The sequence below is a fragment of the Streptomyces sp. NPDC042100 genome (genome assembly GCF_055582325.1).
Map to the genome: position 1 here is coordinate 90,493 of NZ_JBVJDK010000011.1, position 54,918 is coordinate 145,410.

Annotated in this window: 55 protein-coding genes, 4 tRNA genes and 1 pseudogene (1 of these 60 only partly in view); 26 read left to right on the forward strand and 34 right to left on the reverse strand. The window is 71.9% G+C overall.

The genetic code is table 11. The annotated features are described in order from the left end of the window. Positions 1-815, forward strand: the 3' portion of a protein-coding gene (locus ACZ6J5_RS24555; protein WP_469394878.1) for a M28 family metallopeptidase. 739 nt of this gene lie to the left of the window's left edge; the window shows 815 of its 1,554 coding nt (coding positions 740-1,554); its start codon lies off the left edge, out of view; the stop codon is at positions 813-815. 3 nt (positions 816-818) lie between these two features. Here ACZ6J5_RS24555 and ACZ6J5_RS24560 read toward each other — a convergent pair whose 3' ends face one another. Beyond that, complete coding sequence (locus ACZ6J5_RS24560) at positions 819-2,375, reverse strand: helicase HerA-like domain-containing protein (RefSeq protein ID WP_469394879.1); 1,557 nt, start codon at positions 2,373-2,375, stop codon at positions 819-821. A gap of 106 nt (positions 2,376-2,481) precedes the next feature. Here ACZ6J5_RS24560 and ACZ6J5_RS24565 point away from each other — a divergent pair, with 106 nt between their 5' ends. After that, entirely contained in the window at positions 2,482-2,778 is a 297-nt protein-coding gene (locus ACZ6J5_RS24565; protein ID WP_017240525.1) for a type II toxin-antitoxin system VapB family antitoxin, read from the forward strand. A gap of 120 nt (positions 2,779-2,898) precedes the next feature. Beyond that, a complete protein-coding gene (locus ACZ6J5_RS24570) occupies positions 2,899-3,528 on the forward strand; it encodes a LytR C-terminal domain-containing protein (RefSeq protein WP_469394881.1) in 630 nt (209 codons plus the stop codon). 30 nt (positions 3,529-3,558) lie between these two features. On the opposite strand, the gene upp is transcribed toward ACZ6J5_RS24570, so the two are convergent. Then, positions 3,559-4,194, reverse strand: a complete 636-nt coding sequence (gene upp, locus ACZ6J5_RS24575) for a uracil phosphoribosyltransferase (RefSeq protein ID WP_469394883.1) — start codon at positions 4,192-4,194, stop codon at positions 3,559-3,561. 90 nt (positions 4,195-4,284) lie between these two features. Between upp and ACZ6J5_RS24580 the strand changes: the two genes are divergently transcribed. From ACZ6J5_RS24580 to ACZ6J5_RS24620, 9 genes are all read left to right on the forward strand, one after another. Continuing rightward, positions 4,285-4,488, forward strand: coding sequence for a hypothetical protein (locus tag ACZ6J5_RS24580; protein WP_362467766.1), 204 nt, complete (start codon positions 4,285-4,287; stop codon positions 4,486-4,488). 184 nt (positions 4,489-4,672) lie between these two features. Then, positions 4,673-5,209 carry a tRNA adenosine deaminase-associated protein gene (locus ACZ6J5_RS24585; protein WP_469394885.1) on the forward strand — a complete coding sequence of 179 codons (537 nt, stop codon included), beginning with the start codon at positions 4,673-4,675 and terminating at the stop codon, positions 5,207-5,209. 68 nt (positions 5,210-5,277) lie between these two features. Then, positions 5,278-5,706, forward strand: a complete 429-nt coding sequence (gene tadA / locus ACZ6J5_RS24590) for a tRNA adenosine(34) deaminase TadA (protein ID WP_469395225.1) — start codon at positions 5,278-5,280, stop codon at positions 5,704-5,706. A 155-nt stretch (positions 5,707-5,861) separates the two neighbouring features. Next, positions 5,862-5,949, forward strand: a tRNA-Ser gene (locus ACZ6J5_RS24595). Positions 5,950-6,383: 434 nt separating this feature from the next. After that, positions 6,384-6,548 carry a hypothetical protein gene (locus tag ACZ6J5_RS24600; RefSeq protein WP_469394887.1) on the forward strand — a complete coding sequence of 55 codons (165 nt, stop codon included), beginning with the start codon at positions 6,384-6,386 and terminating at the stop codon, positions 6,546-6,548. A gap of 16 nt (positions 6,549-6,564) precedes the next feature. Continuing rightward, entirely contained in the window at positions 6,565-6,864 is a 300-nt protein-coding gene (locus ACZ6J5_RS24605; RefSeq protein WP_362467769.1) for a Dabb family protein, read from the forward strand. 196 nt (positions 6,865-7,060) lie between these two features. Beyond that, entirely contained in the window at positions 7,061-7,909 is an 849-nt protein-coding gene (locus ACZ6J5_RS24610; protein WP_469394889.1) for an RNA polymerase sigma factor SigF, read from the forward strand. Positions 7,910-8,144: 235 nt separating this feature from the next. Next, entirely contained in the window at positions 8,145-9,140 is a 996-nt protein-coding gene (locus ACZ6J5_RS24615; RefSeq protein ID WP_469394891.1) for an RNA polymerase sigma factor SigF, read from the forward strand. A gap of 39 nt (positions 9,141-9,179) precedes the next feature. Next, complete coding sequence (locus tag ACZ6J5_RS24620; RefSeq protein ID WP_469394893.1) at positions 9,180-9,944, forward strand: hypothetical protein; 765 nt, start codon at positions 9,180-9,182, stop codon at positions 9,942-9,944. Here the strand turns inward: ACZ6J5_RS24620 and ACZ6J5_RS24625 are convergent. The 6 genes from ACZ6J5_RS24625 to ACZ6J5_RS24650 form a co-directional block, all read right to left on the reverse strand. Next, a complete protein-coding gene (locus ACZ6J5_RS24625) occupies positions 9,925-10,764 on the reverse strand; it encodes an alpha/beta fold hydrolase (RefSeq protein WP_469394895.1) in 840 nt (279 codons plus the stop codon). The two genes, ACZ6J5_RS24620 and ACZ6J5_RS24625, sit on opposite strands and share 20 nt — an antisense overlap. After that, a complete protein-coding gene (locus ACZ6J5_RS24630; protein ID WP_469394897.1) occupies positions 10,761-11,324 on the reverse strand; it encodes a TetR/AcrR family transcriptional regulator in 564 nt (187 codons plus the stop codon). The genes ACZ6J5_RS24625 and ACZ6J5_RS24630 overlap by 4 nt, the downstream gene beginning before the upstream one ends. Positions 11,325-11,392: 68 nt before the next feature. After that, positions 11,393-11,626 carry a hypothetical protein gene (locus ACZ6J5_RS24635; RefSeq protein ID WP_469394898.1) on the reverse strand — a complete coding sequence of 78 codons (234 nt, stop codon included), beginning with the start codon at positions 11,624-11,626 and terminating at the stop codon, positions 11,393-11,395. Positions 11,627-11,701: 75 nt separating this feature from the next. Beyond that, on the reverse strand, positions 11,702-12,043 hold the full coding sequence (locus tag ACZ6J5_RS24640) for a DoxX family protein (protein WP_469394900.1): 342 nt from the start codon (positions 12,041-12,043) through the stop codon (positions 11,702-11,704). Positions 12,044-12,183: 140 nt separating this feature from the next. Then, positions 12,184-13,275, reverse strand: coding sequence for a pyridoxal-phosphate dependent enzyme (locus tag ACZ6J5_RS24645; RefSeq protein WP_469394902.1), 1,092 nt, complete (start codon positions 13,273-13,275; stop codon positions 12,184-12,186). Between the two features lie 185 nt (positions 13,276-13,460). Further along, positions 13,461-13,706, reverse strand: a complete 246-nt coding sequence (locus tag ACZ6J5_RS24650; RefSeq protein ID WP_469394904.1) for a hypothetical protein — start codon at positions 13,704-13,706, stop codon at positions 13,461-13,463. 311 nt (positions 13,707-14,017) lie between these two features. Between ACZ6J5_RS24650 and ACZ6J5_RS24655 the strand changes: the two genes are divergently transcribed. Both ACZ6J5_RS24655 and ACZ6J5_RS24660 read left to right on the forward strand, forming a co-directional pair. Further along, on the forward strand, positions 14,018-14,464 hold the full coding sequence (locus ACZ6J5_RS24655; RefSeq protein WP_469394906.1) for a MarR family winged helix-turn-helix transcriptional regulator: 447 nt from the start codon (positions 14,018-14,020) through the stop codon (positions 14,462-14,464). Between the two features lie 175 nt (positions 14,465-14,639). Beyond that, positions 14,640-16,163: pseudogene (locus tag ACZ6J5_RS24660) on the forward strand (MDR family MFS transporter); the annotation flags it as partial. A 97-nt stretch (positions 16,164-16,260) separates the two neighbouring features. On the opposite strand, the gene ACZ6J5_RS24665 reads toward ACZ6J5_RS24660, so the two are convergent. The 13 genes from ACZ6J5_RS24665 to ACZ6J5_RS24725 form a co-directional block, all read right to left on the reverse strand. Next, positions 16,261-17,076 carry a TetR/AcrR family transcriptional regulator gene (locus ACZ6J5_RS24665; RefSeq protein WP_469394908.1) on the reverse strand — a complete coding sequence of 272 codons (816 nt, stop codon included), beginning with the start codon at positions 17,074-17,076 and terminating at the stop codon, positions 16,261-16,263. A 35-nt stretch (positions 17,077-17,111) separates the two neighbouring features. After that, positions 17,112-18,647, reverse strand: coding sequence for an MFS transporter (locus ACZ6J5_RS24670; RefSeq protein ID WP_469394910.1), 1,536 nt, complete (start codon positions 18,645-18,647; stop codon positions 17,112-17,114). A 76-nt stretch (positions 18,648-18,723) separates the two neighbouring features. Beyond that, positions 18,724-20,913 (reverse strand): ArnT family glycosyltransferase, encoded by a 2,190-nt coding sequence (locus ACZ6J5_RS24675; RefSeq protein WP_469394912.1) that lies wholly within the window; start codon positions 20,911-20,913, stop codon positions 18,724-18,726. Beyond that, complete coding sequence (locus ACZ6J5_RS24680; protein WP_469394914.1) at positions 20,913-22,250, reverse strand: bifunctional glycosyltransferase family 2/GtrA family protein; 1,338 nt, start codon at positions 22,248-22,250, stop codon at positions 20,913-20,915. Before ACZ6J5_RS24680 ends, ACZ6J5_RS24675 begins: the two co-directional genes overlap by 1 nt. 171 nt (positions 22,251-22,421) lie before the next feature. Next, on the reverse strand, positions 22,422-23,951 hold the full coding sequence (locus ACZ6J5_RS24685; RefSeq protein WP_469394916.1) for a sensor histidine kinase: 1,530 nt from the start codon (positions 23,949-23,951) through the stop codon (positions 22,422-22,424). A gap of 6 nt (positions 23,952-23,957) precedes the next feature. Beyond that, complete coding sequence (locus ACZ6J5_RS24690) at positions 23,958-24,695, reverse strand: response regulator transcription factor (protein ID WP_469394918.1); 738 nt, start codon at positions 24,693-24,695, stop codon at positions 23,958-23,960. A gap of 108 nt (positions 24,696-24,803) precedes the next feature. After that, a complete protein-coding gene (locus ACZ6J5_RS24695; protein WP_469394920.1) occupies positions 24,804-25,673 on the reverse strand; it encodes an amidohydrolase family protein in 870 nt (289 codons plus the stop codon). Between the two features lie 70 nt (positions 25,674-25,743). After that, positions 25,744-26,091, reverse strand: a complete 348-nt coding sequence (locus tag ACZ6J5_RS24700; RefSeq protein WP_469394922.1) for an antibiotic biosynthesis monooxygenase family protein — start codon at positions 26,089-26,091, stop codon at positions 25,744-25,746. 88 nt (positions 26,092-26,179) lie between these two features. Further along, complete coding sequence (locus ACZ6J5_RS24705) at positions 26,180-27,031, reverse strand: DUF2797 domain-containing protein (RefSeq protein ID WP_469394924.1); 852 nt, start codon at positions 27,029-27,031, stop codon at positions 26,180-26,182. Between the two features lie 84 nt (positions 27,032-27,115). Continuing rightward, positions 27,116-27,862 (reverse strand): BRO family protein, encoded by a 747-nt coding sequence (locus ACZ6J5_RS24710; RefSeq protein WP_469394926.1) that lies wholly within the window; start codon positions 27,860-27,862, stop codon positions 27,116-27,118. Between the two features lie 124 nt (positions 27,863-27,986). Beyond that, the gene (locus ACZ6J5_RS24715) at positions 27,987-28,247 is read right to left on the reverse strand and encodes a hypothetical protein (RefSeq protein ID WP_469394928.1); all 261 of its coding nucleotides are present in this window, start codon (positions 28,245-28,247) and stop codon (positions 27,987-27,989) included. Between the two features lie 142 nt (positions 28,248-28,389). Next, a tRNA-Arg gene (locus ACZ6J5_RS24720) sits at positions 28,390-28,462 on the reverse strand. A gap of 331 nt (positions 28,463-28,793) precedes the next feature. Continuing rightward, positions 28,794-28,884 (reverse strand) — tRNA-Ser (locus tag ACZ6J5_RS24725). A 221-nt stretch (positions 28,885-29,105) separates the two neighbouring features. Here ACZ6J5_RS24725 and ACZ6J5_RS24730 point away from each other — a divergent pair. Beyond that, positions 29,106-29,537 (forward strand): SSI family serine proteinase inhibitor, encoded by a 432-nt coding sequence (locus ACZ6J5_RS24730; protein ID WP_469394930.1) that lies wholly within the window; start codon positions 29,106-29,108, stop codon positions 29,535-29,537. Positions 29,538-29,726: 189 nt separating this feature from the next. Next, positions 29,727-33,431 (forward strand): hybrid sensor histidine kinase/response regulator, encoded by a 3,705-nt coding sequence (locus ACZ6J5_RS24735; RefSeq protein WP_469394932.1) that lies wholly within the window; start codon positions 29,727-29,729, stop codon positions 33,429-33,431. Positions 33,432-33,474: 43 nt separating this feature from the next. Here the strand turns inward: ACZ6J5_RS24735 and ACZ6J5_RS24740 are convergent, their stop codons facing one another. The 9 genes from ACZ6J5_RS24740 to ACZ6J5_RS24780 all read right to left on the reverse strand — a co-directional run bounded on the left by ACZ6J5_RS24740 (position 33,475) and on the right by ACZ6J5_RS24780 (position 42,427). Next, positions 33,475-35,124, reverse strand: coding sequence for a long-chain fatty acid--CoA ligase (locus ACZ6J5_RS24740; protein WP_469394934.1), 1,650 nt, complete (start codon positions 35,122-35,124; stop codon positions 33,475-33,477). Between the two features lie 155 nt (positions 35,125-35,279). Further along, positions 35,280-35,861 carry a SigE family RNA polymerase sigma factor gene (locus ACZ6J5_RS24745; protein ID WP_469394936.1) on the reverse strand — a complete coding sequence of 194 codons (582 nt, stop codon included), beginning with the start codon at positions 35,859-35,861 and terminating at the stop codon, positions 35,280-35,282. A gap of 158 nt (positions 35,862-36,019) precedes the next feature. Further along, a complete protein-coding gene (locus tag ACZ6J5_RS24750) occupies positions 36,020-36,880 on the reverse strand; it encodes a DUF1906 domain-containing protein (RefSeq protein ID WP_469394938.1) in 861 nt (286 codons plus the stop codon). Positions 36,881-37,073: 193 nt separating this feature from the next. Then, the gene (locus tag ACZ6J5_RS24755) at positions 37,074-38,240 is read right to left on the reverse strand and encodes a lipid-transfer protein (protein ID WP_469394939.1); all 1,167 of its coding nucleotides are present in this window, start codon (positions 38,238-38,240) and stop codon (positions 37,074-37,076) included. Continuing rightward, positions 38,237-38,668 (reverse strand): MaoC/PaaZ C-terminal domain-containing protein, encoded by a 432-nt coding sequence (locus ACZ6J5_RS24760; RefSeq protein ID WP_469394941.1) that lies wholly within the window; start codon positions 38,666-38,668, stop codon positions 38,237-38,239. Before ACZ6J5_RS24760 ends, ACZ6J5_RS24755 begins: the two co-directional genes overlap by 4 nt. Then, positions 38,665-39,729, reverse strand: coding sequence for an acyl-CoA dehydrogenase family protein (locus tag ACZ6J5_RS24765; RefSeq protein WP_469394943.1), 1,065 nt, complete (start codon positions 39,727-39,729; stop codon positions 38,665-38,667). Before ACZ6J5_RS24765 ends, ACZ6J5_RS24760 begins: the two co-directional genes overlap by 4 nt. 1 nt (position 39,730) lies before the next feature. Continuing rightward, on the reverse strand, positions 39,731-40,759 hold the full coding sequence (locus ACZ6J5_RS24770; RefSeq protein ID WP_469394945.1) for a bifunctional MaoC family dehydratase N-terminal/OB-fold nucleic acid binding domain-containing protein: 1,029 nt from the start codon (positions 40,757-40,759) through the stop codon (positions 39,731-39,733). Then, on the reverse strand, positions 40,756-41,928 hold the full coding sequence (locus ACZ6J5_RS24775) for an acyl-CoA dehydrogenase family protein (RefSeq protein ID WP_469394947.1): 1,173 nt from the start codon (positions 41,926-41,928) through the stop codon (positions 40,756-40,758). The genes ACZ6J5_RS24770 and ACZ6J5_RS24775 overlap by 4 nt, the downstream gene beginning before the upstream one ends. A gap of 187 nt (positions 41,929-42,115) precedes the next feature. Further along, positions 42,116-42,427 (reverse strand): hypothetical protein, encoded by a 312-nt coding sequence (locus ACZ6J5_RS24780; RefSeq protein ID WP_469394949.1) that lies wholly within the window; start codon positions 42,425-42,427, stop codon positions 42,116-42,118. 387 nt (positions 42,428-42,814) lie between these two features. Between ACZ6J5_RS24780 and ACZ6J5_RS24785 the strand changes: the two genes are divergently transcribed. Next, positions 42,815-43,543, forward strand: coding sequence for a hypothetical protein (locus ACZ6J5_RS24785; RefSeq protein ID WP_469394950.1), 729 nt, complete (start codon positions 42,815-42,817; stop codon positions 43,541-43,543). 350 nt (positions 43,544-43,893) lie between these two features. Here ACZ6J5_RS24785 and ACZ6J5_RS24790 read toward each other — a convergent pair whose 3' ends face one another. Next, entirely contained in the window at positions 43,894-44,811 is a 918-nt protein-coding gene (locus ACZ6J5_RS24790) for a hypothetical protein (protein WP_469394952.1), read from the reverse strand. A 545-nt stretch (positions 44,812-45,356) separates the two neighbouring features. On the opposite strand from ACZ6J5_RS24790, the gene ACZ6J5_RS24795 reads away from it, so the two are divergent. The 3 genes from ACZ6J5_RS24795 (at position 45,357) to ACZ6J5_RS24805 (ending at position 47,446) form a co-directional block, all read left to right on the forward strand. Next, complete coding sequence (locus tag ACZ6J5_RS24795; RefSeq protein ID WP_469394954.1) at positions 45,357-45,653, forward strand: hypothetical protein; 297 nt, start codon at positions 45,357-45,359, stop codon at positions 45,651-45,653. Beyond that, a complete protein-coding gene (locus tag ACZ6J5_RS24800) occupies positions 45,653-46,744 on the forward strand; it encodes an LPO_1073/Vpar_1526 family protein (RefSeq protein WP_469394955.1) in 1,092 nt (363 codons plus the stop codon). The genes ACZ6J5_RS24795 and ACZ6J5_RS24800 overlap by 1 nt, the downstream gene beginning before the upstream one ends. A 168-nt stretch (positions 46,745-46,912) precedes the next feature. After that, complete coding sequence (locus ACZ6J5_RS24805; protein WP_032764683.1) at positions 46,913-47,446, forward strand: NUDIX hydrolase; 534 nt, start codon at positions 46,913-46,915, stop codon at positions 47,444-47,446. On the opposite strand, the gene ACZ6J5_RS24810 is transcribed toward ACZ6J5_RS24805, so the two are convergent. Next, positions 47,424-48,770, reverse strand: coding sequence for a hypothetical protein (locus ACZ6J5_RS24810; protein WP_469394957.1), 1,347 nt, complete (start codon positions 48,768-48,770; stop codon positions 47,424-47,426). The genes ACZ6J5_RS24805 and ACZ6J5_RS24810 overlap by 23 nt on opposite strands. 323 nt (positions 48,771-49,093) lie before the next feature. On the opposite strand from ACZ6J5_RS24810, the gene ACZ6J5_RS24815 reads away from it, so the two are divergent. From ACZ6J5_RS24815 to ACZ6J5_RS24840, 6 genes are all read left to right on the forward strand, one after another. Further along, entirely contained in the window at positions 49,094-49,423 is a 330-nt protein-coding gene (locus ACZ6J5_RS24815; protein WP_469394959.1) for a hypothetical protein, read from the forward strand. A 193-nt stretch (positions 49,424-49,616) separates the two neighbouring features. Further along, positions 49,617-50,741, forward strand: coding sequence for a radical SAM protein (locus tag ACZ6J5_RS24820; RefSeq protein WP_469394961.1), 1,125 nt, complete (start codon positions 49,617-49,619; stop codon positions 50,739-50,741). After that, complete coding sequence (locus tag ACZ6J5_RS24825; protein ID WP_164494953.1) at positions 50,738-50,902, forward strand: hypothetical protein; 165 nt, start codon at positions 50,738-50,740, stop codon at positions 50,900-50,902. The genes ACZ6J5_RS24820 and ACZ6J5_RS24825 overlap by 4 nt, the downstream gene beginning before the upstream one ends. Positions 50,903-50,991: 89 nt before the next feature. Next, positions 50,992-51,915, forward strand: a complete 924-nt coding sequence (locus tag ACZ6J5_RS24830; protein WP_469394963.1) for a GNAT family N-acetyltransferase — start codon at positions 50,992-50,994, stop codon at positions 51,913-51,915. After that, positions 51,885-52,265 carry a hypothetical protein gene (locus ACZ6J5_RS24835; protein ID WP_469394965.1) on the forward strand — a complete coding sequence of 127 codons (381 nt, stop codon included), beginning with the start codon at positions 51,885-51,887 and terminating at the stop codon, positions 52,263-52,265. Before ACZ6J5_RS24830 ends, ACZ6J5_RS24835 begins: the two co-directional genes overlap by 31 nt. Positions 52,266-52,362: 97 nt before the next feature. Beyond that, a complete protein-coding gene (locus ACZ6J5_RS24840; RefSeq protein WP_469394967.1) occupies positions 52,363-52,947 on the forward strand; it encodes a hypothetical protein in 585 nt (194 codons plus the stop codon). Between the two features lie 162 nt (positions 52,948-53,109). On the opposite strand, the gene ACZ6J5_RS24845 is transcribed toward ACZ6J5_RS24840, so the two are convergent. Next, positions 53,110-53,199: transfer RNA gene (locus ACZ6J5_RS24845), tRNA-Ser, on the reverse strand. A 93-nt stretch (positions 53,200-53,292) separates the two neighbouring features. After that, the gene (locus ACZ6J5_RS24850; RefSeq protein WP_469394969.1) at positions 53,293-54,804 is read right to left on the reverse strand and encodes a S1C family serine protease; all 1,512 of its coding nucleotides are present in this window, start codon (positions 54,802-54,804) and stop codon (positions 53,293-53,295) included. Positions 54,805-54,918 lie beyond the last annotated feature (114 nt).

The following is a 54,918-nucleotide window of genomic DNA, read 5'->3' on the forward strand; positions in this document are numbered from 1 at the left end:
TCGAGATCCGCCAGCTCCAGGAGAAGCGTTCCACCAACAACGTCATCGCGGAGACCGTCGGCGGCAACGCCGCCAACACCGTGGTGCTCGGCTCGCACCTCGACTCCGTCACCGCCGGCCCCGGCATCAACGACAACGGCTCCGGCTCCGCCGGTCTCCTCCAGACCGCCCTGGAGCTCGCCAAGTCGAAGGACAAGGTCCGCAACAAGGTCCGCTTCGCCTGGTGGTCCGCCGAGGAGAACGGCCTGCTCGGCTCCGAGCACTACGTCGCGAACCTGAGCGAGCTCGGCAAGAAGGAGATCAAGCTCTACCTGAACTTCGACATGATCGCCTCGCCGAACTACGGGCTCTTCGTCTACGACGGCGACGACTCCGACGCGACGGGCGCGGGCGCCGGCCCCGAGGGCTCCGCCCAGCTGGAGCGCGACATCAACGACTTCCTCGACGGGCGCGGCATCGCGCACGAGGGCACCGACTTCACCGGGCGCTCCGACTACGGCCCGTTCGTCGACGCGGGCATCGCCTCCGGCGGCACCTTCACCGGTGCCGAGGGCATCAAGACCGCAGGCCAGGCCGCGAAGTTCGGCGGCCAGGCGGGCGTGGCCTACGACGTGAACTACCACGCCAAGGGCGACGACCTGTCGAACATCAACATGACGGCCTTCGACATCAACATCGACGTCATCGCCAACGCCGTCGGCACCTACGCCCACGACATCAGCTCGCTGAAGCGCCCCGTCGTCTCCGTCCCGACCACCGGCGACGCCGGCAGCGGCGGCGGTCTGCACGCCGACCACGACGAGGTCACCTCGTAAGCCTCACCGCCTGCGGCGCGCGGTCCCGAAGAGCGACCGGGAGATCTCCCGGCCCAGCTGGGTGCCGATCGACCGCGCGAGGGACTTGAACATCCCACTGCCGACGACCTGTTCGGTGAGCGAGGGCTCCTCCTTCCGGCGAGGGGCCCTCGCCTCCTCCTTGGCGGCCGCCTTCTCCTCGGCCGCCCGCAGCGCCGCCGCCTCCGCCTCCCGCTGCTCGGCCGTCAGCTTCTCGTACGCCGACTCCCGGTCCACCGCCTCCGCGTACCGCCCGTACAGGAGCGAGCCCTTCACGGCCGCGTCCAGGTCCGCCGCCGGGACCGGGCCCATCAGCGACCGCGGCGCCCGCAGCCGGGTCGCCGCCACCGGGGTCGGGGCGCCCTTCTCGCTCAGCACCGTGATGACCGCCTCGCCCGTGCCGAGACCGGTCAGCACCTCCTCCAGGTCGTACGCCGAGTTCGGGAAGGTCCGCACGGTCGCCTTCAGCGCCTTGGCGTCGTCCGGGGTGAACGCCCGCAGCGCGTGCTGCACCCGGTTGCCGAGCTGCGCCAGCACGTCCGCCGGGACGTCCTTCGGGGTCTGCGTCACGAAGAACACCCCGACGCCCTTGGACCGGATCAGCCGCACCGTCTGCGTGATCGACTCCAGGAACGCCTTCGAGGCCCCGTTGAACAGCAGGTGCGCCTCGTCGAAGAAGAACACCAGCTTCGGCTTCTCGACGTCGCCGACCTCCGGCAGGTCCCCGTACAGATCCGCGAGCAGCCACATCAGGAAGGTCGAGAACAGCTGCGGCTTGTCCTGCACGGCCGGCAGCTCCAGCACGGACACGACCCCGCGCCCGTCCGGCGCCGTGCGCAGGAACTCGCTCGTGTCGAACTCCGGCTCCCCGAAGAAACCGCCCGCGCCCTGCTGCTCGAAGGCGGTGATCGCCCGCAGGATCACCCCGGCGGTCACCGTCGACAGCCCGCCGATCCCCTTCAGCTCCGCCTTGCCCAGGTCGGAGACGAGGAAGGCCACCACCGCCCGCAGGTCCTTCAGGTCGAACAGCTCCAGGCCCTTCGCGTCGGCGTAGTGGAAGATCAGGCCGAGCGACTGCTCCTGCGTCTGGTTGAGCTGGAGCACCTTCGACAGCAGCACCGGCCCGAAGCTGGTCACGGTCGCGCGCACGGGGATGCCGGGGCCGGTGCCGCCGAGCCCGTAGAACTCGCAGGGGAAGCCGGCCGGCGTCCACTCCTGCCCCACCTGCGCGGCCCGCTCCCGGACCTTCTCGCCGTCCACGCCCGGGGCCGAGATCCCCGAGACGTCGCCCTTGATGTCGGCGAGGAAGACCGGCACCCCGTTCGCCGAGAGCTGCTCCGCCATCAGCTGGAGCGTCTTCGTCTTGCCCGTGCCGGTCGCGCCCGCGACCAGTCCGTGCCGGTTGAGCATGGGCAGCGGGATGCGGATCCGCGCGTCCGGGTGACAGACGCCGTCCCAGAGCAGGGCCCCCAGATCGAGTGCCGCGCCGTCGAAGGCGTACCCGGCGGCGATCGGCGCCCAGGGCTGCTCGTTCACGCTCATGACGGACCCCTGTCCCGATTACATCCTGTTTCGCCTGATTTCGCCCTAGCATCGCACCGGGCTCGCGTGGCTGCGCCGGGAGCCGCTCGCCCGGTAGGCTTTCCGTGTGATCTTCAAGCGCATCGGTAACGGAAAGCCGTATCCCGACCACGGCCGGGAAAGCACCCGGCAGTGGGCGGACGTCGCCCCGCGCCCGGTCCGCCTCGATCAGCTGGTGACGACCAAGGGCCAGCTGGACCTGGAGACCCTCCTCGCCGAGGACTCGACCTTCTACGGCGACCTCTTCGCGCACGTCGTGAAGTGGCGGGGCGACCTCTACCTGGAGGACGGGCTGCACCGCGCGGTCCGCGCCGCGCTCCAGCAGCGCCAGGTGCTGCACGCCCGCGTGCTGGAGATGGACTGACCCTCCGGACCGCCCCCGGTCCCCCCCGGCTGATCCTTTCGGGGCCTCTTCGCCCCCATCCGGACGCGATCACATGATCATCCAGTAGGCATCCCCCGGAGCCCGCATTACGCTGCGCTCATGAGCATGCTCACTCCCCCTGGAATGGGCGGGAAGTACCGCATCACGGGCGATGTCTACCCACGGATGCGCCGCCCCCACCGCCGGCGCAGGATCGTCCTCGGAGCCGCGGCCGGAGCGCTCGTGCTCGGCGCGGCGGGATGGGGGACGCTCCAGCTGATCGACGTCTTCACCGGCGGCGACGGCAGGACCACCACCGCCGCCGGGAAGCAGGCCGACTGCAAGCCCGCCGCCCAGGCCACCGTGCCGCCCCCGGCCGCGCTGCCCAAGCCCGCCCAGATCACGGTCAACGTCTACAACGCGACCCCGCGCGCGGGACTCGCCAAGACGACCGCGGACGAGCTGAAGAAGCGCGGCTTCGCCATCGGCAAGGTGGGCAACGCCCCCGCCGCGTACGACAAGAAGGTCCCCGGCGCCGGGATGCTGCTCGGCGCGCCCGGGGCGGCCAAGGGCAGCTTCTCCGTGCTCGGCACCCAGCTCAAGGGCGCTACGACGAAGGTCGACGCCCGCACCACGGCGGACATCGACCTCATCATCGGCACGGCCTTCAAGACCCTGGACCCGAAGGCCGCGGCGGACGCGGCCCTCGTGGCCCTCGGCAAGCCCAAGCCCCCCGCCCAGCGCTGCTAGCGCGGGGGCCGGAGCCGGGGCGGGACCGTCCTAGTCGGCGGTCCCGTACATCCGGTCGCCCGCGTCGCCCAGGCCCGGCACGATGTAGCCGCTCTCGTTGAGCCGCTCGTCGACCGAGGCCGTCACCACGGTCACCGGCGTGCCCGCCAGCTCGCGCTCCATGACGGCCACGCCCTCCGGCGCGGCCAGCAGCACGACCGCGGTCACGTCGTCCGCGCCGCGCTTGATCAGCTCCTGGATCGCCGCCACCAGCGTGCCGCCGGTCGCGAGCATCGGGTCCAGGACGTACACCTGGCGCCCGGAGAGGTCCTCCGGCATCCGCGAGGCGTACGTGGACGCCTCCAGCGTCTCCTCGTTCCGGATCATGCCGAGGAAGCCCACCTCGGCCGTCGGCAGCAGCCGCACCATGCCGTCGAGCATCCCGAGGCCGGCCCGCAGGATCGGGACCACCAGCGGACGCGGGTACGAGAGCTTCACCCCGGTCGTCGGCGTGACGGGGGTCTCGACGTCGACCTGCTCGGTGCGCACGTCCCTGGTCGCCTCGTAGGCGAGCAGGGTGACCAGCTCGTCGGCGAGCCGGCGGAAGGTCGGGGAGTCCGTGCGCTTGTCGCGCAGCGTGGTGAGCTTGTGGGCGACCAGCGGGTGATCGACGACGTGGAGACGCATGACTCCACAGTAGCCGGGACTGGCGTCGAACCACGCCGCCGAGGGAAGGTGGGGACACAGGTACCGGACCTAAGTCCTGGGTGGTGACCCATGCCCGACCTGGAAGGAAAGCCCGGCGGACCGGCTCCCGACGAGGAGGCCCGACCGGAGACCGACGCGGAGCGCCGCAGACGCCGCGCGCAGTTCCTGCGTGAGCTGCACGAGGCCAAGGCGCTGCGCGACCGCGTCCAGCCCCGGCGCGCCCGCGCGGCGCGGATGCGTCAGGCCATGCGGATGCGCACATTCCGCTGGTGACGCGTGCGCCCCCTCTACGCGCCGGGGTCGCACGCCCGCCCGATCGCGGTGTCGTTCAGACTGATGCACGACGCAAGAGCCGAAGACCTCTCCTGAGGCCTCCGTTTCTGCCACGATGCCGATTGGGCGGGGCATTCAGGGCGCGCCGCCGGATCGTCACACCTCTGATCAGTGGGAGAGTCAGGTGTACTTCGCCGCACTGCTCGCGCGCACCGAAGACGGGTGGGAAGCGAGCGATACAGAGCTCGACAGTGTGGAGACCCTGTCGGACATCGCCGATCTGGCCCGGGAGGCCGCGGCGGACGACAGCGAGACCGTGATCGTGTTCATCGAGCAGGAGGACGCGTGGTTCGGCGTCGTCCGCGTCGACGGCGAGGACGACCCGCGGGTCTTCGTCTCGAACGCGGCCGCGGCGGCCCGCTCCTCCTACGGGGAGATCCTCACGTCGGAGATCCTCGGCGACGACCCGCGCGACGCTGACACCGATGTGGACGCGCTGGACCTGGACGGCACGGAGGACGGCGAGCCCCTCGCCTCCGCCGCCGCCGGGGGCGACGAGGACCACGAGGACGCCGCCGTGCCCGCGGCGCCCGTCGGCGACCGGCAGATCCTGGCCGACCTGGGGCTCTCCGAGCGGGAGCTGCTGGCCCTCGACGGGGACGCCCTGTCCTCGATCGCGGACGTCCTCGGTGCCGGGGAAGTCCTGGAGGCCGTGCGCTAGTGCCCCTGGCAGCGGTGGAAGGCCCCGGCGCGGGCGCCGATCCCGTACGGGACCCCTGGCGGGACCCGATGCGGCTGGCGCTCGCCGAGGCGGACAGGGCCGCGCTGGCCGGTGACGTACCGGTCGGCGCGGTCGTGCTCTCCCCGGACGGCGAGGTCCTGGCGCTCGGTCACAACGAGCGGGAGGCGACCGGCGACCCGACGGCCCACGCGGAGGTCCTCGCGCTGCGACGGGCGGCCCGGGAGACCGGCGAGTGGCGGCTGACCGGCTGCACGCTCGTGGTGACCCTGGAGCCGTGCGTGATGTGCGCGGGCGCACTCGTCCAGGCGCGGGTCGAACGGGTGGTCTTCGGCGCCTTCGACGAGAAGGCGGGCGCGACGGGCTCGCTGTGGGATCTGGTGCGGGACCGGCGGCTCAACCACCGCCCCGAGGTGATCCACGGGGTGCTGGAGGAGGAGTGCTCCCGTCAGCTGACCGCGTTCTTCCGCGACCGCTGACGCCGGGCCGGCCGGCCGGCCGCTCGTACGGCTGCCCTCGCAGCTGCATTCGCAGCTGTCCTCGCCGCTGCCCCCACGGCCCTCGCGGCACCCCTTCCCACCTGCGCGGACCTATGGATTTCAGTCCAGGGCTCCTTTGGGCTAAGCTCTCTCTCGGTAGCGTGTCCGAGCGGCCGAAGGAGCTCGCCTCGAAAGCGAGTGTGGGGAAACTCACCGAGGGTTCAAATCCCTCCGCTACCGCCAGGAAACCTCCCCGGACCTCGGTCCGGGGAGGTTTTTGCTTGCCCCGCCCGCCTCACCCCGGAGTGAATGTCATGCACCTGACAATCATGGACGGACTAGCTGACCGGCCGCGTACGGACTGACGAGGATTTAGGACGGGGGGAGCGGCATCGGGGGGACAAGCCGCTCCCCCCGATGAGAACCGGTCCTGCAAGTCCTGCGCCGCAGTCAGGGGGGAAGCTCGCGGCGCGGACCCCGCAGTGAGGGCCGGTTCCTCCGCCCTTGGGATTCCTGCCAGATCCGCCGGGCTTGAGATCAATACTGCTCCTCCGCCACCCTTCCGGGCGGCGGCAAAAGGCCCCGATCGCAGGGCCCTTGGTCCATAAAGGACCCGTGAGGAGGGCCTGGGCTAGACTCGGCGACCGCGCGGCGGAGGCCAGGGGAGGGCGGAGCGAATGGCACAGGCGAAGAAGATCGCACTGTACGTGGTCATGGCCTTCGTGCTGTACACGATCGTCACGTCCCCGGCCAGGGCGGCGGACCTCGTCCAGGTAGGGTTCGAGGGCATATCGAGCGCAGCGCAGGGCATCGGCCAGTTCATGACCGAGCTCGTCAACTAGTCCCGGGAGTGCCGTCGTGATCCGCCATCTGGTCCTCTTCAAGCTGAACGACGGCGTGCGACGGGACGAGCCGCGCGTGGTGGCGGGTGTCGAGGCCTTCCGCGCCCTCGGCTCGCAGATCCCGGAGCTGCGCTTCTGGGAGTGCGAGTGGAACATCTCCGACCGCCCGATCGCGTACGACTTCGCGATCAACTCGGCCGTCGAGGACGCGGACGCGCTCAAGGTCTACCTGGAGCACCCCGCGCACCAGGCCGGCGTGGCCCAGTGGCGCGAGTTCGCGACCTGGGTGATCGCCGACTACCCCTTCGAGGGCTGAGCCGCACCGCCGCTCCCACCCCTTCTCCTTCGGGCCCCCCGCCGTGCTTCGGCGGGGGGCCCGAGGTTTTACCCGCCCAACTTGCCCTCAACACGTGGTTATACGGTGCTTGCACACAGTGGACATGTCTTGTGATGCTATGACCGCTTTTGACGGATTGAGTCGACCGAAGTTGACATGAAGGGGTGGCGTGAACGTGCCGGCCAGTGCAGCGCCTCAAGTCCCGCCCCAGAACGAGGCCGGGGCAGCCCCCGAGCCCCCGCGCCCCCGCCCCCAGAGCACCCGGGGCGCCGACACCCGCGCCCTGACCCAGGTGCTGTTCGGGCAGCTCAAGAACCTGGAGCCGGGCAGCGGCGAGCACCAGCGCGTGCGCGGCGCCCTCATCGAGGCCAACCTGCCGCTGGTGCGCTACGCCGCCGCCCGCTTCCGCTCCCGCAACGAGCCGATGGAGGACGTCGTCCAGGTCGGCACCATCGGCCTGATCAACGCGATCGACCGCTTCGACCCCGACCGGGGCGTGCAGTTTCCGACCTTCGCGATGCCGACCGTCGTCGGCGAGATCAAGCGCTACTTCCGCGACAACGTGCGCACGGTCCACGTGCCCCGCCGGCTCCACGAGCTGTGGGTGCAGGTCAACGGCGCCACCGAGGACCTCACCACGGCCCACGGGCGCTCCCCCACGACCGCCGAGATCGCCGAGCGCCTGAGGATCGGCGAGGACGAGGTGCTGGCCTGCATCGAGGCCGGCCGCTCGTACCACGCGACCTCCCTGGAGGCGGCCCAGGAGGGCGACGGGCTGCCCGGACTGCTCGACCGGCTCGGCTACGAGGACCCGGCGCTGGCCGGCGTGGAGCACCGCGACCTCGTACGGCACCTGCTCGTCCAGCTCCCCGAGCGCGAGCAGCGGATCCTGATGCTGCGCTACTACAGCAACCTGACCCAGTCCCAGATCAGCCAGGAGCTCGGGGTCTCGCAGATGCATGTGTCAAGGCTCCTCGCCCGGAGCTTCGCCCGGTTGAGATCCGCAAACAGGATCGAGGCATAGCTGGGACGGGTAGACCGTTTCGGAGCAGTTTTTCAGCGGCCCAAATGCCGCACACCCCTTGTTTCCTGCGGATATTCACCCTGTACTTGTCGACAAGTCACTACAGCGTGTTGCCGACATGTGACATTCTGCAGAAACCGAGTTTGCCGCGGCCCCGCCTCCGGTATTCAGGTGGAGGCTGCGTTCCTCAGATGGTCGTGGCCGACACGACCGTCCGCGACCTCAAGGGGGTGGCATGTCCGCAGAACAGGGCAGCTCGAAGGTGCTCACGCTCACGCCCATGCCCGCGTCCGTGCCGACGCCCGCCGCCGCCGCGCCGACGGCCGGCCCGGCGCTCACCGCCACGGCCACGGCGACGGCCATGCCCGTCCAGACGACGGCCCAGGCCGCCGCGGACGCGGCGCCCGCCGGGACCGACGAGCCCCTCGTCCCCCCGCCGGCCGTCACACCCGAGGCCCTCGACACCCGCACCCTCTCGCGCTCCCTCTTCCTGCGCCTGCGCGCCCTGGACGACAAGGGCGTGGCCGCGGACAGCCCGGAGCGGACCTACGTCCGCGACACCCTCATCGAGCTCAACCTCCCCCTCGTGCGCTACGCGGCGGCCCGCTTCCGCTCGCGCAACGAGCCGATGGAGGACATCGTCCAGGTCGGCACCATCGGCCTGATCAAGGCGATCGACCGCTTCGACTGCGAACGGGGCGTGGAGTTCCCGACCTTCGCGATGCCGACCGTCGTGGGCGAGATCAAGCGCTTCTTCCGCGACACCTCCTGGTCCGTCCGCGTCCCGCGCCGCCTCCAGGAGCTCCGCCTCGCCCTCACCAAGGCCAGCGACGAGCTCGCGCAGAAGCTCGACCGCTCCCCCACCGTGCCCGAACTGGCGGCGGTGCTCGGGGTGTCGGAGGAGGACGTGGTCGACGGCCTCGCCGTGGGCAACGCGTACACCGCCTCCTCGCTCGACTCCCCGTCGCCCGAGGACGACGGCGGCGAGGGCTCCCTGGCGGACCGCCTCGGCTACGAGGACACCGCCCTGGAGGGCGTCGAGTACCGCGAGTCGCTGAAGCCGCTGCTCGCCAAACTCCCGCCCCGCGAGCGGCAGATCATCATGCTCCGCTTCTTCGCGAACATGACCCAGTCGCAGATCGGCGAGGAGGTCGGCATCTCCCAGATGCACGTCTCCCGGCTGCTCACCCGCACCCTGGCCCAGCTCCGCGAGGGCCTGATCGCCGACTGACGCTTCATTTCTGACGGCTCGTCAGCCACACTGCTGTCCATGGTCAGCGCGTGGCGAAGGAAGCGGCCGGGACTCGTGGTGCTCGCGCTCTGCCTCGGCGGAGCGCTCACCGCCTGCGGATCGGGCACGGACGACGAGGGGTACGCGGCGGTCGGCGCCGGCTCCTCCCCCAAGGGCGCGGTCCCGCCCAGCGGCGCGGTCACGCTGGTCCCCCTGGACCCCGGGACCCCGGGCGCCCCATCGGGCAGATCCGGCGCGGCAGGCACGTCAGGCCCATCCGGCACGTCCGGAACCTCCTCCGCCGCGCCGCGCACGACGACGGCGCCGCCGCCGACCCGCACCCCGGACGGATCCGGCACGGGCCCGAGCGGCACCGGCGGTACGGCGGGCCCCACGGACACGCCGAAGCCCACGCCCCCCGCGCACCCCCCGGGCACCACACCTCCGGGCACGCCCCCTCCCGGCACCACACCCCCCGGCACGACTCCGCCGCCCGGCCCCGCCGCGCTCACCCTCTCCGCGCCCGCGCTCGCGGACACGGACCGCCGCTGGTGCGAGGACGTGACCGTCACCATCCGCAACACCGGTGGCACAGCGGCCCGTTCGGGCACGGTGGCCTTCGCGACGCACATCATCGGCGCGCTCGGCGTGGACTGGGCCACGGTCCGCTCCAGCCAGCCGCTGCCCGCGCCGATCGCGCCCGGGACGGCCCGCACGAGGACCTACACGGTGTGCGTGGAGTCCTGGCGGGTGCCGCTGGGGATGCGGGTGGACACGAGGAGCGTCACGGCCTCATGGCGGTGAGCAGCACCCCGGCGAACTCCTCCGGGCGCTCCACGCACCCGAGGTGCCCGCCGGGGAAGGCGGCCGTCGCCGCACCCGTCAGCTCCGCGATCCGGCCGGCGGGCCCGACCAGCGCCTCCTGACCGTCCGACTCCCGCCCGACGCCCAGGACCAGCTTCCCGGCGGCGGCCCGCAGCCCGTCGAGGTCGGGGGCCGAGGAGGAGAAGGGGCACAGGACGTGCTCCAGGAAGACGGGCAGGTTGGCGGCCATGCGGGAGGCCATGGGGCGCACGGAGACGGGCAGTTCCCGGTGCTCGTCGGCGCCCTCGGGCCGCCGCCCGTCGGGCGTCTCGGCGAACCGGGCCATGGCGGCCCCGAGCCCGTGCGTACGGTGCAGCGCGCGCACCTCGGCGAAGTGGGCGCGGTACGGCCCGGGGTCGGCGAGCGTCTCCAGCAGGGGCGGCTCGTGGGCGACGACGCGGCGCAGCCGGTCCGGGTGGGCGGCGAGCAGGGCGAGGGCGACGATCGCGCCGGAGCTGCTGCCGAAGACGTACGCGGTGTCGCCCTCCGGGACGACGGCGTCGAGGACGGCGCGGGCGTCCTCGGCCCACTCCTCGACCCGCTGCTCGGCGGGCGGCCCGTCGAGCGGGCTGCGGGAGAGGCCGCGCTGGTCGTAGGAGACGACGGTGTGCCCGGCGGCGGCCAGCAGGTCCGCCATCCCCTCGTAGAGCCCGGCGTCACCGGCCCCGCCGGGTATGAGCAGCAGGACGGGGCCGCTGCCCCGGGTCTCGTAGCGGAGGGTGGCTCCGGGGACGCGCAGGACGTGGGCGGCGGGGTTCATGACCAGTTCTCCAGGAGGCGGTGGAGGGCGTCGAGGGAGCGGGCCCAGGAGTCGTCGACGGGCCGGGAGGCGTGGAAGCCGCCGCTCAGCTCGATGTGGACGTAGCCGTGGAAGGCGGCGCGCAGCAGGCGCCCGGCGTCGGTGAGCTCGGGTTCGGCGAGCCCGTAGCCGCGGAGCATCCCCTGGGTGAGCTCGACGGCGCGCAGCACGACGGCGGGGTCGGTGACCTCGTCGGGCTCGATGCGCTGCTGGGTGGCGGCGTAGCGGCCGGGGTGGGCGAGGGCGTAGCCGCGGTACGCGTCGGCGAAGGCGACGAGGGCGTCCTTGCCGGAGCGGCCGGCGACGGCGGCGCCGATGGCCTCGTTCATCTCGGCGGAGGCGTGCAGGGCGAGGCGGACGCGGAGTTCGCGGAGGTTCCTGATGTGCGAGTAGAGGCTCGCGTCCTTGACGCCGAAGCGGCGGGCGAGGGCGGAGACGGTGACCTTGTCGAGGCCGTCCGAGTCGGCGAGCTCGGCTGCGGCCTGGACGAGACGGTCGACGGTGACGCCGGCGCGGACCATGCGCGATTCCTTCCTAGGGGCTCTAGGCGTGAACCTAGCACCCCTAGGAAGGTGGGTCCGGGGATTTCTCAGGTGCTGGTGTTCCCGCTGGAGCAGTTCCGCTGGTAGTTGCCCGGCGCCTCGCCGAGGAACGGCATGTCCACCAGCCCTTCGAGACAGTCGCCGACGGTGACGTGGCCGCCGCTGCCGCCGCCGAAGTCACGGTCGGCTTCGGCGGCGGCGCGGGCGTGGGCGGGTGCCGCGAGTGAGGCGGCGGCGAGGGCGATGAGGAGGGCCGTGGCGGCCCGCTTCTTGATGTTCACGGCCGAGCCAACGACCCACGCGGCCGGCCCGTCACCCGGAATGACCCACCTGGAGGTGCCGGGGACTCCGACGGCTCACGCCGCCAGGACCAGGACGGCGACCGCCGGCGCCATGTAGACGAGCGGGAAGGCCACGTGCCCGTACGCCTTGGCGCGGAGGACCGTGATGACCGCGCCGAGGAAGTAGAGGACCAGACCGATCGCGGCGGCGATCCCGATCGCGGGGACCGCGTAGCCGACGAGCAGCCCCACCGCGCCGGCGGCCTTGGCGGCGCCCAGCCGGTTCCACCAGGCGCGGGGGACGCCGTACTCGGCGAGGGGCTCGACGGTGAACTTCGCCTTGAAGAAGATCGAGGCGCCCGAGAACCCGGCCATGAACGCGGCGACGGCGGTGACGACGATGGCGGTGGTGGACATCGGGTGCTCCTCGGAGGGCCTGCGGCGGGCGCTTCTCGCTCGCTCTGTCCCTCTGACACCGCCGCCGACGCGGGTGTGACGAGCGCGCCGGACTTCTTTTCAGACGGGTCCCGGGGGGAGCGATGCGAACGCGCGGGCGGTCACTCCGAGGGCCCGTCCTTCCCGGGCCTCGGCCCGTACGTGTTGAGGAAGACCACCGGCCCGGCCCCCTCGAAGCGGCCCGCCTCCGCGAGGGCCAGCAGGGCCGCGAGCGCCTTCGCCGTGTAGACCGGCTCCAGTTCCAGCCCCGTGCCTGTGCCCGTGCCTGTGCCCGTGCCTGTGCCCGTGCCCGTGCCTGTACCCGCCTCGGCGGGCGCGGCCGCCGCCGCCTCCGCCGCCCAGCGCAGCGCCCGCGCCCCCGGCTCGGTCGGGTGGCCGTAGCCCGCGCCCAGCCAGCCGTACTCCGTGACGATGTCCCGCGCCCCGAGCCGTACCGCCGGCAGCGCGGCCCCGCGCGCCCGCAGCAGGCGCTCCGCCCGCCCCGCCAGCGCCGTGAGGCGGGCCGCGTCCAGTCGCAGGGTGTCGTTCACGACGACCGCCAGCACCCGGGTGCGCAGCCCGGCCAGCCGCAGCCCGAGGGCGAGTCCGGCGGCCGTGCCGCCCGAGCCGACCGCCGTCACGATCCAGCCGGGCTCCGGCAGCGTCCCGTCCGCCACCTGCCCGGCCAGTTCCAGCGCGCACTCGACGTACCCGAGCGTCCCCAGCGGCGACGACCCGCCCGCCGGGAGCACGTACGGCGGGCGCAGGCCCCGGGTGTGCCGGGCCAGCAGCCACGGTAGGGCGAGCAGCAGGCGGTTCTTGGTGCCCGGGAAGTGCAGGGTGGCGCCGGAGGCGCGGAGCCGGTCGAGCTGGGCCTCCACGTGCGCGTCGCGGGGCTGGTCGACGAGGGCCAGGGCCACGTCGACGCCCTGCTCGCGGGCGTAGAGCGCGGCGGCCAGGCCCCAGTTGGTGCCGAGGCCGCCGACGCTGAGGAGGGTGCGCGGGGCGCCGCCCCGCCGGGCCTCCGGCAGCAGCCATTCCAGTTTGCGGACCTTGTTGCCGCCCCAGCCGCCGTCCCCGTACCCGCTCTCGTCCTTCACCCACACCGGACCGGTCAGTCTGTGTACGGGGGTCGGGGCGGTGCCCAGCGGCAGGTACGGCAGGGTGCCGACGAGCGCGGGCCAGTGCCGGTGGAGCAGGGGGCTGCGATCCATGCCGGACACCGTAGGGCCGCGCGGGGCCGGAGGGGAGGGGGCGTCACGCCGGAAGAATCCGCCGGGAGGATCCGCCGGAAGAATCCGCCGGGAGGATCCGCCGGGAAAAGAGGGCGGTCGCGGCGGGAGTCCTGGTGGGACTTCCGCCGCGACCGCCCTCTTTCGTGGTCGTGCGCGCGGTCCGGTCAGCCCAGGGCCAGCCAGGCGACGCCCGCCAGGACGGCGATCGCCACGATGACGCCGACGATCACGCCGACGCGCGGGCCCGAGGAGTGGGTGGTCGCGGACTGGTACTGCTGCTGCTGTCCGCCCTGCTGGGGGGTGCCCTCGTCGACGAAGGCGCGGAACATCTGGGTGCTGCCGGCGGGGTCGTAGGAGCCCTCGGGGCCCTGGCCGCCCTGGCCGTACGGTGCTTGGGGGTTGTGTGCCATGGCCCGGACCCTAGCGAAAGGGGGCTTCCCGACCCAAGCCCCGCCCTCTCCCGGGCAGCTCCCGGGCCGCTCCTGAGCCACTTCCGGGCCGTTCCCGGGCCGCTCCTGAGCCGCCCCCGGGCCGCTTCCCGGTAGCCCCTGGACCGCTCCCCGTGCGCCTCTCAGGCCACTCCCGCCCCAGAGGTCCCGCCATGCCCCCGCCCCAGCCCCCGCTTTGCCGATTCTTTAGCGCGCTTTGACCGATTTAGTTTGCCTGGAGCAACCATCGATCTCTATGGTTGCCCTAAGCAACAAGATGTCAGGGGAGCTCGATGGAGACGACGCTCAGCCGGTACGAGGAGCTCGCCAGGGCGGTGAGCGCCATCGGTGCCGTCAAGCGCGGCGTGGCCCGGGTGCTGCCCGCCCACTGCCAGGGCGGCGCGGCGGCCGTGCTCGCCCTCGTCAAGCACCACGGCGACATGCGGATGAGCCGGCTGGCCGAACTCATGGCCGTCGACATGTCCGTGTGCAGCCGGCACGTGGCACACACCGTGGAACACGGCTGGATCGAGCGGCTGCCCGACCCGGACGACAAGCGCTCCCGGATCCTGCACCTCACCCCCGAGGGCTACGCGATGCTCGGCGAGCTCGACCGCCGGGTCGCCGACGCCTTCGCCCGCCACCTCGCCGAGTGGTCCGACGACGACGTCGTGCTGCTCACCACGATGCTCGGCCGGCTGCGCGACTCCTTCGGGGACTGCCGGGCCCAGCACGCCTGACCGGCTACCGCACCACCGCACCACCGCACACCGACTTCTCACGTACGGGCGCCACCCGCCGCGCCGCCGTGCGCGCACCTCTCGTACACCCACGTACTCGCAAAGGAACCTCATGGCTACCACCGCACCTGCCACGGGTGTACGGGAAGGCCGGACCGACACCTCCGGTGCCCCGATGACGCACCGGCAGATCATGGAGGCGCTCTCCGGGCTGCTGCTCGGCATGTTCGTCGCCATCCTGTCCTCGACGATCGTCTCGAACGCCCTCCCCCAGATCATCACCGACCTCGGCGGCGGCCAGTCCGCCTACACCTGGGTCGTCACCGCCGCGCTTCTGTCGATGACGGCGACCACCCCGCTCTGGGGCAAGCTGTCCGACCTCTTCTCCAAGAAGCTGCTGGTCCAGATAGCCCTGATCATCTACGTCACGGGCTCGGTCGTCGCCGGACTCTCGCAGAACACCGGCATGCTGATCGCCTGCCGCGTGGTCCAGGGCATCGGCGTCGGCGGTCTGACCGCCCTCTCCCAGATCATCCTCGCCGCCATGATCGCCCCGCGTGAGCGCGGCCGGTACAGCGGCTACCTCGGCGCGACCTTCGCCGTCGCCACCGTCGGCGGCCCGCTGCTCGGCGGCGTCATCACCGACACCGACTGGCTCGGCTGGCGCTGGTGCTTCTACGTCGGCGTGCCCTTCGCGCTCATCGCGCTGCTCGTGCTGCAGAAGACCCTGAAGCTCCCCGTGGTCAAGCGCGAGGTCAAGGTCGACTGGTCGGGCGCCTTCTTCATCAGCGCCGCCGTCTCGCTGCTGCTGATCTGGGTCACCTTCGCGGGCGACAAGTACGACTGGATGTCCTGGCAGTCCGCCGCCATGATCGGCGGCTCGGTCCTGCTCGGCGCGGTGTTCCTGCTCGTCGAGTCCCGCGCCTCCGAGCCGATCATCCCGCTGCGCCTCTTCCGCAACCGCACGATCACGCTGGCCTCGCTGGCCTCGCTCTTCGTCGGTGTCGCGATGTTCGCCGGCACGGTCTTCTTCAGCCAGTACTTCCAGCTGGCCCGCAACGAGTCGCCGACGATGTCCGGCGTCCTCACCATCCCGATGATCGGCGGCCTGTTCGTCTCGTCGACGGTCTCCGGCATGATCATCACCAAGACCGGCCGCTGGAAGGCCTGGCTGGTCAGCGGTGGCGCCCTCGCGGCCGGCGGCCTCGGCCTGCTCGGCACCATCCGGTACGACACGGAGTACTGGCACATCGCGATCTTCATGGCGGTCCTCGGCCTCGGCCTCGGCATGATGATGCAGAACCTGGTCCTCTGCACGCAGAACCAGGTCGCCCCCTCCGACCTCGGCGCCGCCTCCTCCGTCGTCACCTTCTTCCGTTCCCTGGGCGGTGCGGTCGGTGTCTCGGCGCTCGGCGCGGTCATGGCCCACCGGGTCACCGACTACGTCAAGGACGGTCTCACCGAGCTCGGCCCGAAGGCCGCGGCGGCCATGGGCCAGGGCGGCGGCGGCATCCCCGACATGAACAAGCTGCCCGCCCCGATCCGCACGGTCATGGAGAGCGCGTACGGCCACGGCGTCGGCGACGTCTTCCTCTACTCGGCGCCCTTCGCGTTCCTGGCGTTCATCGTGACGCTCTTCATCAAGGAGGTCGCGCTGAAGAGCAACACCGTGAAGGCGGAGCCCGCCACGGCGGACGCCAAGTAACAGAGCTCCCGGGCGCGCTTCGAGCGGAGGCGCGACCGGGTCGAGTACGGAGCGGCGGGCAGGGGACGGCCCGCCGCTCCGTCATATCCGGCTACGGCGTGCCGTCGCCGTCGCTGTCGCCGTCGACAGCGCCCTCGGCCTCGGCCTCGGCCTCGCCCCGGGCGACCATCACCTCGATGCCCGCGATCAGCACGTCCAGCGCGTAGTCGAAGTCCCGGTCCCACAGGCTCTCCGTCGAACGGCTGACCCGCTCCTGGATGACGGGCCGCATGAGCTCCAGTTCGTCCGCGAACCTCGGGTCCTCCACAAAGGCGTCCACCGCCTCCTGGTAGTACTCCTGCTGCGACATGCCGGTCTCGACGGACCGCCGCTCGAAGTGGCCCTCGACCGTGCCGAATCCGTACACGAACTGGAAGACCGCCGAGGTCGCCCCCGGCTGGCCCTGCGTGGGCAGCCCGGTCGAGCGGATCAGCTGGTAGATGCGCTTGGCGACGGCGACGGCCTGCGGGCCGACGTTGAGGTACGTCCCCGAGATGGACGAGACCCACGGGTGGGCCACCAGCATCCGGCGGTAGTCGTTCGCCATCAGCCGCAGCCGGTCCTGCCAGCTCCCGGCCTCCTCGAAGGCGTCCAGGTCGATGCCCTCGTGGGCGGCGTCGAGCGCGAACTCGATGATGTCGTCCTTGGTGTCCACGTACCAGTACAGGGACATCGCGGTGACGTTGAGCTCGGTCGCCAGCCTGCGCATCGACAGCTTGGCGAGGCCCTCCTCGTCGAGCATCCGGACCGCGGTGTTCACGATCCGCTCCCGGTCGAGCCCCGCCGGGCCGCCGCTGCGGGTGGCCCGGCTCTCCAGCCAGACACTGGAACGCGCCGGGTTCTTGGCCCTGTCCGCCGCCTTGACCATCGCGTCCTCCGTCCGATCAGCCTTCCGCGCCCATGCTATGCAGCGACTTCCAGCTTCTCGGAACCCTCCTCGCCCCGCTCCCGCCGCTCCGCCCGTTCGGCCCGCCGGAGCAGGGCCGCGGCGACCAGTCCGCCGGCGAAGACGGCGATCGCGCCGACGAGCTGGCTGGTCTGGAGACCGGAGGCGAAGGCGTCCGAGATCTGCCGCCGCTCGGCCTCGCCGCCCGCCGCGGCCAGGGCGGCGGGGAGCGAGGACGCGGTGACGGCGACCAGCGCGGCGAAGCGGGCGTTGAGGACGGCGCCGAGGACGGCGACCCCCAGCCCGTTGCCGAACTCGGCGAGGATGCCGTTGATCCCGGCGCCCACGCCCGCCTTCTCCGGCGGGATCGCGCTCATCAGCGCGTTGGCCATCGCCGGGGAGGAGCCGGCGATTCCGGCGCCCATCAGGACCAGGCCGAGCAGCATCCCCCAGTAGCTGCCGTCGGTGCCGCCGCCGAGCAGCGAGATCGAGGTGAGGCCGGCGGCGACCAGGGTCATGCCGACGGTGACGGTGACCGGGGTGCCCAGCTTCACGACGATCTTCGGGCCGATGCCGGTCAGGTTGAGGCCGACGATCGTCAGGGCGAGCGGCGCCATCCGCAGGCCCGCCTCCAGGGGCTCGTAGCCGAGCACGAACTGCAGGTGCTGGGTGAGCAGGAAGAGCGAGCCGCCCATGCCGAAGACGACCAGGATCAAGCCGCCGACGGCGCCGACGAACTTCTGGTTGCGGAAGAAGTGCATGTCCAGCATCGGATGCGGAGTGCGCAGCTCCCACAGCGCGAACGCGCCGAGGCCGAGCAGGCCCACGGCCGCCGGGACCAGCACCTGGCCGGAGGTCCAGCCGTGCCCGGGGCCGCTGATGATCGCGTACACGACGCCGGTCATGCCGATCATGGAGAGCAGCGCGCCGAGCAGGTCGGGGCGGTCTCCCTGCGGGTTCTTCGACTCGGGGACCAGCTTGAGGACCGCGACGAGGGCGATGACGGCGACCGGGATGTTGATCAGGAAGATCATTCCCCACCAGAAGTGGTTCAGGATCACGCCGCCGATCAGCGGCCCGCCGGCGAAGCCGAGCGAGGCGACCGTCGACCAGAGCGCGATGGCCTTGACCCGCTCCGACTCGTCGAAGATCTGCATGACCACGGCGAGGGTCGTGGTCATCAGGAGCGCCCCGCCGACGCCCATGCCCGCGCGGGCGGCGATCAGCTGCGCGGTGGAGCCGGCGAGACCCGCCGCGAGCGAGCCGAGGCCGAAGAGCGCGAGGCCGGCCGCGAGCAGCTTCTTCCGGCCGTAGCGGTCGGCGGCGCTGCCCGCGGAGAGCAGCAGGCCGGCCTGGACCAGCGAATAGGCGTTGACCATCCACTGGATGTCGCTGGTGGTGGCGTGCAGCTCCGAGGTCAGCGACGGGATGGCGACGCTGAGGACGGTGTTGTCGAGCAGCACGGTGAGCTGGGCCAGGCAGATGACGCCGAGGATCAACCAGCGCTGTGGGTGGCCGCCCCCGGTGGTGGCCTTGGCGTTCGGCGGCGTCATGGCAGGACTCCTATACGGTGTACGAGGCTAAGTCCCGTACACCGTATAGGAGCTCTCTTACGCTGTATAGGGCTTTTTATTTCGGGCTGGTCAGGTCGTAGAAGGTCGCGCCGTCCACGGTCTTCTTCTCGAAGGCCGACTCGACCCACGAGGTGATCCCGCTGCTGCCGCCCCCGCCCGGCCCGCCGCCCATGCCGCCGCCGGAGGCGATGAAGTAGTGGATCCGGCCCTCGGCCACGTACCGCTTGAACTGCGCGAGCGTCGGCGACGGGTCGCTGCCGTTGAAGCCGCCGATCGCCATCACCGGCTTCTCCGTGGCGAGCTGGTAGCTGGCCGCGTTCTGCGCGCCGACGGCGGCGGCGACCCAGGTGTACGCGTCGGCGTCGGCGAGCAGCGCGTTCCTGGCCCCGGTGCCGACGTCCGCCCCGTCGAGGAGCCCGCCGGCGGCGCCGGGACGGGCGTTCTCCCCGGGGATGCCGGGCGCCTGGCCACCGCCGGGCGCCTGACCGCCTTGACCGCCCTGACCACCTTGACCGCCTTGACCGCCTTGACCGCCCTGACCGCCGCCCGGGAACTGCCCCATACCCTGGCCGCCCTGACCGCCGCCCGGGAACCGCCCCCCGCCCGGGAACTGCCCGCCCGGCCCCTCGCCGCCGCCGAACAGCATCCGGCCGCCACCGCCCCGGCCGCCGCGCATCCCGCCCGGCCCGGCCATGCCCGCCGGACCCGCCGTCACGATCGAGCCCTGGTGTCCCTCCGCCAGCGTGGCCAGCGTGTACGCGAACGGCCCCGCGAGGCCCGCCGCCAGACCGAGCCCCGCCGCCGCCAGACCGACCCGGCGGGCCGCCCCGCCCAGCCGCACCGCCGACAGCAGGCCCAGCGCCGCCGCGCAGCCCGCGACCAGCACCGCCCAGCGCAGCCACGGCAGCCAGTCCGGCGTCCGGCCGAGCAGCACCCACGCCCACACCGCCGTCACCGCGACCGACGCGGCCAGCCCCGCCGAGGCGGCGAACCGCGCCCGCTCCTCCCACAGCACCGCCGCGCCCATGCCGATCAGCGCCGCCAGATACGGGGCCATGGCCACCGTGTAGTACTCGTGGAAGATGCCGGCCATGAAGCTGAAGACACCCGTCGTCAGCAGCAGCGAGCCGCCCCACACCAGGAACGCCGAGCGGGCCGTGTCCGTGCGCGGCGCCCGCCAGGTCACCACCAGGCCCGCGACGAGCAGCAGCAGCGCGGCCGGCAGCAGCCAGGAGATCTGGCCGCCGACCTGCTCGTTGAACATGCGCCCGAGGCCGGTCTCGCCCCAGCCGCCGCCACCGCCGCCGCCTCGCCCGCCCATCCGTCCGGGCAGTTCCAGACCGGCCGGGAGCTCCATGCCCCCCATGCCGCCGCGCGCACCGCCGCCGCCCACGCTGCCGACCTCGTCGCCGTTGAGCCGGCCCAGGCCGTTGTAGCCGAAGGTCAGCTCCAGAAAGCTGTTGTTCTGCGAACCGCCCACGTACGGACGGGAGGACGCCGGCCACAGCTCCACCAGCGCCACCCACCAGCCCGCCGACACCAGCAGCGCGAGACCGCCGAGGCCCAGCCGCCCGAGCCGCCGCCCGAGCCCGCCCGGCGCGCACACCACGTACACGAGAGCGAGCGCCGGCAGGATCAGGAAGGCCTGGAGGGTCTTGGCGAGGAACGCGAAACCGAGCGCCACCCCCGCCCACACCAGCCACCGCGCCGCACCCCGGTCGAGCTCCAGCGCGCGCAGCACGCAGTACACGGCGACCGTCATGAGCAGCGCGAGGAGCGCGTCCGGGTTGTTGAAGCGGAACATCAGCGCGGCGACCGGGGTGAGCGCCAGCACCGCGCCCGCCAGCAGCCCCGCCCCCGCGGTGAAGCGCCGCCGGACCGCCGCGTACAGCACGCCGACCGTGGCCACGCCCATCAGCACCTCGGGCAGCAGGATCTGCCACGAGCCGAGGCCGAAGAGGCGCACGGACAGCGCCATCGGCCACAGCGCGGCCGGGGGCTTGTCGACGGTGATCGCGTTGGCCGCGTCGAGCGAGCCGAAGAAGAAGGCCTTCCAGCTCTCGCCGCCGGCCTGCACGGCCGCCGAGTAGAAGGAGTTGGCGTAGCCGCCGGCCGTCAGGTTCCACAGGTAGAGGGCCGTGGTGACGAGCAGCAGGCCGAAGAACGCGGGCCGCACCCAGGGGGCGTCCTCGGAACGGCCGCGCCACAGGCGCCGGGCGAGCGGGCGCGGATTCGGGAAGGTCATCAAGAGGTCCTTGAGGTGCGGGAGGTGCGGGAGGAGGAGGTCCTGGAGGAGGAGGCCCCGGACGAAGAGGTCCCGGACGAAGAGGTCCCGGAAGAAGAGGTGCGCTCCGGGAAGACCCAGAGCCGGAAGAGGAGGAAGCGCACGACGGTCGCGGCGAGGTTGGCGACGATCAGCACGGCGAGTTCGGTCGAGTGCGCCGGATCGCCCGTCGCCGCGCCGAGCGCGGCCAGCGAGCCGCTGGTCAGGGCGAGGCCGATGCCGAAGACGACGAGCCCCTGTGCCTGATGGCGGGCGGCCCGGTCCCGGCCCCGTACACCGAAGGTGAGCCTCCGGTTGGCGGCCGTGTTGGCGACGGCGGAGACGAGGAGGGCGCCGGCGTTGGCGAGCTGCGGGCCGACGCCGAGCCGGAAGAGCGAGTAGAGCGCCAGGTAGAAGAGCGTGGACAGCGCCCCGACCACGCAGAAGCCGACGAGCTGACGGGCCAGACCGCCCGGCACGCCGGCCAGTTCGCGGTCGCGCGGATCGTCGCCGAAGGGCCGGGCCAGCCGGTCCAGCGGCAGCGAGCCGGTCGCGAGCGCCCGCCCCACCCGCCACACGCCCCGCAGGTCCTCGGCGGCGGTCCGCACGATGTGGACGGTCGAGTCGGGGTCGTCGACCCAGTCGACCGGCACCTCGTGGATCCGCAGCCCGGCCCGCTCGGCCAGCACCAGCATCTCCGTGTCGAAGAACCAGCCGGTGTCCTCCACCATCGGCAGCAGCCGCTCGGCGACCTCGCGCCGGATCGCCTTGAAGCCGCACTGGGCGTCGGTGAAGCGGGCGGCGAGCGAGCCGCGCAGGATCAGGTTGTACGCGCGGGAGACGAACTCCCGCTTCGGCCCGCGCACCACCCGCGAGGAACGGGCCAGCCGCGAGCCGATCGCCAGGTCGGAGTGGCCGGAGATGAGCGGGGCGACCAGCGGGAGCAGCGCGTTCAGGTCGGTGGACAGGTCCACGTCCATGTACGCGAGGACCGGCGCCTCGGACGCCGACCAGACGGTCCGCAGCGCGCGCCCGCGCCCCTTCTCCTCCAGCCGTACGGACCGGACGCCGGGCAGCCGCTCGGCCAGCGAACGCGCCACGTCCGGGGTGGAGTCGGTGGAGGCGTTGTCGGCGACGGTGATGCGGAAGCCGTAAGGGAAGGTGCGGGAGAGGTGCTCGTGGAGCCGCAGGACGCAGGGCTCCAGGTCCTTCTCCTCGTCGAACACGGGGATCACCACGTCGAGGACGGGCCGGCCGGCCGCGCCGACGGGGAGGTGCTCCCGGGCGGGAAGGGTTTCGGCGGTCGGTGACATCTGCATGTCCCCGACCCTCGCCAGGACCGCTGTCACGACGGTGTGCCGAAGCTGTGGCGGGGCTGTGAGTCCGGGGAGGAGCCGGGACCGCGCGCCAGGACTGCGAGCCCGGAGAGGAGCCGGGACCGCGCGCCAGGACTGCGAGCCCGGAGAGGAGCCGGGACCGCGCGCCGGGGCTCAGAGCTGCTTCGGCAGCCGTACCGCGAACACCGTGCGCCCCGGGGCGCTTTCGACGCCGACCGTGCCGCCGTGGGCGAGGACGACCGCCCGGACGATGGCGAGGCCGAGCCCGGTGCTGCCCGCGTGGCGGGAGCGGGAGGCGTCGCCGCGCGCGAAGCGCTCGAAGACGGAGGGCACCAGTTCCGGCGCGATGCCCGGCCCGTCGTCCTCGACCTCGACGTCGACGTGGGCGGGGCCCACCCGCAGCCGCGCCGTCACGGTGGTGCCGGGCGGGGTGTGCGTACGGGCGTTGCCGAGGAGGTTGACGAGCACCTGCTGGAGCCGGGCGCCGTCGGCGGGGATCTTCACCGGCGCGTCCCCGTCGGGGAGTTCGAGCCGCCAGTGGTGTCCGGGCCCGGCGGCGCGGGCGTCGGAGACGGCGTCCACGACGAGCAGCGCGAGATCGGTGCTCTCGTACGAGAGCGGGCGTCCGGCGTCCAGCCGCGCGAGCAGCAGCAGGTCCTCCACCAGCCCCGTCATCCGGGTCGCCTCGGACTCGATGCGCCCGAGCGCGTGCCGGGTGTCGGGGCCGCACTCCTCGCGCCCGCGCCGGGTCAGCTCCGCGTAGCCCCGGATCGAGGCCAGCGGGGTGCGCAGCTCGTGACTGGCGTCGGCGACGAACCGCCGGACCCGCGTCTCGCTCCGCTGGCGCGCGTCGAGCGCCGAGTGCACGTGGTCGAGCATCCGGTTGATCGCGGCGCCGACCTGCCCGACCTCGGTCCGAGGATCGGCCTGCGCCTCCGGCACCCGGTGGTCCAGGGCCACCTCGCCGCTGTGCAGCGGCAGCCGGGAGACCTGGGCCGCGGTCGCGGCGACCCGGCGGAGGGGCCGCAGGGCGACCCCCACGAGCACGGTCCCGGCGAGCGAGGCGGCGACGAGCCCGGCGGCGGTGACGCTCAGCTCGACGACGATCAGCGTGGACAGGGCGTCCTGGACCTCGGTGAGCGGTATGCCGATGACGTAGTCGCCGTTCTTCCCGGAGGCGTACCGGGCCCGGTAGTCGCCGAGCCCGCCGGGCAGGGAGACCGTGTGCGGGGCGCCGTCGCGGGGGACGGTGGCGAGCGCGGCGGACTGGTCCGCGGTCAGCGCCGCCAGGTCGTACCGCTGCCCGTACACCCCTTCCTCAGGCGGTACGGAGACGTCGCCGGCGGCCAGTTCGCCGTTCACCACCCGTGCGCCGACCGTCCCCAGCGGGGCGCCGGGGCCGATGATGAACGGCGCCTGGAAGCCGGCGCCGGGTGTCGGCCCGGGGGCGTCGTGGGAGGGCCCGGCGGCTCGTTTGGCGACCTCCGACAGGCGGGCGTCGGCCTGGTCGAAGAGGTAGGAGCGGAAGGCGATCGTCGTCACCGAGCCGATGACCGCGCAGACGACGGCGATCAGCGCGACGGCGGACAGGACCAGCCGGGTCCGCAGCGACCAGGGCGCCCGGGAGCCCCCCGAGCCGCGGGGCGCCCGGCTCGGTCGCGGGCTCGGGCGACGGATGCGCACGGCGGGCTACTCCCCCGGCTTGATCAGATATCCGGCCCCCCGCCGGGTGTGGATCATCGGGCTGCGGCCGGCGTCCAGCTTGCGCCGCAGGTAGGAGATGTAGAGCTCGACGACGTTGGCCTGGCCGCCGAAGTCGTACGACCAGACGCGGTCCAGGATCTGCGCCTTGCTGAGCACCCGGCGCGGGTTGCGCATGAGGTAGCGCAGCAGCTCGAACTCGGTCGCGGTGAGATGGACGGACTCGCCGCCGCGGGTGACCTCGTGGCTGTCCTCGTCGAGGGTGAGGTCGCCGACGGTGAGCAGCGATTCGGCGCGCGCCTGCGCGGCCCCGGAGCGCCGGATCAGGCCGCGCAGCCGGGCGACGACCTCCTCCAGGCTGAACGGCTTGGTGACGTAGTCGTCGCCGCCCGCGGTGAGCCCGGCGATGCGGTCCTCGACGGCGTCCTTCGCGGTGAGGAAGAGCACCGGCACCTCGGGCAGCTCGCGGCGCAGCCGCCCGAGGACGGAGAGCCCGTCCATGTCGGGCAGCATCATGTCGAGCACGACGACGTCGGGCCGGAACTCCCGTGCGATCCGCAGCGCGCCGGCCCCGTCACCGGCGCTGTGCACCTGCCAGCCCTCGTAGCGCAGGGCCATCGAGAGCAGCTCGGCGAGCGAGGCCTCGTCGTCGACGACGAGGACGCGGACGGCGGTGCCGTCGGCCCGGAGCAGGTCGGTTCGCGAACGGGGAGTGGTCGCAGTCATGGGGACACGCTGTCCCGCGCTGCTGAAACCGTCCTTTCGCTTCCCTGTGAATCTCCTGAGAATGCCCGGGGCCCCGCCCGGGACCTGCGGGGCCCCGCCCCCGGCTGCCTACGGGGTGCCGCCCGGCAGCCCGAAGAGCCGGGCGGCGTTGCCGTGGCAGACGGCCCGCAGCCAGTCGTCGCCGAGCCCGAGCCGTTCGAGGGCGTGGAGCTGGTGGACGTACGGGTAGGGGATGTTCGGGAAGTCGGTGCCGAGCAGGATCCGGTCGCCGAGGTCGGCGAGCCGCTTGAGCTCGCCCGGCGGGAAGGGCGCGAGGCGCTCGCTGAAGTCGGTGAAGGCCATGGTGGTGTCGAGGCGGACGCCCTCGTACCGCTCGGCGAGACCGAGGAAGTCGGCGTACTCGGGCATCCCCATGTGGGCGACGACGAGCCGCAGCCTCGGATACCGGGCGAGCAGCCGCGCGATCGGCCCGGGCCCGGTGAAGGCGCCGGGCGCGGGCCCGGAGCCGCAGTGGACGACGACGGGCGTCCCGGCGTCCTGGACGGTCCCCCACACCTCGTCGAGCAGCGGATCGTTCGGGTCGTAGCCGCCCACCTGGACGTGCGCCTTGAGGACCCGGGCCCCGCCGTCCAGGGCGGCCCGCACGTAGCCGGGGGCGCCGGGCTCGGGGAAGAGGGTGGCGGTGTGCAGACAGTCGGGGGTGCGGCGGGCGAAGTCCGCCGCCCAGTCGTTGAGCCAGGAGGCCATGCCGGGCTTGTGCGGGTAGAGCATCGAGGTGAAGGCGAGCACCCCGAAGCCGCGTAGCAGCGCGATCCGGCGGTCCTCCTCCTCGCGGTAGGTGATGGGCCACGCGACGCCGGTCAGGGGACCGGCGGAGTCGAAGTAGGCCCAGACCTTGTCGAGGACGTTGCGGGGCATGAAGTGGGTGTGGACGTCGACGAGCCCCGGCACCCCGAGCCGCCCGGCCCACCCCCGCACCTCCCGCGCCTCGCCCTCCCCCGTATCAGCCGTACCCTCCGCACCCTCCGTACCAGCCGGATCCCCCGGGTCAGTCGCGCTCGCGGTCGCGGTCAAAGCCGTACGTCCTCTCCACCTTGCCGATGTGCACGCGGTAGCTGTCGTACCACTCCTCGCGCCCGCGCCGCTTGGCCTCCAGGTGCTCCGGGTGGTGCTGCCAGGCGGCGAGCCCGTCCAGGTCGCGGAAGTAGGCGACGGTGATGCCGATGCCGCCGGGGGTGCGGGCGGACTCGTAGCCGAGGAAGCCGGGCATGTCCTGGACCAGGGCGTGCAGGGCGGCGGCGGTCTCGGGATAGCCCTCGGGGGAGTCGGGGCGGATCGCGGTGAAGACAGCGGTGTAGTAGGGCGGTTCGAGGCCGCCCACGAGTTCCTGGGTCATGTGATCACCCTGGTCCGGGGGCGTCACGGCTGTCCACGGCCGGATCCCAAAGGGATCCAAGACTTTACGGTCGCCCCGCCGGCCCCGCTCAGAACAGCTGCTCCTGCCCGTCGCCGAACACGAGCGGCACGGAGACGCGCGCTCCGGCCGGGGCGCTCTCGATCCCCCGGCCGGTCAGCAGCCGGGTGTCGAGGACGAGGTGCCGCCCGTCCGGGTCGAGGAGGTGCAGGTCGGGTCCGGCGGCGGCGAGCAGCCGCCCGGCGACGATCCCGCCGGGCACGAGCTCGGCGACGCTCGCGTCGAGCGGCGGCAGCCCGTCGAGCCGGAAGGCGTCCGCGTGGTCGCGGACCTCGGGGGCGAGCGGCTCCAGCGTGTCGGCCCAGGCGCCGACGCCGACGGCCCGCCCGTACAGCTCCTCGACCGCGCGCGCCCGCTCGGGGGCGGGCGGCAGGGCGGTCCGGACGGCCCGCTTGCGGGCGTACGGGATGCGGTCGGGCACGGCGAGCGCGTGCCGCAGCACCTCCTCGGTCCGGCGCGCGGCCATCAGGGGCCCCCGCCCGAGCCAGCCGAAGGCGACCGCGCCCTGTTCGAGCAGCCGCGCGTCCCCGCGCTCCTCGCGGGTGATCCCGACCTTGACCATGCCGGGCCCGAACCAGGCGAGGTAGACGCGGTACGTCCGGGGGTCGTCGAGCAGGGTGTCGGCGGCGACGGAGTGCGCCCGGTCGAGCCGCGCGCACTCGGGGCACCGCCCACCGGTGCTCCGACCGCCGACCGGGGCGCCGACCGGGCACGCGTTCCCCCGGGCCCCGGAACACCGGCGCTCCCCCACGGCCCGGAACCCGATGACCCGCCCGTACCCGAGCGCGCTGACCCGCCCCCCGTCCCACCGCAGCCCGGGCACCCCGCCCCGCCAGGTGACCCCGGCACTCCGCCACACCATGCCCCCAGTCTGCCGGGGCCCACTGACACCGGCACCGACACGCCGACACAGCGACACAGCGACACACCGAAGGAGATCGCCCCCTCAAGGCATCAGATAAAGCAGCCCCCCATCACCCCCGCTCCCCCCGCTCCCGCCCGCGTGCCGCATGCACCCCCGCTCGACGAGCATCCGCACGCAGTCGCGGACCCGGTCGGAGGGGAGCCCGGTGAGCCGGGCGACCTCCTCCAGCCGGTAGCGGACCCCGCCCCGGACGAGCTCGGGGGCGAGGCAGGCGGCGACGGCGTGGACGTCGTCGCTGAGGACGACGTTCCGCTCGCGCCAGGAGGCGAGGAGGTCCTGCGGGGTGAGGGCGGGGCCGGCCCGCTGGACGGGCACGGCGAGCATGTCGCCGGCCTCGGCGAGCCGGGTGAGGTGCCGGTCGTCGAGCTCGTCGGCCTCCAGCCGGACGACCTCGTCGCGCACGGCCGACGGCACGACGTACCCGCCGGGCACGGGGGAGGGTTCGAGCCCGTAGCCGCCGTGGCGCTGCACGGCGCAGACGAGCTCGGCGATCCAGGCGGTGAAGGGGGCGACCCGGGCCCCGGTGGAGGCGGCGACGAGCTGGACGAGCCCTTCGAGGCTGACCATCCGTTCGCCGAGGGTGGCCTGCATGGCCTTGCCGACGTGGTTGCGGAGGGCCTTGCGCACGTCCCCGTGCCCGAGCGCCCCGGCCACGTCCCCGGCGGGGAACCAGTGCGTCCCGTCCGCCAGGGTGAGCCGGCGCAGCCGGGCCCCGGTGGCGGCAAAAACGAAGTCGTCGATGTCAATGGCGTTGACGTGGCCGTTCATCGGACATCACCTCCACCTGCAAGCTAGGCCGAGGGCATATTCAACTGACATGGAAATCAGCCCGGTTCACCCAAAGGTGTGGGAATAACCGGATTCCTCCCCCGGTCCGCCGTGGATCGACCCTTCAGTCGAGCGTGGCGACGACGAGTCCGACGAGCACGATCACCGGCGAGCCGAGGAACACGACGCCGCCCATGAGCCGGAAGAACCACGCGCCGAAGCGCGACGGCTCCGTCAGCCCCATGTCCAGCGTCCGCGCCGCGGTCACCGCCCTGACGGCGTTGCGCCGCGCGACCGCCTTGTCCGCCACGCCCCGCAGGTTGAAGAGGAACACGGCCCCCCACACCACGCCCGCCAACCCCAGAACGAACAGCGCGATACCCACGACCACAGCCGGACCCCTCCCTTGGACACCGCCCGATCGGCGGCAGCCCGGGAATGATGCCAGCGGGCCCCCGACCGGAGAGAACCGGCCCGACCCACAACGCAAGAGGCCCGGACTCTCGTCCGGGCCTCTTGTCTCTGTGTGCACTCGGCAGGATTCGAACCTGCAACCTTCTGATCCGTAGTCAGATGCTCTATCCGTTAAGCTACGAGTGCTTGTTTTGTTTTTCTGTCTTCGCTCCCCGGTCTTTCGACCCGCTCGCGGCGACAGGAAGAACATTACATGACTGCCGCCGTCATGTGAAATCCATTGACCACACCCCTTGTGACCTGCGAAAACGTCCGCCCCCTGGGGGGAGGCGACCGAGGGAGGCATGGGGGCGCAGAGGGGCTCCAGGGGGTTAATGAGACCGGGGTCACACGTTTCGGCGGTGGGGGCCGTTTCGGAATGTCTTCGGCGCCTTCGGCGTCTTGGGTGTGTTCGGTGTCCTCGGCGTGCCGGGGAACGCGAGAAGCCCCGGCCGATGGGGCCGGGGCTTCTCTGGGGCGGAGGCGGAGGGATTTGAACCCTCGATGGGCTTTAAGACCCAAACCGCATTAGCAGTGCGGCGCCATAGACCGGACTAGGCGACGCCTCCTCGCATCTCTCGCGCGTACGCGAGTGGTGCGTGCAGATGATGACACAGACGAGCACCGCGCCACCAATCGGTTGTCACCGTACTAGGCCCCGGGGGCCCAGAGCAAAGCCCCGGCACCCTCGCGCCCCCCGCCCGGCGCATCCCGGTTGCGCAACGGAGCGGAGTGCCGAGCGTTAGAGGAGGGGACCCTCTCCGCCATCCGCCCTGCCCTGGAGACAAGCATGCTGCGCCGCCTCGCTCTCATGACCCTCGCCCCGCTCGCCTTCACCGGCGCCGCCTCGGCCACCGGGCTCGGGCCGCTCCCCCCGCTGCCGCTCCTCTCCTCGCCCGACGCCCTCACCGTCGTCGTCGAGAAGTCCGGCCACGCCGAGGCCGACGGGACCTTCCGGCTGGAGTGCGGCGGCACCCCCGGCGGAACGCACCCCGCCGCCGAGAACGCCTGCAAGCGGCTCGAACAGTTCGCCGTCGCCGGCAGCGACCCCTTCGCCCCCGTCCCCGCCGGCCAGTCCTGCACCCAGCAGTACGGCGGCCCCGCCACAGCCCACGTCACCGGAGACTGGCAGGGCCGCAGGATCGACGCCCGCTTCTCCCGCGCCAACGGCTGCGAGATCTCCCGCTGGGAGAACCTGCGGCCCGTCCTCCCCCGGGTCTGAACAGCCCGAGGAGCGCCCCCGGGACGCCCGCCGCGGCCTGTGCCGAGGGCCGTCCCGGGGAACGGAGGAGCCGCCTCCCTTAGACTCCCTCCGTGACAGGCCGCGACCCGAGGGGCAAGATGGGCCCGGCCGACAGGCGATAGGCACAGGCGATAGGCAAGTGCAGTGGGTCAGGGAGGAACCGTCGTCGTGAGCAGCAGGCCATCCCGAGGCGCTGCTCGCCTCGCAGCCATACTCGACGCCCTTCCGGACGGCCTCGTGCTCGTCAATTGCAACGGCACGGTCGTCAACGCCAACACGATCGCGCTCGGCATGTTCGAGACGCCCGGCACCGCGCTCGTCGGGCGCGGGCTGCTCGATCTGCTCCCCGAGTTCGACTCGCGCCTCATCCCCGGCTCCATGCGGCGTCCCGAAGCCGCCGACGAGCGGGGCCGCACCAAGCCGACCCGGATGGTCGCCCGCCGCACCGACGGCGGCGAGTTCCCCGTCGAGGTGACCAGCGCCAGCCTGGAGGACGGCCGCGAGGCCTACGACTCGTACAGCGGCTACACCGGCGACGAGCTGCTCATGCTGGTCGTGCGTGATCTCACCGGGACCCTCGACACCGAGGCGGAGCTGGCCCGTTCGCAGCGCCAGACCGAGATGATCCTGCGGGCCGCGGCCGAAGGCGTCGTCGGCACCGACACCGACGGACGCGTCGTCCTCGTCAACCCGGCCGCCGCGCAGATCCTCGGCTTCCGCGCCACCGACCTCGGCGGCAAGGAGCTGCACACCCTCGTGCTGCACTCCCGCCCCGACGGCGAGCCCTTCCCGTACGCCGACTCGCCGCTCGCCGACACCCTCAAGTCCGGCCGCAAGCACCGGGTCCGGGGCCAGGTGCTGTGGGCGAAGAACGGCGACCGGGTGCCCGTCGACCTGACCACCGCGCCGGTACGGGACGGGGACCAGCTCGTCGGCGCCGTCATGACCTTCACCGACCGCAGGCCGTACGACCAGCTCGTCGAGAAGTACGAGGGCGAGGCCGCCGACCGCGCCGAGCGGCACCTGGCCGAGCTGGAGCGGCAGCGCGAGCGGCACACCGCCCTCGCCGCCCGGCACGCGCAGCTCACCGCCGTCCTCGCCGACTCGCTGCGCGGGCCGCTGGAGGAGCTGCGGGCCCAGCTCGGGGCCCTCGCCGCCGACGACGCCGGGCAGTTGTGGCCCGAGGCCAACCAGGTGCTGCACCACCTGGCCGCCGGCTACACCCGGATGACCACCCTCGTCGACAACGTCCTCGGCTACCAGCGGTTCGACGAGGGCGCCGAGGAGCTCGCCAAGGAGCTCGTGCTCCTCGACGGGGTCGTCACCGCGGGCATCGACCACGCCGTCGAGCTGATCGGGCCCGGGCGCGCCCAGTTCGCCGTGCACGCGCCGCCGATCGAGGCCGAGGCCGACGCCGGACGGCTCGTCACCGCGCTCGCGCACCTCGTCGCGGACGTGGCGGGCGTCGACGCGACCGGCAAGAGCAAGGCCGCGCAGCCGAGCGGCTACGCGGACTCCACGATCGTCGTCGCCGCCGCCCAGCGCGGCGACGTCGTCCGCATCGAGGTCCGCGGCCCCTACGCGGGCGGTGACCGGGTCCACCAGCCGGTGGTGCGCGGGATCGTCGAGGCGCACGGCGGCGTCGTCCAGACCCACGAGGTGCCGGGGACGACCGGCGGCGCGTACGTCGTCGAGCTCCCCCTCGGGTCGGGACGCGGCGCCATCTCCGCCCCCGCCGCCACCGAGGACGGGGACGGAGACGAGGGCGACGCGGACGCCGCTTCCGCTTCCGGCCGGGACGGCTCCCCCGCCGCCCGGGGGCGGGAGCTGCCCGCCCTGCCCGCGCTTCCCTCCCCGGCCGCCGAGGAGGTCCCCGGACCCGACGGCACCCACGGCGGCGGACGGCGCCGGGCCCGCCGGGCGTCCACCGACGCGTTCCTGGAGAGCCCGATGGCTCCCGAGGACGGCCCCGCGCCCGAGCCGACCGGCCGCCGCCGCGGGCGTACGGGCGACACGCCCGCCACCGGCACCCCCTCGGGCGTGCCGGGCGAGCTGATCCCCGCTCAGAACGCCGGGCCCGCCGACTCCGGCGGCACCGGGCGGCGCCGCGGCCGGCCCGCCGAGGGCGCCGTCGTGACCGCCGCCGAGGGCGCGCAGGCCCGTCCCGCGCTCGGTGCGGCCGTGCCGCCGCAGGGCGTGCCGGCCGACGCCCCGGCGTCCCCGCACCACGCGCTGGCGCTGCCCGCCGTCGCCTCCGACGAGGAGGCCCGGCCGACCGGGCGCAGGCGGCGGGCGCTCGCCGCCGCGCAGGAGCGCGCCGCCGCGCAGGACGCGGGGCCGCGCACGCCGTTCGCGCTGCCGGCCGGCCCCGCCGCAGCCGACGACGCCGACGCCGAGCGCGCCTCGGACGGGCTGCTGGAGGCCGTGCCCGTGCCCGCCCTGGAGCAGGCGCGGGAGCCGGAGCCCGGCGAGCGCCACGAGGCCGTGCGGGCGCTGCCCGGCGACGAGCACACCCCGCCGCAGGCGCACCCGCTGCCCGGGCGGCGGCGCGGGGCGCAGGAGACCACCAGCGGGACCGGCACGGGCTCCGTGCCGCTGCCGCCGGAGATCCCGGCAGGCCGGGACGCGTCGCACGGGCGCGCCTTCAGCGTCCGCACCCTCGGGCAGGGCGTGCCGTTCGCCCAGCCGCCGGTGCGGGAGGCCCAAGAGCCGGACGCGGCGCAGGCGCCCGTACCGGTGCCGTCCGGGATGCCCGCCTCCGTACCCGCCCCCGCCTCCGTACCGTCCTCGGTCCCGGCGCAGGCGTCCGTCCCGGCGGGTGCCGCCTCCTCCGGGCGGCGGCGGAAGCTGGGGAACCCGGGCGAGGAGAGCCGTCCCGGCGCGCCGGAGCAGGCCGCCCGGCCGCATCCGCTGCCTCCGGGCGCGCCCGCCATGCCGCCCGTCCCGCCCGTACCGGCGCCGGTCCCGGCCCCGGCCCCGGCGGCGAAGCTCGCCCCGATCCCGGCGCCCGCCGCCGCCCCCGAGGGACGCGCGTACGCCATAGGGGCGCCCGCCGAGGGCTCGGCCGAGGGGCCGGAGCCGCTGGACGGGCCCGGCGGCGCGGTCGAGGTGTCGAACCAGCCGCTGCCCCAGCCCGTCGACGACGAGCTGCCCCCCGAGCCGCTGGACAACCCGCGCCGGCTGCTGGTCTGGCCCGCGCCCGACGTCTCCACCCAGCAGGCGCTGAGCGACCGGGGCTACCGGCCGGTGATCGTGCACTCCCGCGAGGAGGTGGACGCGCAGATCGCCGCCTTCCCGGCCGCGCTCTTCGTGGACCCGCTGACCGGGCCGATCACCAGGACCGCGCTCCAGTCGCTGCGCCAGGCGGCGGTCGCCGCCGAGGTGCCCGTCCTGCTGGCGGCCGGGCTCGGGCAGGCGACCCGGGAGGCGGCGTACGGCGCCGATCCGGCGGTCCTGCTCAAGGCGCTGGCGCCCCGGGACAGCGAGCAGCACCCGTCCCGCGTGCTCCTCATCGAGGAGCAGGACGACATCGCGCGGGCGCTGGCGGCGACGCTGGAGCGGCGCGGGATGCAGGTGGCGCGGGCGGCGACCGACACCGAGGCGGTCACGCTGGCCACCCAGATGCGCCCGAACCTGGTGGTGATGGACCTGATGCAGGTGCGCCGCCGGCGGGCCGGGATCATCGACTGGCTGCGTGCGAACGGGCAGTTGAACCGCACGCCGCTCGTCGTCTACACCTCCGCCGGCCTCGACGGGGCCGAACTGCCCTCGCTCTCCTCGGGCGAGACGGTGCTGTTCCTCGCCGAGCGGTCGACCAGCGACGAGGTGCAGGCCCGGATCGTGGACCTGCTCGCGAAGATCGGCACCAACTGACCCCGCCCGTGGGCGGGGCCGGTCGGCGCCGGTCCCGCGGGGCTCAGAGCCGGGTGACGTCCAGCTCGCCGTCCGCGTACTGCTTGCGGATCACCTTCTTGTCGAACTTCCCGACGCTCGTCTTCGGGACGCCCGGCACGATCGCCCAGCGCTCGGGGAGCTGCCACCTGGCGATGCCGCCCTCGTCGGCGAGGAAGGCGCGCAGCTCCTCGTAGTCCGCGCTCTCGCCCTCCTTGAGGACGACGGTCGCCAGGGGCCGCTCGCCCCACTTCTCGTCCGGGACGGCGACGACGGCGGCCTCGGCGACGGCCGGGTGGGCCATCAGGGCGTTCTCCAGCTCGACGGAGGAGATCCACTCGCCGCCGGACTTGATGACGTCCTTGGCGCGGTCGGTGAGGGTGAGGAAGCCGTCGGCGCTGATGACGCCGACGTCGCCGGTCTTGAGCCAGCCGTCGGCGCTGAACTTGTCCTCGGGGCGCAGCTCCTCGCCCCCGGCGCCGCCGTAGTAGGAGCCGGCGATCCAGTTGCCGCGGACCTCCAGCTCGCCGGCGGACTCGCCGTCCCAGGGCAGGACCTCGCCGCCGGGGCCGATCAGGCGGGCCTCGACGCCGGTGGGGAAGCGGCCCTGGGTGACGCGGTAGGGCCACTCCTCCTCGGGGGTGAGGCCGGCCGGCGGGTGGGCCATGGTGCCGAGCGGGGAGGTCTCGGTCATGCCCCAGGCGTGGCAGAGGCGGACGCCGAGCCGGTCGTACGCCTCCATGAGGGAGGGCGGGCAGGCGGCGCCGCCGATGGTGACCTGGGCCATGGAGGTCAGGTCGCGGGGGCGGGCGGTGACCTCGGCGAGCAGGCCCTGCCAGATGGTGGGGACGGCGGCGGCGTGGGTCGGCTTCTCGGACTCGATCATGTCGGCGAGCGGGGCCGGCTGAAGGAAACGATCCGGCATGAGCATGTTGATGCCGGTCATGAAGGTGGCGTGCGGCAGCCCCCAGGCCAGCACGTGGAACTGCGGCACCACGATCAGGGTGGTGTCCTTGTCGGTGAGGCCCATCGACTCGGCCATGTTGACCTGCATGGAGTGCAGGTAGATCGAGCGGTGGGAGTAGACGACGCCCTTGGGGTCGCCGGTGGTGCCGGAGGTGTAGCACATGGCCGCCGCCGCCCGCTCGTCCAGCTCGGGCCAGGCGTACGTGGTGGGACGGCCGGCGATCAGCTCCTCGTAGGCATGGACCCGGGGCGCCGCGCCGTCGAGGAGGGAGAGGTCCCCGGGACCGGCGACGACGACGTGCTCGACGGTCGGCAGGTGGGGCAGGAGCGGCGCGAGGAGCGGGAGGAGGGAGCCGTTGACGAGGACCACGCGGTCGGCGGCGTGGTTGACGATCCAGGCCAGCTGCTCGGGGGGCAGGCGCAGGTTGAGGGTGTGGACGACCGCGCCCATGGCGGGGATCGCGAAGTAGGCCTCGACGTGCTCCGCGTTGTTCCACATCAGGGTCGCCACGCGCTCGTCGCCGGTGACGCCGAGTTCGTCGCGCAGGGCGTTGGCCAGCTGCGCGGCCCGCGCGCCGGTCTCGGCGAAGGTGCGGCGCTGGGGCTCGGCCCCCGTCCACGTGGTGATGGTGGACTTCCCGTGGATCGTCATCCCGTGGTTCAGGATGCGGGTCACGGTCAGCGGTACGTCCTGCATGGTGCTGAGCACGGGCGTCCTCCCGAGGGCGCTACGCGGCAGTAAGGTTGTGCCGATTCTGCGCACGTACCACGTGGTATGTCACTACCCGGGCGCCACTCGGCCCGACGAATTCGCCAGCGATCACTGGCGTGACCGAGGGTGACCGCCCCGCCGGCCCGCGGGCGTCAGCGTACGGGGGACAGCTCCGGGTCCTCGCGGAGCTTGCCGAGCGCCCGGGAGACCGCGCTCTTGACCGTGCCGACGGAGACCCCGAGCACCTCGGCGGTCTGCGCCTCGCTCAGGTCCTCGTAGTACCGCAGGACGACCATCGACCGCTGCCGGTCGGGGAGCTTCATCACCGCGCGCCACATGGCGTCGTGCAGCACCTGCCGCTCGGCCGGGTCCGGTTCCGGCAGCCCGGCGGGCTCCGGCAGCTCGTCGCAGGCGAACTCGTCGACCTTGCGCTTGCGCCACTGGGAGGTGCGGGTGTTCAGCAGCGCGCGGCGGACGTAGCCGTCCAGGGCGCGGTGGTCCTCGATGCGCTCCCAGGCGACGTAGGTCTTGGTGAGCGCCGTCTGCAGCAGGTCCTCGGCGTCGCACGGATTGGCCGTCAGCGAGCGCGCGGTGCGCAGCAGGACGGGCCCTCGGGCCCGTACGTAGGAGGAGAACGACGGGTACGTCGCGGAGGTCGGGCGCGCCGCGAGCGACGGGTGGGTCGCGTACTGCGAGGCGCCGGCACAGACGGTGCCAGAAGGTGGCGGAGTCATGGCTCCACGCTATGAGCGGCCGACCGCCCCGGGGATCGGTCGCAGGTCCCGAACCGCACTCCCCCTCAGGTTGTAGGGGTGGGGCCCGCCGGACCTCCTTCAGGTGGAGCACCCGTACGACCGGCTCAGGGTCGGCCCAGGGGCGGGGCGCGGCGCCGTCAGGGCCGCACCCGGGCCACCGGGGCGTCCACCGCGCTCCGGTCGATCAGCAGCCGCCGGCCGCCGTACGACTCCACGACGTTCCCCGCGTACTGGTGGATCCGGCCGCGCGGCCGCCACGCCGCCGGGGCCAGCACCGGCTCCGCGTCCAGCGAGGGGGCGCCCCGCCAGCGCGCGAACCACACCACCGACGGCAGGTCCCGCGTGCCCGCGCGCCGCTCCCGCTCCAGGTGCCGCACGCCCGTCTCGGCGCTGCTGTAGAAGCCGGGCAGATAGCCGAGCCGCCGCACCTCCCGGCTCCACCCCCGGACGAACCGCACGGTCGTCGCGGCGCAGCGGGCGTCGCCGATCCGGTACGCCTCCATGTCGAGGTAGAGCGGGGTGGCCCGCTCGAAGCCGAGGGCCCGCGCCGCCCGCACCGCGTCGCGCGCCTCCTGGGTGCCCTGGGTCCAGGGGGTGCGGCCGATCGCGTACCGGCGCTTGGACTCCGCGAGGACGCAGGGCGCCTGCGAGCCGACGAACAGCGGGAGCAGCCGCCAGCCCAGCGCGTGCACGGAGGCCACCCAGCCGGCGCTGAGCTCCCGCTGCGCCGGGCAGCCGCGCCCTCGGCCCCCGAAGTAGACGCCGACGGCCCGGTAGGGGGAGTCGCGCCAGGCCCGCATGACGTCGACCGGCGGGGCCTCGCAGGTGTCGAAGGCGCGGCCGGTGAAGTAGCGGGGGGCGGGGGCGGCGGCTCCCGGAGCGGCGGCGGGGGCTCCCGGGGCGGCGGCGGGGGCTCCCGGGGCGGGGGCCGTCGCCCCGGCGGGGGCGGCGAGGAGGGCGGTGGCGAGGGCCGCGAGGACCGCGAGGACCGCGACCACGGACGCGGCCCGGGGGCGGGGGGTACGGCGCCGGGGCGGGCGCCCGGGTGGGGGCACCGCCTCCGGGGCTGACGGGGCCTCCGGGGCCGGAGGAGCGGGCGGGGCTGACGGGGTGTTCGCTGTGGCGTCCATGGCGTCCATGGCGCGAGTGAAGGCCGCCGCGCCCCGCGCGGCCACCGCTGGGGCCCCGTCCTCAGCCGTCCGTGCCCAGGATCAACCCGGACGTGGGAACCCCGGTGCCCGCCGTCACCAGGGTCCTGGCCGCGCCGGGGACCTGGTTCACGGAGGTCCCGCGGAGCTGCCGGACGGCCTCGGCGATGCCGTTCATGCCGTGCAGGTACGCCTCGCCGAGCTGCCCGCCATGGGTGTTCAGCGGCAGCGCGTCCGCCGCGACGAAGTCCGCCGCCTCGCCCGGCCCGCAGAAGCCGAACTCCTCCAGCTGCATCAGCACGAAGGGGGTGAAGTGGTCGTAGAGGATGCCCACGTCGATGTCGTCGGGCGCCAGCCCCGAGCTCCGCCACAGCTGCCGGGCGACCACGCCCATCTCCGGCAGCCCGGTCAGGCCGTCCCGGTAGAAGCTGGTCATGGCCTCCTGGTTGCGTCCGGCGCCCTGGGCCGCGGCCAGCACCACGGCGGGCGGGCGGGCGAGGTCGCGGGCGCGCTCGGCCGTGGTGACGACGAGGGCCTGGCCGCCGTCGGTCTCCTGGCAGCAGTCGAGCAGCCGCAGCGGCTCGGCGATCCAGCGGGAGGCCGCGTGGTCCTCCAGGGTGATCGGCTTGCCGTAGAAGTAGGCGGCGGGGTTGCGGGCCGCGTGCCGCCGGTCGGTGACGGCGACGTGGCCGAAGACCTCCGGCGTCAGCCCGTACGCGTACAGATAGCGCTGGGCGGCCATGGCCACCCAGGAGGCGGGGGTGAGCAGCCCGTAGGGGAGCTGCCAGCCGAGCGCCGCGCCCTCGGCGGAGGGCTCCCGGCGCTGCACCCCGGAGCCGAAGCGGCGGCCGGAGCGCTCGTTGAAGGCGCGGTAGCAGACGACGACCTCGGCGACGCCGGTGGCGACGGCGAGGGCGGCCTGCTGGACGGTGGCGCAGGCGGCGCCGCCGCCGTAGTGGACGCGGGAGAAGAAGGACAGCTCGCCGATGCCGGCCGCCTGGGCGACGGTGATCTCGGGGTTGGTGTCCATGGTGAAGGTGACCATGCCGTCGACGTCGGCGGGGGCGAGCCCGGCGTCGTCGAGCGCCGCGTGCACGGCCTCGACGGCGAGGGTGAGTTCGCTGCGGCCCGAGTCCTTGGAGAACTCGGTGGCCCCGATCCCGGCGATGGCGGCCCGGCCGCCGAGGGAGTCGCGGTTGCGGACGCTCATCGGTCCCGCTCCTCTCCGCGTGCTTCCCGCGCGGTGCCGGGCAGCCGGACGGTCACGGTGCCGGTGACGTGGTGGCCGAGGCGGTTGGCGCCGACGACGCGCACGAGGGCGGTGTCCCCGGCGACCTCGGTGACCGTGCCGGTGAGCGTCATGGTGTCCCCGGGGTAGTTGGGCGCGCCGAGCCGGATGGCGACCTTGCGGAGCTCGGCGCCGGGGCCGAGGCGGTCGGTGATGTAGCGGCCGACCAGGCCGTTGGTGGTCAGGATGTTCATGAAGATGTCCGGGGAGCCCTTGGCACGGGCGAGTTCGGCGTCGTGGTGCACGTCCTGGTAGTCGCGGGAGGCGACGGCCCCGGCGACGATCAGGGTGCGGGTGACGGGGACGACGAGCGGGGCGAGTTCGTCGCCGGGGCGTACGGACGCGCTCACGCGTCGGCTCCCTTCGCGAGCAGGTCGCCGAGTTCGGCGAGGAGTTCGGTGCCGCAGCCGAGGTACGCGTCGAGCTGGCGGCCCCAGAGGAAGTGCCGGTGCACGGGGTGGTCGAGGTCGGCGCCGAGCCCGCCGTGCAGGTGCTGGCCCGCGTGCACGACCCGCTTGCCCGCCTCGGCGGCCCACCAGGCGGCGGTGAGGGCGTGCGCGGCGGCGGGCAGGCCCTCGTCGTGGCGCCAGGCGGCCTCGTAGGCGGTGACCCGGATGGACTCGGTGTCCATGTAGGCGTCGGCGGCGCGGAGCTGGACCGCCTGGTGGGTGGAGAGCGGGCGGCCGAACTGCTCGCGCTCCGAGGTGTGGGCGACCGCGCGGGCCAGCGAACCGGCGCAGACGCCCGCCTGGAGCCCGGCGAAGGCGATCCGGGCGGCGGCGAGGACGTCGGCGTACGGGTCGGGCGCGGGGCCGGTGCCGAGCCGCTCGGCGGGGGTCCCGTCGAGGGTCAGCCGTCCGGCGGCCCAGGGCGCGGTGAGCTCGACGGGCTCGACCGGCCGCCCGGCGTCCGCCGCGCGCACCAGCCACAGCGTCCGGTCCGCGTCCGGTACGAGGACGTGGGTGGCGTCCCGCAGCCAGGGGACCCGGTCGAGGGTGCCGGTCAGCCGCCCCTCGGCGTCCGCCCGGACGGCCCCGCCCCCGGCCCCGGCCCCGGCGGGCGCGGGGAACGCCCCGGTCACCACCGTCGTACCGTCGCGCAGGCCGGGCAGCAGCCGGGCGCGCTGGGCGTCGGTGCCGTGCCGGGAGACGGCGTGCAGTCCATAGACGCAGCTCGTGGTGAAGGGGACCTGGGCGGTCGTGCGGCCCTGCTCCTCGGCGAGCAGGACCAGGCCGAGCAGTCCGGTCTCCTCGACGGCCCCGGGGAGGCCGGAGGCGCACAGGGCCTTCCACAGCTCGGCGTCCGTGCCGGTGCCGGCGGCGGCGAGCCGGTCGGGGGTGGCGAGGTCGCCGAAGATCCGCGCGGCGAGGTCCCGCGCGGCCCGCTGCTCCTCGGTGGGCGTGAAGTCCATGTCAGTCCTCGCCTCCCGCGCGGAAGACGGGGAGTTCGAGCTCCTCGTCCACCGCCAGGAACTCCAGCCGGACCGGCATCCCGATCCGCACCTTGTCGTAGGGGACCCCGACGACGTTGCTGATCATCCGTACGCCCTCGGCGAGTTCGACGAGCCCGACCGCGTACGGGGGGTCGAAGGCCGGGAAGGGCGGGTGGTGCATGACGACGTACGAGTAGACGGTGCCCTCGCCGCTCGCCTCGACGGTGTCCCACTCCCGGGAGCCGCAGGCGTTGCAGCCGGGCAGCCAGGGGAAGCGGAGGACCGCGCAGGCGGCGCAGCGCTGGATGAGCAGCCGGTGCTCGGCGACGCCCGCCCAGAAGCCGGCGTTGTCGCGGTTGACGACGGGGCGGGGGCGGCGGGGCCGCTCGGGCTCGTCGCGCCGCTCGGGCTGCTGGGGCTTCGCGGGCTGCTCGGGCTGCTCGGGCTGCTCGGGCTTCCCGGGGCGGGCGGCGGGGGCGTACTTGAGGACACGGAAGCGGTGGGTACCGGCCAGTTCACCGCCGGCCCTGACGTCCATCCGGGTCGTGACGAAGTGGCCGGTGCCGAGCTTGGTGGTCTTGCGGGGCGAGACGGACTCGATGACGGCGTCGAAGGTGATCGCGTCGCCGGGGCGCAGCGGGCGCAGGTACTCCTGCTCGCAGTCGGTGGCGACGATGGAGGTGAAGCCGGCCTCGTCGAGGAGCCCGGAGAGCTCGTCGTAGGCGCCGGAGCGGTCCGTGTGGCCGGAGAGCCCGCCCATGGTCCAGGCCTGGAGCATGGTGGGCGGGGCGACGGCGTCGGGTCCCCGGTAGGCGGGGTCGGCGTCGCCCATGGCCTCGCACCAGTGCCGGATCATGGGCGCGTTGACGGGGTCCTTGCCGGCGCCTCCGACGGCGGCGGGGCGCCCTTCGTACGCCTGGAGCCGGAGGAAGAACGGATCGCGGAGGGGGTCGGGGCGCGACGCGCGCCCGGGCTCGCCCGCTCCGGAGGGCCGGTCGCCGTCGCTCATCGCCGCCCCCTCGTCTTCATGCCGAGCCGCATGGTGGCGACGATCTCGCGCTGCACCTCGCTCACGCCTCCCCCGAAGGTGTTGATCTGGGCGGCCCGGTTCATCCGCTCCAGCTCGCCGCCGTCGAAGGTGCCGGGCGAGCCGGCCCGGACGAGGGCGGCGCCGCCCGCGATCTCCTGGCACATCCGGTAGACCTCGACGGCCGATTCGGTGCCGGCGAACTTCACGCCGCTGGCGTCCCCGGGGGCCAGCCGGCCCGCTCCGACCTCGCCGACGAGCCGCCAGTTGAGGAGCCGGGTCGCGGCGAGCCGGGCATGGGCCTCGGCGGCGCGGATGCGGACCCAGGGGGCGTCGATGCGGCGGGCGCCGGTGGCCGGGTCGGGGGTGCGGGCGTGGTCGAGGGCCGCCGCGAAGAAGTCCTCGGCCTGCATCCCGATGGCGGCCAGGGCGACCCGCTCGTGGTTGAGCTGGTTGGTGATGAGGCCCCAGCCGCCGTGCTCGGGGCCGACGAGGTTGCCGGCCGGGACGCGGATGGAGTCGTAGTAGGTGGCGGTGGTGGTGAGGCCGCCGACGGTCTCGATGGGGGTCCAGGAGAAGCCGGGGGCGTCGGTGGGCACGAGGACGATGGAGATGCCCCGGTGCCGGGGGGTGGCCGGGTCGGCGTCGGTGCGGCAGGCGAGCCAGATCCAGTCGGCGTTCTGGGCGTTGGAGGTGAAGACCTTCTGCCCGTCGATCAGCCAGGAGTCGCCGTCGCGGACGGCCCGGGTGCGGAGCGAGGCGAGGTCGGTGCCGGCCTCGGGCTCGCTGTAGCCGATGGCGAAGACGGTCTCGCCGCGCAGGATGCGGGGGAGGAAGTACGCCTTCTGCTCGTCGGTGCCGTACTTCATGAGGGTCGGGCCGACGGTGTTGAGGGTGACCATGGAGACGGGGGCGCCCGCGCGGTAGGCCTCGTCGAAGAAGACGAACTGCTCGTCGGGGCCGCGGCCCTGGCCGCCGTACTCCTCGGGCCAGCCGAGTCCCAGCATGCCGTCGTCGCCGATGCGGCGCAGCAGCCGCCGCTGGGCGGCGGAGTCGGCGGGGGGCGGCGGGCCGTCGGGCATCACGTCGCGGAAGTACGCGCGGAGCTCGGCGCGCAGCCGCAGCTGCCGTTCGGTCGGGGCGAGGTGCACGGCGACGCCTCTCGTCGGGACAGGACTGCCACGTAAGGTTTCTGACTGTCCGTCAGATTCGACCGCCCTGTCAAGGCGCCGAGACCCGGGAACGCCGGACGGCCCGCACGCCGGTGCCGAAGCACCGCCGCACGAGCCGCCGTTCAAGCCGTCGTTCACCCCGAGGTCGTTCCCCCCGTCGGGCCGGCTACCACCACGGATGGAAGTTGACCACCGTGTTCACGTTGGACTGGTCGATGTGGGTGAAGGCCGAGCCGTTCACACTCGCGGTGTTGTTCTGGTTGGAGGCACCGGAACCGGTCGCCACCTGCTGCGTCGTGGTCGAGTTGCCGTGGTTGCTGCCGCCCACGCCACTGCCGATGATGGTGGCGACGCTGGTGTTCGATCCGTTGTCCGCGAATCCTCCGTTGTCGGCCTGGGCCACGCCGGTGAAGAGGGCGGCGGCCAGGGGCAGGGCGGCGACAGCGGCGATGACGCGGGCGTTACGGATGCTTGCCATGTCTGTTCCTCCGGGAACTGAAGCTCTCTGAATGCTGCGAAGAGTGGTGCGAACTGCTGCTCATTCCAAGGCGGTTGGCCATCCGCCTCGGTCGTTTCCTGCTCGACGTCGCACGATCAGAGTTGCCCACCGAATCCCCGGCGAACCACCCCCTAGCCCCCGATTCCCCCTCAAGCGTGAGGACAAGCCGATAAACCCCCGCGCCCCCACCAAAGCCCCAGCCCACCCCCAGAACACCCCTACCCGCCGAGAACACCCCACCTCCCCCAAGGGAGGAAGCGTTTCGGCACCTTTCCGGCCAATCCGCTCTTAGGCCCGAAAAGGCTCCTGCGCCCGGCCCGTCCGGACCCCTTCCACGGCGGCGAGGCCCAAGGGATGATCTCCGGCATGACGAACGGAGCGGCCGGGCCGGGCTCGGACGGCGACGAGGCCGCCGCGTGGCGCGCACGACTGGGCTGGGCGTTCGGGCTCATATCCGACGACGCCGCCGAGCGGGAGGTGGCACTCGCGCGCCTGGACGGAGCCCGGAGGAATGCCCAGGCGGCTCTCGGCCGGTCGAACGAGCTGTGGCACCTCACGAGGCCGCTGGGGCCGGAGCATCACCAGGAGCCGGCCTTCAGGCGGGCGCGCGAGGTGTACGCGGACATGTGCGGCTACTCCCTGCCCGAAGCGCTGTGGGCAGGCCCGGGCGTCCTCGGGCCGGATCTGCCCTACGCGCTTCTCTTCCTGGAGTGGGAGGCGCGGTTCCCCCGCGCGTGGACGGAACACGCGAAGGCGTGGGGCACGAAGCAGTCGCTCATCCGCCACTTGGCCGTCGCCGACCACGATCAGCCGACCAGGGCGAAGCTCATCGACCTCGTCGAGATCGTCGTCGGGCGGGCCTACCGCTGCAAGGACCGCGAGTACGTTCGCGTCGCGCGAGCGGTCGACGGTGAGGACCTCCGCCACCGACTCGGCACGGCCGCAGCCTCGGACAGCCCATGGGCACGCCTTCACGCCGGCTACGTCCTCTGGCTCCTCGACCGCCCTGAGGTACCGAACACGCTTCACGTCTGGCGGACATGGGTCGCGGAAGCGCCTGAGGGCAGCACGGCTCCGCCAGCCCCTGCCGGATAATCCGGCCTCCCGCACGCACCCGCCCCCGCGCCCGCGCCCACGTACGTACAGGCCGACGCACGGCGACCCGATGAACCGCGGCCCACGCCCCGGTCTCACGACGAAGGGGTGCCCCGCTTCTCGGGGCACCCCTCCTGATCAGTACGTTCGCTGATCCGCCGCGGTGGGTGTGGGATTTGAACCCACGGAGACATCGCTGCCTCGACGGTTTTCAAGAGGGTTGCAGTACGGACAACTTCACTCGCCTGAACTGGCTTTTTCCCTCTTCCTTGCCCGGGTGCTCTCCAACGTGGTCCACACCTGGTCCACCGGCTCCAGCGCTACGCCAACAAGGAACAACCGGGTACGTGTCACTTGAACACGGGGCCCGCCGGCCATGGTGTCAGCGATGGCTCCAGCCGTTGAGGCTTCTCTAGGGCTTCGATACGAGAGTTCGCTAGCGGGGTGCAGTAGCTAATTACCCCCTTCGAGATTTCAATAAGAAGGGAAGCAATAATTCTCACATCGTAGAGCGAGTGGACATCCATCTGAATCTCACCATCGGCGTCAATATCATAGATGGAAACATCAACATCTGCACGAAATTCAACAACTGCATCCAGGGTGAGATCTCTAAGCACTCCGGATTCGCCTTCACCACACTCTTCGTCGAGCTCAGATGCGGTTCCGATATCCGTCACACTAAGAACCTCGTGCAGATGGCGGAGCGTGACACCGTGAACCTGGAATTGAGCCCCTTGGAGGTCTTCCAAAAGGAAGCTCGGATCCGCATCGAAATGACCGAGATCAATATCTGGCTCCACCCAGCCGTCATAGGTGTTCGCCCGCAGGTCGGAGATCAATTTGGTAAAGTGCAGCGCAATCCTACGAGACAACCCTTCAGGTCCACTCACGAACCGAAAGAGGGTCTTATTTAGGTCATGAATGTTCAGCATGCGTGGTGGATTAACGCGCAGCTCTCTGCATGCCGCCACAACATCCCGATCGCTGCTGAGGAGGACAACGCTCTCAAAGTTTCCCCCGGCCCTGCGCAGAACGTCCCTCAACCAAGCAGAATCAGACGCACCGGTCTTGACTCCATCCTTGCGGCGTCCCGGCCCAGTTTGAAGTATCTGATCACGCAGCCCTTCGATCGCTGAGTCACCAGTGAGTTTGACGATAGTGATGCCTGGAACAGCAGCAAGATTCCCAAGGAACTCCTGAGAAATCCCCTCGCCACCCCCCGGGGGCAAAGTTGGCATTTTTGCTTTAAGGCGCCCTTTCTGCATGGTGCGAAATATAGAAGGGACTGTCACACGAAAAGCCTCAACCTCTCGGGACAGATGTTCAGCCCACTCCCATGCCACCGGCTCAGGCACCCACGTCTCAATGCCAACACGGGTAGCCAGATCAGCCAATCGGTGCAGAAGATCTAGGTTGGGTAGCCCCTTACCGAAAGCATTCGCATCAAGAACGATCGCTCGAAGAGAGCCAGGGCTCAACTCTACCGCTGCCGAAGAATTCATTTGCGTATTATTACAGGTAGACGGCGCTCAAGGTGCGCCCTTCTGAAAGTTGGCCTCGGAGGTTCCCCCATCTGCGAATATGGCGGACGACCTCTCAAGCACACTGGCCGCCTTCCCCGCCACAGGGCCGGCACGCCGTGAAACCCTCTCTAGTCCCCAAAGCCACGGGCCCCAGTCGACTTGGTCGTCGCATGCAAGCACCTCACCGACTTGGGGTAACCCAAGAAGGACCGACGCTGAGTGCCAGCCGAGCCCATCTCTTCCATCAAACAGCTGACAAACCACGGGAGCACATAGAGACTTGAAGCATGACGATCACTCAACGGCGGATGCTTTGGGGCGGAACTGCCATTATCGGTATCGGAATCATCGGCCTCAGCGTATGGCTCGGGTTCGAAAAAGCCTCGATGCTAGGCAGCGTAGTCGGCGCCATCTTCGGCCTTATTGCCGCTGCCATAGGATTCCACCAGCTATTCAGTGTGCGTGGAATTAATGCGCAGAGCGGCTCCACTCGACAGTCGCAGCAAAGCGGCGCGAGTTCCGTAAACATCCAAGCCGGGTCCGACCTTACGATCGGCAATGACAATAGATTTGGCAGTCCGTGATGAGGAAGTGGCTCACTCAGCGGCAATCAAGCGGAGATAAATCGATCAACTTTCAGGCTGGCGGGGGGATCCATCTCGGGATTGGATATCGGGACGCGAAGGACATCGCAAGGGAAACAGCCATGGAGGTGTTTGAAAAGAACTTCACCAGGCTCGCCAATGAGGCTTGGAGAACTGCCCAACTTCGTGCGGGAGAGTTCACCGATCACTTCATTGAAGGGATCTACGGCTGGGACGATCCTCCCCTTGGTCAACTAAATGACCCTGGAATACAGTCTGCGCTGTTCTCCGCCCAGTCAGGTTATGCCAAAAGCGGGGATCCTGAACTTGGCGATGTTTTGATCGAACTGCTTTCAGAGCGACTGAAATATAGCCAACAGAGAAGCACCGCGCAACTAGCCATCTCCAAGGCGGTAGAACTGGCGGAGAGCCTTTCTGGGCCGCACCTAGCTCTTCTCTCTTGCAATCTCCTGATGAAGCAAATCACGCCAGCGCAGGTGAGCAGCGTCAACGAAGTCGCATCGGCAATTGCTGGGATGCTGAGACCATTCACCGACGGCATCGCGTCAATCATGCCATCGGATCTGGATTACCTTGCAGGCTTGGGTTGCCTCATCCCTACCATGGGAACTCTGACGCTGGGCAAGTACACCGGAATGAACCTTCCCGGGCTCTTTAATCAGGGATTCACGAACAAGGAGATGATCGATGCCCACCTTTTGATAGGCACCCCTATCGCTAAAATGAAAGAACCAGACGAGTACCGTTACTCGGTAAACGCCATCACTAGGGCAGACCTCCTAAATCTCCTCGAAGTCCACGGAATGCAAGACCTCGAAGAGACAGCGATGCGTGCACTCATGGGACCAGTTCTCACGGAACACGAGATCGAAAAAATTCTCTCCGCCGAGTCGACAGAGCTAGCCAATAACCTTGACCTATGTAACGCTTTGGGCATCCCGGGCTATCTCAACACTGCAATAGGCTCGGCCATCGGCCACGCGAACATGCGGCGAGCAGTTCCAGAATTCGACTTGCCCTTCGAATCTCTCTTGAAGGAGATCCCAAGGGTCAGACCACGTTTCGCCTGATGCTCCGAGGATGTCCGCCAAGCCCAGGCCGGTGTCAAACCGATTCAGCCCCTCGGCCCAGAGAGTAACCATATTAGGCAGCAAATCGGCCCCGTTGACTGCCAGATGACAGTCACAGAGCCCCGCCTGCTCTGCGATGCTTGAGGTCGATCGAGAGGGGCCGTCGCGATGCAGTGGAAGATCCACGGGGAACGTCCGATCTACGAGAACAGCTGGGTGAACCTGTGGCTCACCGACGTCGAGACGCCGGACGGGAACCGCTGGGAGCACCACGTCGTCAAGCTCCGACACCTGGCCGTGGCTGCCGTGGTCAACGAGCGGCGCGAGGTGCTGATGATGTGGCGACACCGCTTCATCACGGACGCGTGGGCGTGGGAACTGCCCATGGGCCTGGTCGAGGAGGGGGAGACGCCGGCCGACGCGGCGGCCCGTGAGGTGCTGGAAGAAACCGGCTGGCGGCCCGGTCCCATCAAGCCGCTGATCTACGCCGAGCCGGCCAACGGCATCACCGACTCCCAGCACCACGTCTTCCGGGCCGACGGGGCGACGTACGAGGGTCCGCCGACCGAGAAGAACGAGTCGGACCGGATCGAGTGGATTCCGCTGGCCGACGTGCGGGGCATGATCGACCGGCGCGAGATCGTCAGCAGTGGCTCCCTCGTTGGGCTGCTCTATGTCCTCATGGACGAGGCGATCCGCTGACCTGGCGCGGCAGCACTTCCCGTAGTCGGGCCTCGAATGCCACCGCGGCCGGTTCCCGGCGGAAGGGCTCCAGCTGCTCGTAGAACTCCCGAAGGTGGCCGGCAACTCGTTGCGAGCTGACGGCCGCCGCCGGGGCCAGGGCGTCCATGGCCGTGTGGCACGCCTCGTCGAGTTTGCCGCGTTGGAGCTGGGTGCGGGCGAGCCAGAAGGCGTGGAAGGCACGGCCTCGATGGTTCGATGCGTGTTCGCGGCGGAGGGCGTCCGCGATGAGGGGTTCGGCAAGGGCGGCTTCGCCCAGGCGGCCGTGCGCGATGCCGGTGTCCACGATCAGCTTCGGTTCGTCGAAGTAGGCGACCCAGGCCGGGTCCGGATCACCGGTGCTGATCCGTCCGAACTGGGTGTGGGCTTCCGAGATCGCGGTGTGAGTCGCGCCGTGGTTGCCCAGGGTGGCGTGGGCGAAGGCTTCGCGCATCGCGAGCATGGCCAGCACGCGCGGTGTCGTCCCCGCGGCCGTTCGGGCCTGATCCTGAGCAGCCGTGACGAGTGCGAGGGCGTCGCCGGGCTTGTCCTGGTAGGTGGCCTGGAGACTCATGCAGGCGAGGACATTGGCCATGAACTGGCGGTCGTCGATGGACTTTGCCAGGCCGAGGGATTCGGTGAAGTAGGCGCGTGCCTGGTTGTACTGGCGGGCGTCGAAATATGTCCAGCCGGTGAGCCGGGCCAGCTCGGCCGCGATGCTGTGCAGGCCGTCCCGCAGAGGAGCCGGACGCTGCTCCTTGAGGAGGTCGACGACGTAGCGGAGCTGCCCGACGACCGCCGGCCGTAAGGTCTCGCCGCCGTGTTCGTCGTCCCGGCGCCAGTAGTCCGCGATCGACGAGTGCAATGCGTCCAGCGTCGACGGGCTTAGATCGCGCTCGGCCGCCAGGGCGAGGATGCTGTCGACGTCCGCCCCCGGTAGTCCGGCGGCCAGCGGCTCGACGGCTGAGGCCGGTACCTCGGCCGGTTCGCGGGGCATGGCCGTCAGGCTGGGCGGCGTCTCCCAGGAACGGCGGGCAAGGCCGAGCATGTGTCCGGGGATGCGCAGTCCGTCCGAGATCCGTTCGATCACGTCCATGTGCAGCAACTGCCGCCGTCCGGCGATCACCTCGCCCACGCGGCTCGGGGTCAGGTCGCAGCGGCGCGCGATCATCGACGGATAGATGCCTGCTCGTGCCTTGACCAGCTGAAAGATGCGGCCGAAGTCTCTGGCCTGGCATGCCTCGATCATCACTGGGTCCGTGAGCAGGCTGACCGGGAGTTCCTTCGAGCGAGATAGCTCGGGCATCGGGCACGCTCCGGCATGAGGACTACGGATCGCTGCACTTGGTCAACCGAGGGTGATGTTACCCAAGTTGGGTAATCCGCTTGGCCTTTATGGCCGGTCCCGCGGATCGCGATGCTCCTGGCCATGGCGAACGGACAGGACGACGTACGGATGACGTTGCGGGTCTCCCGCGACTCCGGCCAGACGTGGGGGCCTCTCACGGAGGTACGCGTGGGCGAGGACCCGGTGGTCCCGGAGAACCCGGGCCGCTACCCGCCGTGCGTCTGCCCCCGGTGCTCGCAGCAGGCCCGGAAGGCCATCTCATCCTTCCGGATGGTGTCGTGATGCGGTGCGTGCACTGGCGCGGGGTGCCCCTCGACCTGGCACGGAAAGCGCGGGAGAACTTGGCCGCCCCGTACATCGACAGGGCCGTGCAGTGCCAGCTGTCCGCGCACGACGAAGGTGAGCACTTCGGTCTCCTCACCGACGCCGGCGCATACGGGACCGCGCTGTGGCTCCGCTGGCACGGGGCGGACGAGGCGGAACTTGTCGTACTGCCGGACTGCCCGGTGGCCGCCCCGGGCCCTGACGGTGAGGGCTGCTGTCTGTTCGCCGACCACGCCAAGCAGCACACCTGGGAAGACGCCCTGGAGGAGGTCCCGTGCACCAGCTGATCGCGAGCCCGCACAAGACCCGGCGCCCTCGCTCGCCTCGCAACGAACAGTGCGGGGACTGCGGTGGCAGCGGCGCCAATTCGTCCGGCAGAGCCTGCGGCACCTGCAACGGGCTGGGCGAGATCCACTGCCGCGCCGGCCGCCAGGGGGCCCGTGCGCTGTCCCGCTTCGTGATCCGGAAGGAGGGCCACCGATGGCCCACGCTCTGATCGCCTCCCCGTTCCTCGACGGACACCTTCTCCTTAAGCCGGGAGCACGGGCCGGCGCCCGCATCTCCGCCGACCACTTCGAGGGTCTGCGCCAGGCCGCCACCGACGGTGAGTCGCTTCCCGCCTGGGCGGTGCAGACCGCCTCCGACGTGTGGAGCCTGGACCTGGGTGGCCAGACCGCGCGGGGCACCGTGCTGGTGCGCGAGCCGTCCCCGTACGGCTACTGTCGGGCCTCCTGGGAGATCAACCTCGGCTGCAACTTCGGCTGCAAACACTGCTACCTCGGCGAGCGCCCCTTCTCCGGCCTCGGCTGGGGGGACAAGGTCCGGCTGCTGGACATCATGCGCGAGGCCGGTGTCCTCTGGCTCCAGATCACCGGCGGCGAACCCACCATGGATCCCCACTTCCAGGGCGCCTACCGGTACGCCTGGCAGGCCGGGATGATGCTCACCATCTCCACCAACGGCTCCTTGCTCTGGCGGCCGGACCTCCTCAAGCTCTTCCGGGACTGCCCGCCGTACCGGCTGGTGGTCAGCATGTACGGGGCGAGTGAGGAGTCCTTCGACACGCTCACCCACCGCCGTGGCGCGTGGAAGGCGTTCCGACGCGGCATGGACGCCGCCCGTGAGGCAGGGCTTCCGCTGCGGATCAACGTCGTGGTGACCGAGGACAACGCCACCGAGGCCGACGAGATGGCCGCCCTCGCCGAAGAGTGGAACGTCGAGAACCACGCGTACACGAACATGACGCCCACGATCTACGGCGGCGGCGAGCCGCTGCTCGCCCAGTCCGCCGCCCACCTGCGGCAGCGCAAGCCGTTCGCCGGCTGCAACGCGGGACACACCTTCTTCCACGCCGACCCCCACGCCAAGGTGTCGATCTGCAAGGTCGGCCGCGACGACCAGATCGACCTGATGACCGAGGGCATCGACGGCCTCACCCGGCTCGGCGCCATCGCCGACCGCCTCATGCTTCGCACCGGTGGGTGCGAAGGCTGCGCCCTGTCCGGCACCTGCCGGGTCTGCCGCCCCCTGGCCAAGCACTACCAGGAGGCGAAGGCGCCGCTGCACAGCTACTGCCAACACGTTGACAAGGAGAACGCCTCATGACCCCGCCCGTACCGGTGACCATCCTCCCCGGCCCGCCGACCTCGGCCCGCCGCGCGGCCCCGCCCGTCGCGACCGCGTCGATCACGGCCGTCCAGGACCTCGACGTGATCGTGGAGAGCGCGGAGTGCTCCTGCGACGCCGGGGACGACAACCCCCACTGACCGACACGATCCGGTCAACTCCGTTCAGGCCCCCGGCGTACTCGCGTCGGGGCCTGAGCCCTGCCCGTCCCACCGCTAGGGTGCCGCTCATGTTCTTCCGCTGGGACTGGCTCCGGCCCGTACTGACCGCGCCGATCGTGCCGACTCTCGGTCCCGTCCACCCCGACGCCCTGACCGTCAACACCTTCGAGGACATCCTGCGAGCGGCCGACACGGGCGACTTCCTGCCCTACGACAAGGACCGGCGCTGGGGCGGCGAGAAGCACGAGAACGTCCTCCGCGAGGACGTGGTGCACCAGCCCGAGCGCACTCTTGTCCCCACCCTGACCCGACGCGGACGCGGCACTGTGAAGGTCTTCGCCTACGGGCTCCTCGACAGCGTCGTGGATGAGGCCGCCGAGCTGGCCGCCAAGCTGGCCGCCGCGCACGACGTGGTCAACGCCCGGGTCGTACGCCCCCTCGGGCCCGAGACCACACACCCTCACGGCACCCGCATCCAGCTGAAGGACTTCACCACCGCCCCCTGCCCCGCCCCCGATGGCCCGGTCCGACCCTTCACCACCTGGCCAACCGATGTGCAGGACACCTTCGCCCCATTCGCCGAGGCCATGGCGGGCGATGGGCTGACCTTCCTCCACACGCAGATGCAGGCCGGCCAGTGCGGCCCGGTCCTCGCCGTCGCCATCGAGGGCCGCATCGTGGGCGCGATCGGCCCCATGGAAGTACGCCCCGACGCAATCGGGCGCCCCCAGCTCATGCCCCAGTACTTCGCTGTTCTGCCCGAGGTCCGAGGCCAGGGCCTCGGCCGCGTCCTGTGGCGGGCCGCGATGCACTGGGGCCAGACCCACGGCGCTGCCTACCAACTCCTCCAGACCGAGGTCGACGGCCCCTCTGACCGGCTGTGCCAGGCCGAAGGGCTGACCTCCCTCGGCTTCACCCACACCACAGCCTCAAGAAGCGCGCCCGGCGGGCTACACGAGAGGTGCCCATTCCCCCGGTCCTCGTCCGCCTGATCCGGGACCACATCAAGGAGTTCGGCACGGCCGAGGACGGACGGCTCTTCCGCGCTGTCCGGAACGGCGGCCTGCTCAGCAAGGAGTACGGCGACATCTGGAAGGCCGCCCGCGAAGCCGTCCTCACCCCCCACGAGCTTGAGACGCCTCTGGCCGAGGTCCCTCACGGCCTCCGCACCGCCTGCGTCTCCCTCTGGCTGGAGTCCGGCGTCTCCCCGGCCGAAGTCGCCCGCCGCGCTGGCCACAGCATCGCCGTGTTGTTCCGCTTCTACGCGAAGGCCATCCGGCGCAACCAGGCCCACGCGAACCAGCAGATTGAACGGGCTCTCACAGAGGCCGACGACCAGTAGTCCAACCAAACATTCAAGGGGTGTCCCACATGGGGCACCCCTTCTGACTTTCCGGAAGCCGGACCCACCCGGCGGCGCCTGCCTCCATCCTGCGTTCATGGACCAAGGACTAGTAGCGCTGATCACCGCAGGGGTTGGCCTCGTGGGTGCGATCAGCGGCGCCGCCGTCGGTGGCATCGCTGCGGCAAGGGGCGCCCGCCTCGGGGCAGAGACGACGGCACGGGCCGCCGCCAGAGCAGTACATGATCAAGGAACGATCAACCACGAGCATTGGCTGCGCGGGCAACGCCTGGAGTCATGCCGCGCCTTACTCGCCGCGTACGACGCGTACGCGATCGCTGCGTCCAACATCAGCCGGGCGTTGGAGGGCGAGACCGCAGCTTCGGGTGAGATGGGAAATACCATCGGGCAGTCAGTTTCCGATATCAGGAACACCTACTTCCAGTTACGGCTGTTGGTCTCCGAGGACGTCCTACAACCTGCCCGCGCTCTCCGGCTCCACGTGGAAGACCACAACGATTGCTTGGGGCGCTGGCTGGACGCATTCCTGGCCACAGACAGCCAGAGGGTGGCCGCCGAACGGGCCGATGAGGGGCGACTCCGCGCGGAGTTTGGTCCTCTCCACAGCGCCTTGGTGGATGCGGCGCGGCGCGCGATAGCCGAACGCCCAGCGACCAGCTGACTGCCGGAATCCGCGCAGGTCAGTACCGTGGCCCGTGGTCCACGCCTGGTCCACACACGATGATCCAAAGCGGCACACAGGCGTTCCAGGGTGAGACAGGACCCATGCCGAAGGGGTGCCCCTCAATCGGGACACCCCTTCTGATCAGCACGTTCTCTGACCTGGCGGTGGGTGTGGGATTTGAACCCACGGAGACATCGCTGCCTCGACGGTTTTCAAGACCGTTCCCTTAGGCCGCTCGGGCAACCCACCCTCGCCGCCGCTCACCAGGAGCGGAGCGGTTACAGCCTACCGGCTGGGGGCGGTGGGGAGGGAAGCCCGAGGGACGGGGCGGGGCGGGGTGGGTCAGCTGTCGCCCGTGCGCTCGCCGAGGGTGACCGTGGCCGTGGTGGTCTTGCCGCCGCGCTCGTAGGTGATCTTCACCGTGTCGCCCGGCTTGTGGGTCCAGATCTCGCTGATCAGGGTCGGGCCGCTGTCGATCGGGTGGTCGTCCAGGGCCGTGATCACGTCGCCCGGCTTCAGGCCCGCCTTGGCCGCCGGGCCGTTCGGCGTGACCGACGCGGTGCCGCCCGCGCCCTGCTCCGCGATGGTCGCGCCCTCGCCCTTGTCCTGCATGTTCACCGTCGCGCCGATCACCGGGTAGACCGGCTTGCCCGTCTTGATCAGCTGCTCGGCCACGTTCTTGGCCTGGTTCACCGGGATGGCGAAGCCCAGGCCGATCGAGCCCGCCTGCGACTGGCCGTAGCCGCTGCCGGCCGACTGGATCGCCGAGTTGATGCCGATCACCGCGCCGCTCGCGTCGAGCAGCGGGCCGCCCGAGTTGCCCGGGTTGATCGACGCGTCCGTCTGCAGGGCGCTCATGTACGAGTTCTTGCCGCCCGAACCGTCACCCGAGGCCACCGGGCGGTTCTTGGCGCTGATGATGCCCGTGGTCACCGTGTTCGACAGGCCGAAGGGCGCGCCGATCGCGATCGTCGAGTCGCCGACCGCCACCCGGTCCGAGTCGCCCAGCGGCAGCGGCGTCAGGTTGGACGGCGCGTTCCTCAGCTTGATCACGGCCACGTCGTAGCCCTGGGCCCGGCCCACGACCTCCGCGTCGTACGTCTTGCCGTTCGAGAAGGTCACGGACAGCGTGCCGCCGTCCGCCGCCGACGCCACCACGTGGTTGTTCGTGACGATGTGGCCCTGCTTGTCGTACACGAAGCCCGTGCCCGTGCCGCCCTCGCCCTCCGCGCCGCCGGACTTCGCCTGGATCGTGACCACGCTCGGCAGCGCCTTCGCCGCCACCGCCGCCACCGTGCCCGGCTCGCGCTTGAAGGACGCCGGGGCCTCGCCCGAGGACACCGTGGTCGAGCCGGACGAGTCGTCGCGCGACGCCGCCCAGTAGCCGATGCCACCGCCCACGCCGCCCGCCACCAGCGCCGCGACCAGCACGGCCGCCACCAGGCCGCCCGCGCGCCTGCGCGGTGCCTCCGGGACCGGCGGCACCGGCGCGCCCCACACCGGGGTCACCGGCGGGGCGGGGGGCCAGCCTCCGTTGTCCGCCGGGGCCGGGGCGGGGGTGTGCGCGTACGCCGGGGTGGGCGGCGGCGGGGGAGGGGTCGCGTGCTGGTCCCGCGACACGGGCGGCTGGACCGGCGGCTGGGCCGGCTGCGGCGCGGGCTGCTGGGCCGGCTGCTGGAGGGTCTGCTGTTCCGCCGGCTCGGGCGCCGCCGGCTCGGGCGCTCCCCCGGCGGCGGCGTGCGTCGGAGGGGCCGCGGGCGGGGCCGGAGGCACGGGAGGCGCGGGAGGCGTGGGAGGGGTCGACGGGGCACTCCGGTCCGCCGGAACCGCCGTGCCCTCGTTCTCGGTGCTCACAGCTCTCTCCTCGTTCACTGCACGGATTGGGTGGGGGAAGCCTGGTCCTGATCCTGGTCCATGGTGTCCATGGTGCTGCGTTCAGCTTTTCCCACCGGACGTCAGGCCACTGTA

Excerpts from the sequence above, each read along its gene's own strand:
- ACZ6J5_RS24560 (WP_469394879.1), bottom strand. The coding sequence starts at position 2,375 with ATGAGCGTGAACGAGCAGCCCTGGGCGCCGATCGCCGCCGGGTACGCC.
- ACZ6J5_RS24570 (WP_469394881.1), top strand. The coding sequence starts at position 2,899 with ATGAGCATGCTCACTCCCCCTGGAATGGGCGGGAAGTACCGCATCACG.
- upp (WP_469394883.1), bottom strand. The coding sequence starts at position 4,194 with ATGCGTCTCCACGTCGTCGATCACCCGCTGGTCGCCCACAAGCTCACC.
- ACZ6J5_RS24580 (WP_362467766.1), top strand. The coding sequence starts at position 4,285 with ATGCCCGACCTGGAAGGAAAGCCCGGCGGACCGGCTCCCGACGAGGAG.
- tadA (WP_469395225.1), top strand. The coding sequence starts at position 5,278 with ATGCGGCTGGCGCTCGCCGAGGCGGACAGGGCCGCGCTGGCCGGTGAC.
- ACZ6J5_RS24600 (WP_469394887.1), top strand. The coding sequence starts at position 6,384 with ATGGCACAGGCGAAGAAGATCGCACTGTACGTGGTCATGGCCTTCGTG.
- ACZ6J5_RS24615 (WP_469394891.1), top strand. The coding sequence starts at position 8,145 with ATGTCCGCAGAACAGGGCAGCTCGAAGGTGCTCACGCTCACGCCCATG.
- ACZ6J5_RS24620 (WP_469394893.1), top strand. The coding sequence starts at position 9,180 with ATGGTCAGCGCGTGGCGAAGGAAGCGGCCGGGACTCGTGGTGCTCGCG.
- ACZ6J5_RS24625 (WP_469394895.1), bottom strand. The coding sequence starts at position 10,764 with ATGAACCCCGCCGCCCACGTCCTGCGCGTCCCCGGAGCCACCCTCCGC.
- ACZ6J5_RS24630 (WP_469394897.1), bottom strand. The coding sequence starts at position 11,324 with ATGGTCCGCGCCGGCGTCACCGTCGACCGTCTCGTCCAGGCCGCAGCC.
- ACZ6J5_RS24640 (WP_469394900.1), bottom strand. The coding sequence starts at position 12,043 with ATGTCCACCACCGCCATCGTCGTCACCGCCGTCGCCGCGTTCATGGCC.
- ACZ6J5_RS24645 (WP_469394902.1), bottom strand. The coding sequence starts at position 13,275 with ATGGATCGCAGCCCCCTGCTCCACCGGCACTGGCCCGCGCTCGTCGGC.
- ACZ6J5_RS24650 (WP_469394904.1), bottom strand. The coding sequence starts at position 13,706 with ATGGCACACAACCCCCAAGCACCGTACGGCCAGGGCGGCCAGGGCCCC.
- ACZ6J5_RS24655 (WP_469394906.1), top strand. The coding sequence starts at position 14,018 with ATGGAGACGACGCTCAGCCGGTACGAGGAGCTCGCCAGGGCGGTGAGC.
- ACZ6J5_RS24665 (WP_469394908.1), bottom strand. The coding sequence starts at position 17,076 with ATGGTCAAGGCGGCGGACAGGGCCAAGAACCCGGCGCGTTCCAGTGTC.
- ACZ6J5_RS24670 (WP_469394910.1), bottom strand. The coding sequence starts at position 18,647 with ATGACGCCGCCGAACGCCAAGGCCACCACCGGGGGCGGCCACCCACAG.
- ACZ6J5_RS24675 (WP_469394912.1), bottom strand. The coding sequence starts at position 20,913 with ATGACCTTCCCGAATCCGCGCCCGCTCGCCCGGCGCCTGTGGCGCGGC.
- ACZ6J5_RS24680 (WP_469394914.1), bottom strand. The coding sequence starts at position 22,250 with ATGCAGATGTCACCGACCGCCGAAACCCTTCCCGCCCGGGAGCACCTC.
- ACZ6J5_RS24690 (WP_469394918.1), bottom strand. The coding sequence starts at position 24,695 with ATGACTGCGACCACTCCCCGTTCGCGAACCGACCTGCTCCGGGCCGAC.
- ACZ6J5_RS24700 (WP_469394922.1), bottom strand. The coding sequence starts at position 26,091 with ATGACCCAGGAACTCGTGGGCGGCCTCGAACCGCCCTACTACACCGCT.
- ACZ6J5_RS24705 (WP_469394924.1), bottom strand. The coding sequence starts at position 27,031 with ATGGTGTGGCGGAGTGCCGGGGTCACCTGGCGGGGCGGGGTGCCCGGG.
- ACZ6J5_RS24710 (WP_469394926.1), bottom strand. The coding sequence starts at position 27,862 with ATGAACGGCCACGTCAACGCCATTGACATCGACGACTTCGTTTTTGCC.
- ACZ6J5_RS24730 (WP_469394930.1), top strand. The coding sequence starts at position 29,106 with ATGCTGCGCCGCCTCGCTCTCATGACCCTCGCCCCGCTCGCCTTCACC.
- ACZ6J5_RS24745 (WP_469394936.1), bottom strand. The coding sequence starts at position 35,861 with ATGACTCCGCCACCTTCTGGCACCGTCTGTGCCGGCGCCTCGCAGTAC.
- ACZ6J5_RS24755 (WP_469394939.1), bottom strand. The coding sequence starts at position 38,240 with ATGAGCGTCCGCAACCGCGACTCCCTCGGCGGCCGGGCCGCCATCGCC.
- ACZ6J5_RS24765 (WP_469394943.1), bottom strand. The coding sequence starts at position 39,729 with ATGGACTTCACGCCCACCGAGGAGCAGCGGGCCGCGCGGGACCTCGCC.
- ACZ6J5_RS24770 (WP_469394945.1), bottom strand. The coding sequence starts at position 40,759 with ATGAGCGACGGCGACCGGCCCTCCGGAGCGGGCGAGCCCGGGCGCGCG.
- ACZ6J5_RS24780 (WP_469394949.1), bottom strand. The coding sequence starts at position 42,427 with ATGGCAAGCATCCGTAACGCCCGCGTCATCGCCGCTGTCGCCGCCCTG.
- ACZ6J5_RS24785 (WP_469394950.1), top strand. The coding sequence starts at position 42,815 with ATGACGAACGGAGCGGCCGGGCCGGGCTCGGACGGCGACGAGGCCGCC.
- ACZ6J5_RS24790 (WP_469394952.1), bottom strand. The coding sequence starts at position 44,811 with ATGCAGAAAGGGCGCCTTAAAGCAAAAATGCCAACTTTGCCCCCGGGG.
- ACZ6J5_RS24795 (WP_469394954.1), top strand. The coding sequence starts at position 45,357 with ATGACGATCACTCAACGGCGGATGCTTTGGGGCGGAACTGCCATTATC.
- ACZ6J5_RS24800 (WP_469394955.1), top strand. The coding sequence starts at position 45,653 with ATGAGGAAGTGGCTCACTCAGCGGCAATCAAGCGGAGATAAATCGATC.
- ACZ6J5_RS24805 (WP_032764683.1), top strand. The coding sequence starts at position 46,913 with ATGCAGTGGAAGATCCACGGGGAACGTCCGATCTACGAGAACAGCTGG.
- ACZ6J5_RS24810 (WP_469394957.1), bottom strand. The coding sequence starts at position 48,770 with ATGCCCGAGCTATCTCGCTCGAAGGAACTCCCGGTCAGCCTGCTCACG.
- ACZ6J5_RS24815 (WP_469394959.1), top strand. The coding sequence starts at position 49,094 with ATGCGGTGCGTGCACTGGCGCGGGGTGCCCCTCGACCTGGCACGGAAA.
- ACZ6J5_RS24820 (WP_469394961.1), top strand. The coding sequence starts at position 49,617 with ATGGCCCACGCTCTGATCGCCTCCCCGTTCCTCGACGGACACCTTCTC.
- ACZ6J5_RS24825 (WP_164494953.1), top strand. The coding sequence starts at position 50,738 with ATGACCCCGCCCGTACCGGTGACCATCCTCCCCGGCCCGCCGACCTCG.
- ACZ6J5_RS24830 (WP_469394963.1), top strand. The coding sequence starts at position 50,992 with ATGTTCTTCCGCTGGGACTGGCTCCGGCCCGTACTGACCGCGCCGATC.
- ACZ6J5_RS24840 (WP_469394967.1), top strand. The coding sequence starts at position 52,363 with ATGGACCAAGGACTAGTAGCGCTGATCACCGCAGGGGTTGGCCTCGTG.